At 69.3% G+C, this 55,425-nt stretch carries 54 protein-coding genes, 1 tRNA gene, 3 pseudogenes and 1 riboswitch (2 of these 59 running past the window's edge); of the genes and pseudogenes, 21 read left to right on the top strand and 37 right to left on the bottom strand.

What is annotated here, in order from left to right; translation table 11 throughout:
* On the bottom strand, positions 1-600 hold the 5' end (the start) of the coding sequence (gene hutU, locus ACFYRY_RS38065) for a urocanate hydratase (protein ID WP_389156519.1). 1,065 nt of this gene lie to the left of the window's left edge; only the first 600 of its 1,665 coding nucleotides appear in the window; it begins with the start codon at positions 598-600; its stop codon lies off the left edge, out of view.
* 115 nt (positions 601-715) lie between these two features.
* Between hutU and ACFYRY_RS38060 the strand changes: the two genes are divergently transcribed.
* From ACFYRY_RS38060 to ACFYRY_RS38040, 5 genes are all read left to right on the top strand, one after another.
* The gene (locus ACFYRY_RS38060; protein ID WP_389156516.1) at positions 716-2,134 is read left to right on the top strand and encodes a diaminopimelate decarboxylase; all 1,419 of its coding nucleotides are present in this window, start codon (positions 716-718) and stop codon (positions 2,132-2,134) included.
* 169 nt (positions 2,135-2,303) lie between these two features.
* Complete coding sequence (locus ACFYRY_RS38055) at positions 2,304-2,708, top strand: hypothetical protein (protein ID WP_389156513.1); 405 nt, start codon at positions 2,304-2,306, stop codon at positions 2,706-2,708.
* Complete coding sequence (locus ACFYRY_RS38050; protein ID WP_389156510.1) at positions 2,705-3,673, top strand: hypothetical protein; 969 nt, start codon at positions 2,705-2,707, stop codon at positions 3,671-3,673. Before ACFYRY_RS38055 ends, ACFYRY_RS38050 begins: the two co-directional genes overlap by 4 nt.
* Before the next feature lie 46 nt (positions 3,674-3,719).
* Positions 3,720-4,250, top strand: a complete 531-nt coding sequence (locus ACFYRY_RS38045; protein ID WP_389156507.1) for a roadblock/LC7 domain-containing protein — start codon at positions 3,720-3,722, stop codon at positions 4,248-4,250.
* 10 nt (positions 4,251-4,260) lie between these two features.
* Complete coding sequence (locus tag ACFYRY_RS38040; protein ID WP_389156504.1) at positions 4,261-4,635, top strand: hypothetical protein; 375 nt, start codon at positions 4,261-4,263, stop codon at positions 4,633-4,635.
* Between the two features lie 45 nt (positions 4,636-4,680).
* Here the strand turns inward: ACFYRY_RS38040 and ACFYRY_RS38035 are convergent, their stop codons facing one another.
* The 3 genes from ACFYRY_RS38035 to ACFYRY_RS38025 form a co-directional block, all read right to left on the bottom strand.
* Positions 4,681-5,265 (bottom strand): hypothetical protein, encoded by a 585-nt coding sequence (locus ACFYRY_RS38035; RefSeq protein ID WP_389156501.1) that lies wholly within the window; start codon positions 5,263-5,265, stop codon positions 4,681-4,683.
* An 86-nt stretch (positions 5,266-5,351) separates the two neighbouring features.
* Positions 5,352-6,302 carry a MurR/RpiR family transcriptional regulator gene (locus ACFYRY_RS38030; protein WP_389156498.1) on the bottom strand — a complete coding sequence of 317 codons (951 nt, stop codon included), beginning with the start codon at positions 6,300-6,302 and terminating at the stop codon, positions 5,352-5,354.
* Positions 6,299-7,807 carry an aromatic amino acid ammonia-lyase gene (locus ACFYRY_RS38025; protein WP_389156495.1) on the bottom strand — a complete coding sequence of 503 codons (1,509 nt, stop codon included), beginning with the start codon at positions 7,805-7,807 and terminating at the stop codon, positions 6,299-6,301. The genes ACFYRY_RS38030 and ACFYRY_RS38025 overlap by 4 nt, the downstream gene beginning before the upstream one ends.
* A 142-nt stretch (positions 7,808-7,949) precedes the next feature.
* On the opposite strand from ACFYRY_RS38025, the gene ACFYRY_RS38020 reads away from it, so the two are divergent.
* The 5 genes from ACFYRY_RS38020 (at position 7,950) to ACFYRY_RS38000 (ending at position 11,782) form a co-directional block, all read left to right on the top strand.
* Positions 7,950-9,008, top strand: coding sequence for an ABC transporter ATP-binding protein (locus ACFYRY_RS38020; RefSeq protein WP_389156492.1), 1,059 nt, complete (start codon positions 7,950-7,952; stop codon positions 9,006-9,008).
* Positions 9,005-9,646 (top strand): ABC transporter permease, encoded by a 642-nt coding sequence (locus ACFYRY_RS38015; protein WP_389156489.1) that lies wholly within the window; start codon positions 9,005-9,007, stop codon positions 9,644-9,646. Before ACFYRY_RS38020 ends, ACFYRY_RS38015 begins: the two co-directional genes overlap by 4 nt.
* Positions 9,646-10,308, top strand: a complete 663-nt coding sequence (locus tag ACFYRY_RS38010; protein ID WP_389156721.1) for an ABC transporter permease — start codon at positions 9,646-9,648, stop codon at positions 10,306-10,308. The genes ACFYRY_RS38015 and ACFYRY_RS38010 overlap by 1 nt, the downstream gene beginning before the upstream one ends.
* 12 nt (positions 10,309-10,320) lie before the next feature.
* Positions 10,321-11,256, top strand: a complete 936-nt coding sequence (locus ACFYRY_RS38005) for an ABC transporter substrate-binding protein (protein WP_389156486.1) — start codon at positions 10,321-10,323, stop codon at positions 11,254-11,256.
* An 88-nt stretch (positions 11,257-11,344) separates the two neighbouring features.
* Entirely contained in the window at positions 11,345-11,782 is a 438-nt protein-coding gene (locus ACFYRY_RS38000; protein ID WP_389156718.1) for a hypothetical protein, read from the top strand.
* Between the two features lie 482 nt (positions 11,783-12,264).
* On the opposite strand, the gene ACFYRY_RS37995 is transcribed toward ACFYRY_RS38000, so the two are convergent.
* Positions 12,265-13,653 carry a cystathionine beta-synthase gene (locus tag ACFYRY_RS37995; protein WP_389156483.1) on the bottom strand — a complete coding sequence of 463 codons (1,389 nt, stop codon included), beginning with the start codon at positions 13,651-13,653 and terminating at the stop codon, positions 12,265-12,267.
* 158 nt (positions 13,654-13,811) lie between these two features.
* On the opposite strand from ACFYRY_RS37995, the gene ACFYRY_RS37990 reads away from it, so the two are divergent.
* The 3 genes from ACFYRY_RS37990 to ACFYRY_RS37980 all read left to right on the top strand — a co-directional run bounded on the left by ACFYRY_RS37990 (position 13,812) and on the right by ACFYRY_RS37980 (position 17,284).
* Positions 13,812-14,840 (top strand): SGNH/GDSL hydrolase family protein, encoded by a 1,029-nt coding sequence (locus tag ACFYRY_RS37990; protein ID WP_389156480.1) that lies wholly within the window; start codon positions 13,812-13,814, stop codon positions 14,838-14,840.
* A gap of 132 nt (positions 14,841-14,972) precedes the next feature.
* Positions 14,973-16,193, top strand: coding sequence for an acetyl-CoA C-acetyltransferase (locus ACFYRY_RS37985; RefSeq protein ID WP_389156477.1), 1,221 nt, complete (start codon positions 14,973-14,975; stop codon positions 16,191-16,193).
* A 296-nt stretch (positions 16,194-16,489) separates the two neighbouring features.
* The gene (locus tag ACFYRY_RS37980) at positions 16,490-17,284 is read left to right on the top strand and encodes a hypothetical protein (RefSeq protein WP_389156716.1); all 795 of its coding nucleotides are present in this window, start codon (positions 16,490-16,492) and stop codon (positions 17,282-17,284) included.
* 20 nt (positions 17,285-17,304) lie between these two features.
* Here ACFYRY_RS37980 and ACFYRY_RS37975 read toward each other — a convergent pair whose 3' ends face one another.
* Positions 17,305-17,616, bottom strand: a complete 312-nt coding sequence (locus ACFYRY_RS37975; RefSeq protein WP_389156474.1) for a hypothetical protein — start codon at positions 17,614-17,616, stop codon at positions 17,305-17,307.
* A gap of 104 nt (positions 17,617-17,720) precedes the next feature.
* Here ACFYRY_RS37975 and ACFYRY_RS37970 point away from each other — a divergent pair, with 104 nt between their 5' ends.
* Positions 17,721-17,951, top strand: a complete 231-nt coding sequence (locus ACFYRY_RS37970) for a DUF4287 domain-containing protein (RefSeq protein WP_389156471.1) — start codon at positions 17,721-17,723, stop codon at positions 17,949-17,951.
* A gap of 89 nt (positions 17,952-18,040) precedes the next feature.
* On the opposite strand, the gene ACFYRY_RS37965 is transcribed toward ACFYRY_RS37970, so the two are convergent.
* From ACFYRY_RS37965 to ACFYRY_RS37945, 5 genes are all read right to left on the bottom strand, one after another.
* The gene (locus tag ACFYRY_RS37965; protein ID WP_389156468.1) at positions 18,041-18,937 is read right to left on the bottom strand and encodes a Bax inhibitor-1/YccA family protein; all 897 of its coding nucleotides are present in this window, start codon (positions 18,935-18,937) and stop codon (positions 18,041-18,043) included.
* Between the two features lie 150 nt (positions 18,938-19,087).
* Positions 19,088-20,263, bottom strand: coding sequence for a 4-hydroxybenzoate 3-monooxygenase (locus ACFYRY_RS37960; protein ID WP_389156465.1), 1,176 nt, complete (start codon positions 20,261-20,263; stop codon positions 19,088-19,090).
* A 170-nt stretch (positions 20,264-20,433) separates the two neighbouring features.
* Positions 20,434-21,009 (bottom strand): BLIP family protein, encoded by a 576-nt coding sequence (locus ACFYRY_RS37955; RefSeq protein ID WP_389156462.1) that lies wholly within the window; start codon positions 21,007-21,009, stop codon positions 20,434-20,436.
* Positions 21,010-21,203: 194 nt separating this feature from the next.
* Positions 21,204-22,688: a peptidoglycan D,D-transpeptidase FtsI family protein gene (locus ACFYRY_RS37950; protein WP_389156459.1), complete on the bottom strand. Its 1,485-nt coding sequence runs from the start codon at positions 22,686-22,688 to the stop codon at positions 21,204-21,206.
* A gap of 473 nt (positions 22,689-23,161) precedes the next feature.
* Positions 23,162-23,248: transfer RNA gene (locus ACFYRY_RS37945), tRNA-Leu, on the bottom strand.
* A gap of 398 nt (positions 23,249-23,646) precedes the next feature.
* Between ACFYRY_RS37945 and ACFYRY_RS37940 the strand changes: the two genes are divergently transcribed.
* Both ACFYRY_RS37940 and ACFYRY_RS37935 read left to right on the top strand, forming a co-directional pair.
* A complete protein-coding gene (locus ACFYRY_RS37940; RefSeq protein ID WP_389156456.1) occupies positions 23,647-24,471 on the top strand; it encodes an ABC transporter ATP-binding protein in 825 nt (274 codons plus the stop codon).
* A complete protein-coding gene (locus tag ACFYRY_RS37935) occupies positions 24,471-26,999 on the top strand; it encodes an ABC transporter permease (RefSeq protein WP_389156453.1) in 2,529 nt (842 codons plus the stop codon). The genes ACFYRY_RS37940 and ACFYRY_RS37935 overlap by 1 nt, the downstream gene beginning before the upstream one ends.
* 63 nt (positions 27,000-27,062) lie before the next feature.
* Here the strand turns inward: ACFYRY_RS37935 and ACFYRY_RS37930 are convergent, their stop codons facing one another.
* The 15 genes and pseudogenes from ACFYRY_RS37930 to ACFYRY_RS37860 all read right to left on the bottom strand — a co-directional run.
* Entirely contained in the window at positions 27,063-28,364 is a 1,302-nt protein-coding gene (locus ACFYRY_RS37930; RefSeq protein ID WP_389156450.1) for a class I SAM-dependent methyltransferase, read from the bottom strand.
* Positions 28,365-28,661: 297 nt separating this feature from the next.
* Positions 28,662-30,056: an NAD(P)/FAD-dependent oxidoreductase gene (locus ACFYRY_RS37925; protein ID WP_389156447.1), complete on the bottom strand. Its 1,395-nt coding sequence runs from the start codon at positions 30,054-30,056 to the stop codon at positions 28,662-28,664.
* A 444-nt stretch (positions 30,057-30,500) separates the two neighbouring features.
* Positions 30,501-31,442, bottom strand: coding sequence for an exopolyphosphatase (locus tag ACFYRY_RS37920; RefSeq protein ID WP_389156444.1), 942 nt, complete (start codon positions 31,440-31,442; stop codon positions 30,501-30,503).
* Positions 31,439-31,969: a DUF501 domain-containing protein gene (locus tag ACFYRY_RS37915; RefSeq protein ID WP_389156441.1), complete on the bottom strand. Its 531-nt coding sequence runs from the start codon at positions 31,967-31,969 to the stop codon at positions 31,439-31,441. The genes ACFYRY_RS37920 and ACFYRY_RS37915 overlap by 4 nt, the downstream gene beginning before the upstream one ends.
* A 35-nt stretch (positions 31,970-32,004) precedes the next feature.
* Positions 32,005-32,481, bottom strand: a complete 477-nt coding sequence (locus ACFYRY_RS37910; protein WP_389156439.1) for a septum formation initiator family protein — start codon at positions 32,479-32,481, stop codon at positions 32,005-32,007.
* Between the two features lie 117 nt (positions 32,482-32,598).
* A complete protein-coding gene (gene eno, locus ACFYRY_RS37905) occupies positions 32,599-33,888 on the bottom strand; it encodes a phosphopyruvate hydratase (RefSeq protein WP_389156436.1) in 1,290 nt (429 codons plus the stop codon).
* Positions 33,889-34,237: 349 nt separating this feature from the next.
* Positions 34,238-34,957, bottom strand: a complete 720-nt coding sequence (locus ACFYRY_RS37900; RefSeq protein WP_389156434.1) for a transglycosylase family protein — start codon at positions 34,955-34,957, stop codon at positions 34,238-34,240.
* Positions 34,958-34,960: 3 nt separating this feature from the next.
* Positions 34,961-35,123, bottom strand: a riboswitch (cyclic di-AMP (ydaO/yuaA leader).
* 192 nt (positions 35,124-35,315) lie between these two features.
* Entirely contained in the window at positions 35,316-36,344 is a 1,029-nt protein-coding gene (locus ACFYRY_RS37895; RefSeq protein ID WP_389156431.1) for a transglycosylase family protein, read from the bottom strand.
* 123 nt (positions 36,345-36,467) lie between these two features.
* The gene (locus ACFYRY_RS37890; RefSeq protein ID WP_389156428.1) at positions 36,468-37,781 is read right to left on the bottom strand and encodes a cytochrome P450; all 1,314 of its coding nucleotides are present in this window, start codon (positions 37,779-37,781) and stop codon (positions 36,468-36,470) included.
* A 52-nt stretch (positions 37,782-37,833) separates the two neighbouring features.
* Positions 37,834-38,859, bottom strand: coding sequence for a nucleoside triphosphate pyrophosphohydrolase (locus ACFYRY_RS37885; protein WP_389156425.1), 1,026 nt, complete (start codon positions 38,857-38,859; stop codon positions 37,834-37,836).
* A 187-nt stretch (positions 38,860-39,046) separates the two neighbouring features.
* The gene (locus ACFYRY_RS37880) at positions 39,047-39,694 is read right to left on the bottom strand and encodes a SurA N-terminal domain-containing protein (protein ID WP_389156422.1); all 648 of its coding nucleotides are present in this window, start codon (positions 39,692-39,694) and stop codon (positions 39,047-39,049) included.
* Positions 39,695-39,851: 157 nt separating this feature from the next.
* Entirely contained in the window at positions 39,852-40,475 is a 624-nt protein-coding gene (locus tag ACFYRY_RS37875) for a hypothetical protein (protein ID WP_389156419.1), read from the bottom strand.
* A 52-nt stretch (positions 40,476-40,527) separates the two neighbouring features.
* A complete protein-coding gene (locus ACFYRY_RS37870) occupies positions 40,528-40,857 on the bottom strand; it encodes a hypothetical protein (protein WP_389156417.1) in 330 nt (109 codons plus the stop codon).
* Between the two features lie 22 nt (positions 40,858-40,879).
* Positions 40,880-41,707 (bottom strand): glycoside hydrolase domain-containing protein, encoded by an 828-nt coding sequence (locus tag ACFYRY_RS37865; RefSeq protein ID WP_389156414.1) that lies wholly within the window; start codon positions 41,705-41,707, stop codon positions 40,880-40,882.
* A 353-nt stretch (positions 41,708-42,060) separates the two neighbouring features.
* Positions 42,061-42,327, bottom strand: a pseudogene (locus ACFYRY_RS37860) (hypothetical protein); the annotation flags it as partial.
* A 22-nt stretch (positions 42,328-42,349) separates the two neighbouring features.
* Here ACFYRY_RS37860 and ACFYRY_RS37855 point away from each other — a divergent pair.
* Positions 42,350-42,916: an SMI1/KNR4 family protein gene (locus tag ACFYRY_RS37855; RefSeq protein ID WP_389156412.1), complete on the top strand. Its 567-nt coding sequence runs from the start codon at positions 42,350-42,352 to the stop codon at positions 42,914-42,916.
* 72 nt (positions 42,917-42,988) lie between these two features.
* Positions 42,989-43,282, top strand: a complete 294-nt coding sequence (locus ACFYRY_RS37850) for a hypothetical protein (protein ID WP_389156409.1) — start codon at positions 42,989-42,991, stop codon at positions 43,280-43,282.
* A gap of 14 nt (positions 43,283-43,296) precedes the next feature.
* Here the strand turns inward: ACFYRY_RS37850 and ACFYRY_RS37845 are convergent.
* The 5 genes and pseudogenes from ACFYRY_RS37845 to ACFYRY_RS37825 form a co-directional block, all read right to left on the bottom strand.
* Positions 43,297-43,476 (bottom strand): annotated as a pseudogene (locus ACFYRY_RS37845) (IS5/IS1182 family transposase); the annotation flags it as partial.
* A 424-nt stretch (positions 43,477-43,900) separates the two neighbouring features.
* A complete protein-coding gene (locus ACFYRY_RS37840; protein WP_389156407.1) occupies positions 43,901-44,344 on the bottom strand; it encodes a DUF4265 domain-containing protein in 444 nt (147 codons plus the stop codon).
* A gap of 969 nt (positions 44,345-45,313) precedes the next feature.
* Entirely contained in the window at positions 45,314-45,721 is a 408-nt protein-coding gene (locus tag ACFYRY_RS37835) for a hypothetical protein (RefSeq protein ID WP_389156404.1), read from the bottom strand.
* A gap of 20 nt (positions 45,722-45,741) precedes the next feature.
* Positions 45,742-45,864, bottom strand: coding sequence for a hypothetical protein (locus tag ACFYRY_RS37830; RefSeq protein ID WP_389156401.1), 123 nt, complete (start codon positions 45,862-45,864; stop codon positions 45,742-45,744).
* A gap of 683 nt (positions 45,865-46,547) precedes the next feature.
* Positions 46,548-47,084 carry a HEAT repeat domain-containing protein gene (locus ACFYRY_RS37825; RefSeq protein ID WP_389156398.1) on the bottom strand — a complete coding sequence of 179 codons (537 nt, stop codon included), beginning with the start codon at positions 47,082-47,084 and terminating at the stop codon, positions 46,548-46,550.
* 40 nt (positions 47,085-47,124) lie between these two features.
* Here ACFYRY_RS37825 and ACFYRY_RS37820 point away from each other — a divergent pair.
* Positions 47,125-47,229, top strand: a pseudogene (locus tag ACFYRY_RS37820) (integrase); the annotation flags it as partial.
* Positions 47,230-47,399: 170 nt separating this feature from the next.
* On the opposite strand, the gene ACFYRY_RS37815 reads toward ACFYRY_RS37820, so the two are convergent.
* The 4 genes from ACFYRY_RS37815 to ACFYRY_RS37800 all read right to left on the bottom strand — a co-directional run bounded on the left by ACFYRY_RS37815 (position 47,400) and on the right by ACFYRY_RS37800 (position 49,609).
* Positions 47,400-47,843, bottom strand: a complete 444-nt coding sequence (locus tag ACFYRY_RS37815; RefSeq protein ID WP_389156395.1) for an SUKH-3 domain-containing protein — start codon at positions 47,841-47,843, stop codon at positions 47,400-47,402.
* A gap of 32 nt (positions 47,844-47,875) precedes the next feature.
* Positions 47,876-48,298 (bottom strand): YwqJ-related putative deaminase, encoded by a 423-nt coding sequence (locus ACFYRY_RS37810; RefSeq protein ID WP_389156393.1) that lies wholly within the window; start codon positions 48,296-48,298, stop codon positions 47,876-47,878.
* Positions 48,299-48,416: 118 nt separating this feature from the next.
* A complete protein-coding gene (locus tag ACFYRY_RS37805; RefSeq protein ID WP_389156390.1) occupies positions 48,417-48,887 on the bottom strand; it encodes an NUDIX domain-containing protein in 471 nt (156 codons plus the stop codon).
* A gap of 2 nt (positions 48,888-48,889) precedes the next feature.
* Positions 48,890-49,609 carry an XRE family transcriptional regulator gene (locus ACFYRY_RS37800; protein WP_389156713.1) on the bottom strand — a complete coding sequence of 240 codons (720 nt, stop codon included), beginning with the start codon at positions 49,607-49,609 and terminating at the stop codon, positions 48,890-48,892.
* A gap of 273 nt (positions 49,610-49,882) precedes the next feature.
* On the opposite strand from ACFYRY_RS37800, the gene ACFYRY_RS37795 reads away from it, so the two are divergent.
* Together ACFYRY_RS37795 and ACFYRY_RS37790 are read left to right on the top strand one after the other, a co-directional pair.
* Entirely contained in the window at positions 49,883-50,134 is a 252-nt protein-coding gene (locus ACFYRY_RS37795) for a hypothetical protein (RefSeq protein WP_389156710.1), read from the top strand.
* Positions 50,122-50,367 carry a hypothetical protein gene (locus ACFYRY_RS37790; RefSeq protein WP_389156387.1) on the top strand — a complete coding sequence of 82 codons (246 nt, stop codon included), beginning with the start codon at positions 50,122-50,124 and terminating at the stop codon, positions 50,365-50,367. Before ACFYRY_RS37795 ends, ACFYRY_RS37790 begins: the two co-directional genes overlap by 13 nt.
* Positions 50,368-51,461: 1,094 nt before the next feature.
* On the opposite strand, the gene ACFYRY_RS37785 is transcribed toward ACFYRY_RS37790, so the two are convergent.
* Both ACFYRY_RS37785 and ACFYRY_RS37780 read right to left on the bottom strand, forming a co-directional pair.
* Entirely contained in the window at positions 51,462-52,073 is a 612-nt protein-coding gene (locus ACFYRY_RS37785) for a hypothetical protein (RefSeq protein ID WP_389156384.1), read from the bottom strand.
* A gap of 20 nt (positions 52,074-52,093) precedes the next feature.
* Positions 52,094-55,425: the final stretch of a LamG-like jellyroll fold domain-containing protein gene (locus ACFYRY_RS37780; RefSeq protein WP_389156381.1), read on the bottom strand. 7,561 nt of this gene lie beyond the right edge of the window; the window shows 3,332 of its 10,893 coding nt (coding positions 7,562-10,893); its start codon lies beyond the right edge, outside the window; it ends in the stop codon at positions 52,094-52,096.

Genomic DNA, 55,425 nt, shown 5'->3' with positions numbered 1-55,425 from the left:
CCGGTCGATGGCCCGGGGGTCGCAGTCGATGCAGATGGCGACGCCGTCGTTCATGGTCACCGCGAGGGGCTGGGCGCCGCCCATGCCGCCGAGGCCGGCGGTGAGGGTGATCGTCCCGGCGAGGGTGCCGTTGAACTTCTTCGCGGCGACGGCGGCGAAGGTCTCGTAGGTGCCCTGGAGGATGCCCTGGGTGCCGATGTAGATCCAGGATCCGGCGGTCATCTGCCCGTACATGGTCAGGCCGAGGGCCTCCAGGCGGCGGAACTCCTCCCAGTTGGCCCAGTCGCCGACCAGGTTGGAGTTGGCGATGAGGACGCGCGGGGCCCACTCGTGGGTCTGCATGACGCCGACCGGACGGCCGGACTGGACCAGCATGGTCTCGTCCTGCTTCAGGGTCCTGAGCGTGCGGACCATGGCGTCGAAGGAGCGCCAGTCGCGGGCCGCCTTGCCGGTGCCGCCGTAGACGACGAGCTTGTCGGGGTGCTCGGCGACCTCCGGGTCCAGGTTGTTCTGCAGCATCCGCAGGGCGGCTTCCTGCTGCCATCCCAGGGCGCTCAGTTCCGTACCGCGCGGTGCTCGTACGGGGCGGGGTCCTGACATGGTCTGCCTCCTAGCGGACTGTTGCTGCCGTTATTCACATCCTGACCTCATGAATAGAACTAGTCAATACATGGGGGCGACGGCGTCGGCGCGGTTCGGGTGTTTGGCTGGACGCATGGGTGCAGACGCCGACGGGACGGGGGACGTCGTGAGCGACGTCGACACGAGCCATGTGAGCGAGGCCGACCAGGGGCGGGTCGTCCGCCGGGACGACGCGGTCCGGGCGGCCGTGGAGCAGGGGTTGCTGGGGCCCGGCCACCCCCTGATCGGCCTGCTCGACGTCACCGGAATCCGGGAGTCCGCAGCCCGGCTGCGGGCGGCGTTCGACGAGGTCACCGCGCCCGGTACACCCGTACTGCACGCCTTCGCGGTGAAGGCGTCCCCGCTGGTGCCGGTGCTGCGGCTGCTGCGGGAGGAGGGGATCGGCGCGGAGGTGGCGAGCCCGGGCGAGCTGGCGCTGGCACGGGCGGCGGGACTGCCGGCGACCCGGACCGTCCTCGACTCGCCGGCGAAGACCCCGGCCGAACTGCGCGAGGCACTGGCGTTGGGGATCGCGATCAACGCCGACAACCCTCAGGAGCTGGAGCGCATCGACGGCCTGATGCGTTCGGCACCCAGTCGCTCACCTCTCGGTATCCGGGTGAACCCGCAGGTCGGGGCGGGTGCGATCGAGGCGCTGTCCACCGCCACGGCGACCTCCAAGTTCGGGGTGGCACTGCGGGACGAAGGGGCGCGCGAGTGGGTGGTGCGGGCCTGCGCCGAGCGCCCCTGGCTGTCCCGGCTGCACGCGCACACCGGGTCGCAGGGCGTTCCGCTCGCCCTGATGGCCGAGGGTGTGGCGGAGACGTACCGGCTCGCGGAGGAGATCAACCGGCGGATCGGCCGGCCGCAGATCGACACCATCGACATCGGCGGCGGACTGCCGGTGAACTTCGCGTCGGACACGACGACACCGACGTACGCGGACTACGCGCGGGTGCTGAAGGAGACGGTGCCGGGGCTGTTCGACGGGCGCTACGGGCTGGTGACCGAATTCGGACGGTCGTTGCTGGCCAAGCACGGGACGCTGGTGGCGCGGGTCGAGTACGCCAAGAGCGCCGGCGGCCGGCCCGTGGCGGTGACGCACGCGGGCGTGCAGGTGGCGACGCGGACGGTGTACGCGCCGGGGGCGTGGCCGCTGAGGATCGCCGGGTACGACCGCGAGGGGCGGCCGAAGTCGGGGCCCGAGGTGGTGCAGGACGTCGCAGGTCCGGCGTGCTTCGCGGGCGACCTGCTCGCCCAGGGCTACGCGCTGCCGCTGCTGGCATCGGGCGACTACGCGGCGGCTCTGGACACGGGCGCGTACTACTTCGCGCACCACTACGCGTACAACTCCCTGGCCCGGCCCGGCATCTACGGCTTCGCCCCGGACGGGGCCGGAGGGACCGCCTTCTCGACCGTGCGGGAGGCGCAGAGTGTCGAGGAGATCGTGGCCGAATCAGGAGGGGCGCACGCCGACGCGCTCACCATCCTGCGCACCCCTGGGCACCGCTGACGCACGCCGGTGGAGCTGCTGATCAACTTGCCTCTGAATGAGGTCAGTTGACCCACCTTAGTCACCCGCCGCATGTTCCACTGGAAAATGCCAGAACACTCACTCCCCGCGCACACGTTGCGTAGCTTCGGCGTCACTCAGCCGAATCCCAGGGGGAGGGGGAGCCAGGGTGCCCGGAATCGACGAATGCCTGCTGGAAGCCATGCGACTGCCCGGTGCCCGGGGCGCCGCACTGGTCGACTGGACGAGCGGACTGGCCCTGGGCACCGTCGGGGAGTCCCCGGGCGGCGACCAGGAGACGGCCGCGGTCGAGGCCGCGGAGCTCGCCCGGATCGCCGCCGAGCAGCACACGTTCGCGGCGGGCGCCGGTGAGGGAGGCGACGGTGACGGCGCTGCCCCGCCGGTCGAGGACCTCATCATCAGCAACCGGGACAGCTACCACGTGCTGCGGTTCGTGCCGACGTCCTTCGACAGCAGCGTGTGCCTGCACCTGTGGCTGGCCCGCGCCGAGGGCAATCTCGCGCTGGCCCGCATCCGGCTGGGCGAGATGGCCGGACGGCTGGTGCTGGGATGACCGCCGTGCGGACCACTCCCCCGCCCCGGCTGCCCGTGCGGGACAAGGCGGCGGCCCTGGACCGGGGCTGGGGCGGCGTCTCACCGATGCTGACCCGGCTCGCCGCCGAGCGGGCCACCGGCGTCCTGGTCCGCGAGCGCGGCACGCTCCACCTCGCCCATGGCCGGGTGGTGCACGCCGAGAGCCCTGCCGCGCCCGGCCTCGACGTCCTGCTCACCGCCAGCGGCACGCTCGACGCCGGTACCTGGCGGCAGGCGTTGACCGAGACCGGCGACCGGCACCGCGCCGGGCACCTCCTGGTGGCCGACGGACACCTCACCCCCGGCACGCTGGACCTGTGCCGGCTGGTCGCGCTGTACGACGCGGCGTACTTCGCCCTCGCGCCCAGCAGCAGCCCGGGCCGCTTCCGCTACGCCGGCGAGGACGGGCCCGGCTGTCCGTGCCCCGTGCCGGTGGCCGCCCTGGAGCGCGAGACCCTGCGCCGCCGTGACCTGCTGCACCGCATCTGGCCCGACCCGGCCCTGGACGACGCACCCCTCGTCCGCGCACACCGCCCCGCGCCCCCGGCGCCCACCGCACGTCAGCGCGCGGTCCTGGCCTACCTGGACGACGCGCACCCGGACGACGCCCGTACCGCGCCCGACATCGCCAGGGGCCTGGGCCGCCCGGCGTTCCACACCCTGGTCGACCTACGGCGGTTGGCGGCCGCCGGAGTGGTCTCGCCCCGCCGACCGGCCCCCGCCGAACCGCCGAAGGCGCCCGCACCACCCGGAGCACCCGAGGCCCTCGACGCCCCGAAAGCTCCCGAGACCCCCGGCCGATCCAGACCAGCCAGACCACCGAGACCCCCGAGCCCACCCCGCCCGTCCGATCGCCCCGACCCGCTCGCGGCGCTCCCCGCCGAAGTCATCGACCCCCACATCACGTTGCTGAAGAGGCTCAGGGATGCGTTGGAGGCCCTTTGAGTGGCAGCGGCAGCAGCAGCGGACCAGCGGCGAGAGGAGAGACCTGATGGCGGCGGAGGCCGAAATCCTGGAGGAGTTGCACCGGCTCAGAGCCCGCGTGCCCCAGCTGACCGGCGCCCTGGCCGCCGGGGCCGACGGTCTCGTCCTCGCCCAGGACACCCCCGGCGTCGACCCGGGGACGGTGGCCGCGCTCACCTCCACCGCCCACGACCTGGCCAGCCGGCTGACCGACGCGACCGGCCAGGGCGACTTCCGCGAACTGCTCGTCCGCGGGGTGTACGGCTACGTGGCCACGTACGCGGCGGGCCGCACCGCCCTGCTGACCCTGCTCGCCCAGGACCGCGTCAACGTCGGCCGCCTGAACCTGGAGGGGCGCCGGGCCGGGGCCCGCATCGGAGAGCTGGTCGACGCCATCCCGGCGCCCCGGCCCAAGCCCCCCGCGAAAACCACGGCCAGGACCACCACGCCGCGGGCCAGGACCAGTCGTACCTCCCGGTCCAAGCCCGCCGACCCACGTGAGCCAGGCACCGAAACGCCCACCGCACCCACGGTGGCGCGTACCACCACCGAAAGTTGAGGGAACCGTCATGGCCAACACCGAAACCACACTCAAAGAGGCGCTGGCCTCCATCGAGGGCGCCACCGGCGTCGCGCTCGTCGACTACACCAGCGGGATGGCGCTGGGCACCCTGGGCGGCAGCAAGGGCTTCGACCTCAATGTCGCCGCCGCCGGCAACACCGACGTCGTCCGCGCGAAGATGCGCACCATGGAGCACCTCGGGCTCAAGGCTCAGATCGAGGACATCCTGATCACCCTGTCCGACCAGTACCACCTGATCCGGCTGATCAGCGGCCGGGGCGGCAACGGCCTGTTCCTCTACCTGGTCCTCGACGCCAAGCGGGCCAACCTGGCGATGGCCCGCCACCAGCTGCGGAGGATCGAGGAGGACCTGGAGGTCTGACGGGACGGGTCCCGGTACCACGACGGTGCCGTGAACGGCCCGGTCCTAGACGAGGGCCGCGGTGCGGCGGCGGGCTCCTCCCGGGGCCGCGTCGCCCGCCGCGATGCCCGTGCTGCGGTAGGCCCGGACCGCCTTGCCGGCCGGGCGGCCGCCGTCCCCGGCGAGCCAGTCGACCCGCACCCACAGCAGCGCGTCCTCGTCCCGCTCGCGCCGACCGAGCCAGGCGGCCTTGAGCCGCAGTCCGGTGCCGCAGCCGGCGAGCAGCATGCCCCCGGCGGCGGGCACCGCGAACGCGCTGCCGAGCGCGGCGAGGAAGCCGAGCAGCAGCCACCAGCGGTGTCCCCGGCGCCAGTTGCGCACACTCACCGCACGGTCCTGGAGCACGTCGTGCTTGCCCGCGCGGGCGGCCGAGCGGGCCAGTCCCAGGTACCGCTTGCGGCGGTGGAACGCCACCACCGCGACCGCGACGACGAACAGCGCCGCCCCCGCCATCACCCCGATCCGCCGGCCCGTGACACCCGGCACCAGCACCCCGATGCCCGCCGCGAACACCCCGAGCCACCCCATGGGCGCGGCTCCGGCCCGTACGACGACAGCCACCCGAGCCAGACCCTGACCTCCGCGTGACACGCTCCGCCTCCTCGTCGCCCCAGCACGATTTTCTGGTCGCGCAGATTAACGGGTGAAGGTGAGACGAGTCTGAGAGCGACCCGCGTTCACTCGACGAACAGCCCCCGGGCCGCCGCCTTCGCGTCGAACTCCTCCAGCCGGGCCTGCGCGCCCGGCAGGTCGTCGCACATCGCCTCCAGCAGGACCCGGCCCAGCAGCATCGGCGCGCAGGCCGTGTCGAAGGCGAGCCCGGTGCCGACGGCGGCCGGCAGCAGCAGGTCGGACACCTTGGCGACCGGCGCGAAGGCGGAGTCGGCGACGGTCACCACGGTCAGGCCCGCCTCCTTGGCGTAGGCGAGGGTGTCCACGACCTCGCGCGGGTGGCGGGGCAGCGCGAAGCACAGCAGTGTGGTGGCGCCCGCGTGCACGGCGGCGTCGATCCGGTCGTGGATCATCGTGCCGCCCTCGTTGAGCAGCCGTACCTCGGGGTGGACCTTGGCGGCGAAGTACGCGAAGCCGTACGCCTGCGAGGCCGCGGCCCGCAGCCCGAGCACCGGCAGGGGGCGCGAGGCGGCGAGCAGCCGCCCCGCCCGCAGCACCGGCCGCGGGTCGGCCAGCACCTCCGCCAGCAGGCGCAGGTTCTCGATCTCGGCCTCGACGGCCTGCTGGTACTCGTTGTACGAGGCCGCGTCCGCGGCCGGTTCGGCGGGCGCGACCTCGCGCAGGTGCTTGCGCAGCGCCGGGTAGCCGTCGAACCCGAGGGCGACCGCGAAGCGGGTGACGGACGGCTGGCTGACCCCGGCCAGCTCCGCCAGCTCCACGCTGGACAGGAACGGCACGTCGGAGGCCCGCCGCACCATGCTGTGCGCGATACGCCGCTGGGTGGGCGTCAGCCGGTGTCCCTCGAACAGGACCTGCAGCCGTGCGGCGGGACTGTCCGGCACGGCCGCGCCACCGCCGGACACACCCGCGCCACCGCCGGACCCGCCCGCGCCGCCACCGGGCACGCCCACGCCCCCGCCCCCGTCCGCCACTTCGGCGTTCCCGTTCACGCTCATGCGTCGCTCCCCCTCCAGATGTCCGTGAACCGGTCGAGCAGTGCGGCCGCGACGGTCACGTCGTGCGTGAGCGGCCGGTCGGCCTGGTCCTCGTCGAGCACCGACTCGGCCAGTTCCAGCGCGTGGCCCACCCCGAGCCCGGGCTCGGGCTCGAGGCCGCGCTGGCGCAGCGCCCGTACGGCGGCGACGAGTTCGCAGCCGACGACGTTCCGGAACGCACCGCACGCCCGCAGTGTCTGGCGTGCGGCGAGCGAGGCGAAGCTGGCCTGTTCCTCGACGCCTCGGGAGAGTACAGCGTGCCCGAGGGAGGCGGGCGCGGAGAAGGCCCGCAGGTCGCCGAGGGCCGCGGCGGCGGCGTACTCCAGGATCATCACGCCGGAGGAGGCGGGCTCCGGATCGGCGAGGAAGGGCCGCAGCCGGGTGAAGACGGGCTCGTTCAGGGACGACAGCCGGGACGTCGACAGCCGGGCCACCTGGGTCATCGCGAGCCTGAAGTGGTCCAGCGCGAGGGCGAGTTGGGCCTGGTAGAAGCCGCCGTGGTGGTAGGCGGCCAGGTCCTCGGGGCAGATCAGGGGGTTCTCGGCCGCCGCGTTGATCTCTATGGCGAGGACCTCCTCCAGGGCGTCGGCCGCGTCGTGTGCCGGGCCGTGGACCTGGGGCAGGCAGCGGAAGCCGTACGGGTCCTGGATCCGGCCGAGCGGCGGGGTGGGCCGGTCGGCGGCGCCGATCAACGTCCGCATCCGGCGGGCGACTTCGCTGGAGCCGCGGTGCGGGCGGGCGGCGTGCACGGGGGCGGCGTAGGCCTCGTGCGAGCCGTCGACGGCCAGCAGGGACAGGGCGCCGACCACCTGGGTGGCCTCCAGGAGTCCGCGCAGTTCGTGCAGGGCGAGCGCGGACTGGCCGAGGGTGAGGGCGTTGCTGCTGATGAAGGCGAGGGCGTCGTTGTTGTCGAGCGGTTGCGCTTCGGGGGCGCCCGTCCCCCGCCAGGGGTGTTCGCCGGCCAGTGCCAGGCCGGCCTGGGCGAGGGCCGCGATGTCGCCGGTGCCGACGGACCCGAACTCGTTCACGACCGGGTGGGCACCGCCCTCCAGCGCCTCGCACAGGGCGGTGACGACGCTGGGCCGCAGGCCCGCCCCGCCGGCCAGCAGTTGGTTGGCGCGCACCGCGAGCATCGCGCGCACCTCTCGGGCGGGCAGTTCCTCGCCGATGGCACCGGCGTGGCTGCGCAGCAGCCTGAGGCCGTGTTCGGCGGCCGCCTCGGTGGGCACGTCCTCGTTCCGGTTCGCGCCGACGCCGGTGGAGCGGCCGTAGACGCGCCCGGTCGCGGCGATCTGCCGGGCGGCGTCCCAGGCCTCCTCGACGCGCCGTGTCGCCTCGCTCCCGGGGACCGGTCGCGCGGTCCCGTCGGCGAGCCGGACCACGTCCACGACGCCGAGGCCGACGCCGTCGAGGACGACGAGGGCGGAGCCCGCGGTCCGCGGTGGGTCCACGATCTGAGACGACATTGAACCCCAAACCCTTCTCAACCAGGACATTCGATCTTGCTTCCTGGTCATCTGTTACGTCGGATTAACGCCGAGGCGTTGACAACCTATTCACCTACCAAGAACTCTGCATGACGTTATACAGCCGGGCAAGGGACAACTCATGATCCAGTTCGACGCGGTCCACAAGCGCTTCCCCAACGGCACGACAGCAGTCCACGACCTCACCCTGGAAATGCCGGAAGGCGGCGTGACGGTCCTCGTCGGATCCTCCGGTTGCGGCAAGACCACCACCCTGCGCATGGTCAACCGGATGGTCGAACCGACCTCCGGCACCATCCGGGTCGGCGGCAAGGACGTCCAGCAGCAGGACGCGGCCGAACTGCGCCGCTCCATCGGGTACGTCATCCAGCAGTCGGGCCTCTTCCCGCACCGCACGGTGCTCGACAACATCGCCACCGTGCCGCTGCTGCTTGGCCACGGCCGCCGCAGGGCGCGGGCCCGCGCCGCCGAACTGCTGGAGACCGTCGGCCTCACCACGGAGGCCGGAAAGCGGTACCCGCACCAGCTCTCCGGCGGCCAGCAGCAGCGCGTCGGCGTCGCCCGCGCGCTCGCCGCCGACCCGCCGGTGCTGCTCATGGACGAGCCGTTCGGCGCGGTCGACCCGGTGGTGCGCACCCAACTCCAGGACGAACTGCTGCGCCTGCAGAAGGAGTTGAGCAAGACCATCGTCTTCGTCACGCACGACATCGACGAGGCGGTACGGCTCGGCGACCGCATCGCGATCTTCCGCACCGGAGGCCACCTCGTCCAGTGCGCCCCGCCCACCGAACTCCTCGCCCGCCCGGCCGACGACTTCGTCGCCGACTTCCTCGGCGCCGAGCGCGGTCTGAAGCTGCTCTCCCTGAAGACCCTCGCCGACGTCCCGCAGGGCCCGGCCCCCGAGGGCGGCACCTGGACGCTCGCCCTCGACGGGGCCCGCAAGCCGCTGCACTGGACGTCCAAGGACGCCGACCTCCCCGTACGCGCGCTCAAGGACGACGACTCCCTGCTGTCGGCGCTCAACGAGTCCGTGGCCTCCCCCACCGGTCTGGTCGCCCGGGTCGACGCGGCCGGAGTGCTCACCGGCGTCTCGTCCCGCGACGACATCCACGCCCACGCGGGCCGGGCCCACACCGAAGCCCGCACCGAGGCCGCACCCGAGAAGGGAGTGGCCGCATGACCGTCGACTGGTCGTGGATATCCGGCCACACCGACGACCTCACCACCCTCACCATCTCCCACCTCCAGGCGGCCCTGACCGCCGTGCTCCTCGGACTGCTGATCAGCCTTCCGCTGGCCGTGGTGGCCCACCGGGTCCGCCCCCTGCGCGGCTTCCTGCTCGGCCTGTCGAACGTCCTGTTCACGATCCCGTCGATCGCCATCTTCGTGCTGCTGCTGCCGGTCAGCGGCCTCACCCGCACCACCACCGTCATCGGCCTGACGATCTACACCCTGGTCGTCCTGCTCCGCAACACGGTCGAGGGCCTCGACTCGGTGCCCGAGCGGACCAAGGAAGCCGCGAAGGCGATGGGCACCCGCCCGCTGCGCACGCTGCTCACCGTCGAACTCCCCCTCGCACTCCCCGTGATCATGGCGGGCGTCCGGATCGCGACGGTCATGTCGATCTCCCTGGTCTCCGTCGCCACCTACATCGGCGACGGCGGCCTGGGCCAGCTCTTCACCGACGGCTTCCAGCGCAACTACCCGACCCCGGTGATCGTGGGAGTGGTCCTGACCCTGCTGCTCGCGGTGGTCGCGGACGCGCTCCTGGTGGCGGTCCAGTACGTCCTCACCCCGTGGAAGAGGCGGCGAGCCTGATGTACGAACTCCTCAAGAACCTCGGCTCCTGGCTGACCGACGCCGCCCAGTGGTCCGGCTCGGACGGCATCGCCCACCGCCTCGCCGAACACCTCCAGTACTCGCTGCTGGCCACGCTCATCGCGACCGCCATCGGCCTCCCCCTCGGCCTGTTGATCGGCCACACCGGCAGGGGCGCGTTCCTCGCCATCAACCTCGCGTCCTTCGGCCGCGCCCTGCCGACCGTCGGCCTGGTCGTACTGGTCTTCCTGGCCAGCGGCCTGTCGATGTGGCCGGTGTACATCGCGCTGGTCGCCCTCGCGGTCCCGGCGATCGTCACCAACACCTACGCCGGGATGACCGCCGTCGACCCGGACGTGAAGGACGCGGCGCGCGGCCAGGGGATGCGCGCCCACCAGGTCCTCTTCCAGGTGGAGTTCCCCCTCGCCCTCCCGTTGATCATGACGGGCCTGCGCCTCGCCCTCATCCAGGTGGTGGCCACCGCCACGATCGCCGCCTACGTCTCCTTCGGAGGCCTGGGCCGCTACGTCTTCGACGGCCTCGCCCAGCGCGACCTCGTCCAGGTACTCGGCGGCGCGGTGCTGGTGGCCGCGGTCGCCGTCGTCCTGGACCTGGCCCTCAGCGGCCTCCAGCGCTTCCTCTTCCGCCACCGCACCGCCTAGGGAACCCCCGATATGAACCGTCGTACTCTCCTCGGCGCGCTCGCAGGAGCGGCCGTCACCGTCCCCGCCCTCTCCGCGTGCTCCAGCGGCATCACCTCCCTCGACAGCCAGGGCACCGCCTCAGGTGGCGGCGGCTCCAGCAAGGGCGGGGTCACCGTCGGCACCGCGAACTTCACCGAGAACCAGGTCCTGGGCTACCTGTACGCGGCCGTCCTGGAGGCAGCCGGCGTGAAGACCACCGTCCGCCCCAACCTCGGCACCCGCGAGATCCTGATCCCCGCCCTCAAGGGCGGCGACATCGACCTCCTGCCCGAGTACCAGGGCGCCCTCCTGCACTACCTCGACCCGAAGGCGACGGCGACCGAGGAGGGCGCGATGCAGAACGCCCTCACCATCGCCCTCCCGGCCGGCCTCCAGGTGCTGCCGTACGGCATGGCCGAGGACTCGGACGCCTTCGTCGTCACCCGCGAGACCGCCCGCAAGTACGGCCTGACCTCCCTCGCCGACCTGCGCAAGCAGAACGGCAAGCTGGTCATCGGTGCCGCGCCCGAGGTGAAGAAGCGCCAGGTGGGCGTGGTCGGCCTGAAGGACGTCTACGGGGTGGAGTTCAAGGAGTTCAAGTCCCTCGACTCGTCGGGCCCGCTGGTCAAGGGCGCCCTGAAGAAGGGCGACGTGGACGTGGCGAACCTGTTCACCACCGACACCGACATCCAGGCCAACGACTGGGTGGTCCTGTCCGACCCGAAGAACCTGATCCCGGGCCAGCACGTCGTCCCGCTCATCGCCGACCGCAAGGCCGACTCCACAGTCCGCAAGGCGCTCGCCCGCCTCGGCAACGTCCTCACCACCGCGCAGCTCACCGAGCTCAACCGCCAGGTGGACAAGGACAAGAAGGACCCGGAGGACGTGGCGAACGACTACGCGAAGCAGCACGGGCTGGCGAAGTAGACGGTCCCTGCGCGCCCCCGTCCGAACAGGGGGGCTAACCCCAGTGCGGCGGGCGCGCGGGCTCCTTACCGTGGGTCACATGAGCGGAATGGACGCGCGGGACACCGAGCTGAAGAAGGAACTCGACGCCACCCTGCAGGCCCGCAGGGAGCTGGGCGAGGAGTACGAGTCCGCGTTGGTCGACTCGTTCCTGGAGAAGGTCGACCAGCGCATCGACGGCGCCGTGGAGCGCCGGGTGCGCCGGCAGATGGCCGAGCAGCAGATGGTGGTGGCGCGGGGTTCCCGGTCACCGCAGACCACGGACTCCTGGGGCGAGCGCTACGGCTTCGGCATCGTCTCGCTGGTCCTGGCGGTCCCACTGTCCGCGATCGCCGGCGGCATCTCCGGCCTCCCCGGTCTGCTGGTCGCCTGGGGCGGCATCGTGGGCGTCAACGCCTTCCAGGCCGCCCGCGTCAACCCGGACCTCTTCCGGGGCCGCTGCGGCAAGGACGCCCGGGACGCCGAGGGCGACGCCTGGAAGGACTGACCGGCTCCCCGCCCGACCGGCCCTCACGCCTGTCGCGTGGGCAGGACGACAATCTGCCGCAGATTCACCCGCCGGGGCCGGCTCGCCACGTACGCCAGGAGCGTGCCGGGCGTCGCGACGGGGCGAACGTTGCCTGCCGCGGCACTGGCGAAGAAGTATGCGCGGGGACCGCCGCACCCCCGTTTCGGGGGGCGGGACGACGGCGGTCCCCGCGGGGGACGCGGGCCGGGTCAGGGCCTGGCTTGCGCGTCCTGGGCGTCGGTGGAGGTCCGGGAGCCGCTCCGGAGGTCCGTGACGCCGTTTCGGTGCCGGCTGGGCGGGGAGCCGCTCCCGCCCTGCCGACACCCACTAATGTGCCGGACCCGTGTTAAGCGTGTGCTGCGAGGACGTGACGCGCTCGTACCACTTCTGCGAAGTCCACCGATGCGGCGGGCGAACCGCAAGTCCGCCCGCGACACCGGCGGTTCACCGCAGGTTTGCCGTCACTTCCCGCCCTTGGCGAGGAATGCCAGCAGGTCCTGTCGGCTGACCACACCGGTCGGCTTGCCCTCGACGAGGACGATCGCCGCGTCCGCCGTGCCGAGCACCGACATCAGGTCCCCGACCGGTTCGCCGGAGCCGACCTGCGGCAGCGGCGGCGACATGTGCTTCTCCAGCGGGTCCTCCAGCGAGGCGCGCTGCGTGAACAGGGCGTTGAGCAGCTCCCGCTCCACGACCGAGCCGACGACCTCCGCGGCCATGACGTCCGGGTGACCGGCGCCGGGCTTGACGATCGGCATCTGCGAGACGCCGTACTCGCGCAGCACCTCGATGGCCTCGCCGACGGTCTCGTCCGGGTGCATGTGGACGAGGGACGGGATGGCGCCGTGCACCTTGTCGTTGAGGACGTCGGCGACGCGGGCGCTCGGGCCCTCGTCCTCCAGGAAGCCGTAGTCGGCCATCCACTCGTCGTTGAAGATCTTGCTGAGGTAGCCGCGCCCGCTGTCGGGCAGCAGCACCACCACGACGTCGTCGGGACCGAGCCGCTCGGCCACCCGCAGCGCCGCGACCACGGCCATTCCGCAGGAGCCGCCGACCAGCAGGCCCTCCTCCTTCGCGAGCCGCCGGGTCATCTGGAAGGAGTCCTTGTCGGACACCGGCACGATCTCGTCGGCGACGGTCCGGTCGTAGGCGGTGGGCCAGAAGTCCTCACCGACGCCCTCGACGAGATACGGCCGCCCGGAACCGCCCGAGTACACCGAGCCCTCGGGGTCGGCGCCGACGACGTTCACCTTGCCGTCGCTGACGTCCTTCAGGTAGCGGCCGGTGCCGGAGATGGTGCCGCCGGTCCCCACGCCCGCGACGAAGTGGGTGATCCTGCCCTCCGTCTGCTCCCACAGCTCAGGACCGGTCGAGTGGTAGTGGGAGAGCGGGTTGTTGGGGTTGGAGTACTGGTCGGGCTTCCAGGCTCCGGGGGTCTCGCGGACCAGCCGGTCGGAGACGTTGTAGTAGGAGTCGGGGTGCTCCGGGTCCACCGCGGTCGGGCAGACGACCACCTCGGCCCCGTACGCCCGCAGCACGTTGATCTTGTCGGTGCTCACCTTGTCGGGGCACACGAAGATGCACTTGTACCCCTTCTGCTGCGCCACGATGGCGAGCCCGACACCGGTGTTGCCGCTGGTCGGCTCGACGATCGTGCCGCCGGGCTTGAGCGCCCCGCTCTCCTCCGCGGCCTCGATCATCCGCAGGGCGATGCGGTCCTTCACGGAACCGCCGGGGTTGAAGTACTCCACCTTGGCGAGGACGGTAGCCCGAATGCCCTGGGTCACGTTGTTGAGCCTCACCAGCGGGGTGTTGCCGACGAGGCTGATCATCGAGTCGTGGAATTGCACCGTTGTCTCCGGATGCTTGCAAAGAGTGGCCGTGATGGTGCGGCCAGCCTATGGCTTCGCCACGACCCGTGGCTGCCGTTCACTGCCCGTTGAGATTGGGCGACGGTCCGTACGGGGCAAGGAGTGGATGTACGGATTCGAGGAGGTGGCGGCGACGCATGACGAGCATGTCGAGGGCGAGGGTGGCCCGGCGGATCGCGGCCGGTGCCGCGTACGGAGGCGGCGGGATCGGTCTGGCCGGCGCGGCGGCCGTGGGCCTGCTGCTGGCGGAGGTACGGATGGCCAGGCGGCTGGTGGGCAACGGCACGACGCCGCACGTCCCCCAGGCGGAGGGCCGCTACGGCCATGTCTACGCCACCCCCGACGAACCGGCCCTGCGCCTGGTGATGCTGGGCGACTCCACCGCCGCGGGCCAGGGCGTCCACCGGGCCGCCCAGACACCGGGCGCGCTGCTCGCGTCGGGACTGGCGGCGGTGGCGGAACGCCCGGTGGAGTTCCGTAACGTCGCCCTGCCCGGGGCGCGCTCCGACGACCTCGACCGCCAGGTGGCCCTGGTCCTGTCGGATCAGGGCCGGGTGCCGGACATCTGCGTGATCATGATCGGCGCGAACGACGTGACCCACCGGATGCCCGCGACCCGGTCGGTGCGACATCTGTCGACAGCGGTACGACGGCTGCGTACGGCCGGTGCGGAGGTGGTCGTCGGCACCTGCCCCGACCTGGGGACGATCGAGCCGGTGCAGCAGCCGTTGCGCTGGCTGGCCCGCCGCGCCTCGCGGCAACTGGCGGCGGCCCAGACGATCGGGGTGGTCGAACAGGGCGGCCGAACGGTGTCCCTGGGCGATCTGCTCGGGCCGGAGTTCGCGGCGAACCCGCGGGAGCTGTTCGGCCCCGACAACTACCACCCCTCCGCGGAGGGCTACGCCACGGCGGCGATGGCGGTCCTGCCGACGGTCTGCGCGGCGCTGGGCCTGTGGCCGGCCGAGGAGGAGCGCCCGGACGTCTCCCGCCACGAGGGCTTCCTGCCGGTGGCACGAGCGGCCGCGGAGGCCGCTTCCGAGGCGGGCACCGAGGTCGCGGCGGCGGTGCCGAGCACCGGGCCGAGGGGGCCTTGGGCCCTGCTGAAGAGGCGCAGGCGCCGGAGGGTACCGGTGACGGAACCGGCGCCCGTCACGCCGTCGCCCTGAGCTCGGCTCCCGTTCCCCCAAAAGCAAGCGCTTAGAAACTGCGGCAAGGGTCACACCGCGATACCCGTGACCAAGCCCATACGTACAGGTAACTTCCGAGTCAGCCCCACCCCCGTCGCCAATGGAGCCGTCATGCCCGAAGCCGTGATCGTCTCGACCGCCCGCTCCCCCATCGGCCGCGCCTTCAAGGGCTCCCTCAAGGACCTGCGCCCGGACGACATCACCGCCACGATCATCCAGGCCGCCCTCGCCAAGGTCCCGGAGCTCGACCCCCGGGACATCGACGACCTGATGCTCGGCTGCGGTCTGCCCGGCGGCGAGCAGGGCAACAACCTCGGCCGGATCGTCGCCGTGCAGATGGGGATGGACCACCTCCCCGGCTGCACGATCACCCGCTACTGTTCCTCCTCGCTCCAGACCAGCCGCATGGCCCTGCACGCCATCAAGGCCGGTGAGGGCGACGTCTTCATCTCGGCCGGTGTCGAGATGGTCTCCCGCTTCACCAAGGGCAACTCCGACAGCCTCCCGGACACGCACAACCCCTTCTTCGCCGAGGCCGAGGCCCGCACCGCGGCCGTCGCGGAGCAGGAGGGCACCACCTGGCACGACCCGCGCGAAGACGGCCTCGTCCCGGACGCGTACATCGCGATGGGCCAGACCGCCGAGAACCTCGCCCGCTCCAAGGGCGTCACCCGCCAGGACATGGACGAGTTCGGCGTCCGCTCCCAGAACCTCGCCGAGGAAGCCATCAAGAACGGCTTCTGGGAGCGCGAGATCACCCCGGTCACCCTCCCCGACGGCACGGTCGTCTCCAAGGACGACGGCCCGCGCGCCGGCGTCACCATGGAGGGCGTCCAGGGCCTCAAGCCGGTCTTCCGCCCCGACGGCATGGTCACCGCCGCCAACTGCTGCCCGCTCAACGACGGCGCCGCCGCGCTCGTCATCATGAGCGACACCAAGGCCCGCGAACTCGGCCTGACCCCGCTCGCCCGCATCGTGTCGACCGGCGTCTCCGGCCTCTCCCCCGAGATCATGGGCCTCGGCCCGGTCGAGGCGTCCCAGCAGGCACTGCGCCGGGCCGGCCTCGGCATCGATGACATCGACCTGGTCGAGATCAACGAGGCGTTCGCCGCCCAGGTGATCCCCTCCTACCGCGACCTCGGCATCGACCCCGACAAGCTGAACGTCAACGGCGGCGCCATCGCCGTGGGCCACCCCTTCGGCATGACGGGCGCCCGCATCACCGGCACCCTCATCAACTCCCTCCAGTTCCACGACAAGCAGTTCGGCCTGGAGACGATGTGCGTCGGCGGCGGCCAGGGCATGGCGATGGTCATCGAGCGCCTCAGCTGACCGACCCGCGCCCCAACCCCCCGTATCCATAAGGGAACCCAGCGTCACACTTCGGTCCGGAACCCGGGAAACTCCAAGGTTCTGGGCCGATTTGTGATCCAATTTCCCTCAGGATGTGACCTATCTCGCTCGGGGCGGGGATCAACGCAGGTCAGCCCCACTTCAGTAGCACTCCCCGAGCCCAAGGTCCGTCCGTTTCATGACGTATGCACTGACAGCGGGTTAGTCCGCCCTTCAAGCTGATGTAGGAAGTCGGGGGTCGACTTTTGGAACCGGGAGTTACGTCAGTGAGCGCCATGCCGATCGCCTTGTTGGTCACCACGGTCGCGACCGGCGCCGTGGGCGTCGCCGTGCTGCGCACCCTCATGGTGCTGCGCCGGCAGGTCGCCGCCCTGCACACCGAGATCGCCAAGGGCAACGCCACGGCCGCCGCCCGGGGCCTCGTACCCGCCGCCCGTCCCGCCGCCGACGTCGACGAGATACGGGCCGCGGTGGCCGAGGCGCTCGCGGAGGAACGTGAGCGCGAGCTGGCCGAGGCGCGTGCCTTCTGGGCCGCCCAGGAGGCGCGTGACACCCCCGACGCGCCCTCGCTCCTCGGCCTGCCCGACAGTGAGCTGTTCCTGCCCCGGCAGACCGATTTCGTGGGTCTGGAGCCGGTCGCCGAGCCCGGTGCCGACACCGACGAGTTCGCCGGGAGCTCCTCCTCCGGGGGTGACTCGCCGGAGCTGGCCGCGGCCCGCCGCCGCCACCCCTCCCACCCGGACTTCGTTCCGGTGGCGTCCCCCGTCGTCAACGACCACGAGCGCACGGTGGCCACGCTGGAGGCGTTGGCCGCCACCGCCACCGAGCTGACCGACGTCCGCCCCGGCCCCCTCGGCACCCTCGACGTCTACGTGTTCGCCGACGGCACCACCCTCTGCATGACCCCCGGCCACCGCGACACAGCGGAACGGCTGGCGGCGGCCCTGCGGGCCGGCGTGACGCCGGTGCTGCTGGGCGGCTCGGGCATCTCGGGCGCCTACACCCTGACCTTCGCGTGCGGCGAGGAGAACGTCTACATCCTGGCGGACCGGGTCATAGCGTCGCTCTGAAGCACCTGGAGCGTCGCCCGCTACACCCCCGCCCTCTTCTGCGCCTCCTCCACCAACCGCACAGCCTCATCGACCTGGCCCTCGTCCTCCAGCACGAGGGCCAAGTCGTGCACGGCCACGGTGATCTGGTCGGCGGCGGCGAACATCCCGGCGTCCGGCATCACCCGAGGCTCCGCTCCGGGCGCCTCCACGGTCTGTGCCCAGCGGGCCATCTCCCTGGCCAACTCCAGGGCCTCGGCGGCTGCACCGCGCTGCAGCCGACTCTGCGGCGCCGCCCTCAATCGGTCGGCAAAGTGATCCACGGCTTGCGTCAGACGCGTCGTATCCACCACGCCGTGAGCGTACGCGCCGTACCGAGACTGTTGCCAACGGGCGAACGCTCAGGCACGGTGACCTGAAGGACCGGCTTACATCCCCTTTGCGTCCGGAGGCGCCGATGTCCCACGTCCTCTCCGAGGAGACCCACCGCAATATGCTCGCCCGCATCCCCCACTGCACCGGTCGTGAAGTCTCCGACTGGCTCCGCACCGTCGAAGACGGTCCGGCTCTCTTCCGCTTCGAGGAAAAGGTCAGCTGGCTCCGCCACGAACACAACCTCGCGTACGGCCACGCGAAGGCGATCGTCCACGAGTACGACCTGAGGAGGGCGGCGCGCAAATTCGTCTAGGCGCGCACAACGACAAGGGCCCCGGGAGAACCCGGGGCCCTTTCACGCGGGCGCCCGCCGGCGAACGGCGGACGTCAAACAGCGGCTTGTCAGTCGCTGCTGTTGAGGATCGCGATGATCCTCAGGAACTCCATGTAGATCCACACCAGCGTCATGGTCAGCCCGAAGGCCGCCAGCCACGCCTCTTCCTTCGGGGCGCCGTACGCGACGCCGTCCTCGACCTGCTTGAAGTCCAGGGCGAGGAAGCAGGCACCGAGCAGGATGCCGACGACGCCGAAGACCACGCCGAGCGGGCCGCTGCGGAAGCCGAGGCCGTCACCGCCACCGAAGACGGCGAACAGCAGGTTCACCGCCATCAGCAGGACGAAGCCGAGCGCGGCCGCCATCACGAAGCCGTAGAACCGGCGGTTGACGCGGATCCAGCCGGCCTTGTACGCGACCAGCACACCGGCGAAGACCGCCATGGTGCCGATCACCGCCTGCATGGCCGCACCGTCGGCGATGCGGTTGTCGACGATGTTGGACAGCACGCCGAGGAACACGCCCTCGAAGGCGGCGTACGTCAGGATCAGCGCGGGCGAGGCCTTGCGCTTGAAGGACTGGACGAAGGCCAGCACCATGCCGATGAGCGCGGCGCCGATCCCGATGCCGTACGACCGGTTGATGTTCGCGTCGTCGATGGGCAGCAGCGCCCAGGCGAGCGCGGCCGTGACGATCAGGACGCCGAGCGTGCTGCCGGTGCGCAGGACGACGTCGTCGATCGTCATCCTGCCGGTGGTGGCCGGAGCCTGCGGCGGTGCGCCCTGCTGAAGGTCCTGCGATGCGTACGGGTTCTGGGCGTACGGGTTGCCGGCCTGCGGCTGCGCATACGGGTTGCCCTGCGTGCCAACGGCTGCGCCCCCGGCCTGCGGCGCGGTGTTGAAGCCCGCGTAGCCGTTGTCGCGGCTGAACCCCCGTCGCGAGAAGACCGGGTTGCTGCTCCTCATTTCACTCCTCCATGGCCGCCGTGTGTGGGCCTTGGCTCAAGAGTAATAGGTAGGCAAAAGAATGCCTCTAGTGCTTGGGGAGGATCTTTCCCTTGCCGTGGTGCGCAACACGCTACGCGAACGGGTGATTCCCGACACTGGCGGGGTGGTTCACCCGAATGGGAACCCGGTGTACGCCTCGGCCAGGTCGGTGTCGGCGGCCCGGGAGGAGGCGATCCGTTCCAGACGGGCCAGTTGGAGGCGGTCCTCGAAGGCGGTGGCGTCCGGGGCGCGGTGCAGGAGGCTCGTCATGTCGTAGCTGAAGCGCTCGGCCTGCCACACCCGGCGCAGACAGGTCGCCGAGTACGCGTCGAGCAGCTCGGTGGATCCCTTGTCCCGCTGGTACGTCAGGGCCCTCGCGAAGGTGACGACGTCCCCGACGGCCAGGTTGAGCCCCTTGGCCCCGGTGGGCGGCACGATGTGGGCCGCGTCCCCGGCGAGGAAGAGCCGGCCGTGCCGCATGGGCTCGTGGACGTAGGAACGCATCGGCGTCACCGACTTCTGGGTGATCGGTCCGCGGGCCAACCGCCAGTCGTCGGCGGTCTCGAGGCGGCGCTCCAGTTCCGCCCAGATGGCGTCGTCGCTCCAGGATTCGGCGTCCGTGCCCTCGGGGACCTGGAGGTAGAGACGGGAGACGGCGGGGGAACGCATGGACAGCAGCGCGAAGCCGCGGTCGTGGCGGGCGTACACCAACTCGTCGTGCGAGGGCGGGACGTCGGCGAGGATGCCGAGCCAGGCGAAGGGGTACGTCCGCTCGAACACCTGGGTGAGCCGGGAGGGGATCGCCTTGCGCGCCACCCCCCAGAAGCCGTCGCAGCCGACGACGTAGTCGCACTCGAGGACGTCCTCGAGGCCCTCGTGCCGGAAGCGGACGCGCGGCCGGTCGCTGTCGGCGTCCTCCACGGCCAGGGCCTCCGCCTCGAACAGCAGGGGGCCGCCCTCGGCGAGCTGGAGGGCGATGAGGTCCTTGCAGACCTCGGTCTGGGCGTAGACCATCACGGACCGGCCGCCGGTGAGGGCGGGGAAGTCGACACGGTGGCGCTGGGTGGCGAACCGCAGTTCGATGCCGTCGTGGGGCAGGCCCTCGCGGTCCATGCGCGCCCCGGCGCCGACCCGGCGCAGCACGTCGACCGTGCCCTGTTCCAGGATCCCGGCCCGCTGCCGGTGTTCCACATAGGCGCGGTCGCGGCTCTCCAGGACGACCGAGTCGATGCCCGCGTCGTGGAGCAGCCGGGCCAGGAGGAGACCGGCCGGGCCGGCTCCGATGATGCCGACGGTGGTGCGCATCGACCAGCCTCCCTGTTCGCGTGGTGAAGTTTGTTTCACAATCTTCCGGCCCTGAGTGTCCGACCGCACGCGCCCGCTGTCAACGGTCGGGACCTGGACAGACGACGCGGGCCCGGCAGAGACTGCCGGGCCCGCGGGGGAAAGAGAGGGGGCACCACACGCCCCGTGTCTCAGGACAGTGCCCGCTGGTACTTCTCCGTCAGCTTGCCGTCGACCAGGTAGAAGCGCGCGTTCGGCGGGAACAGGCCGGTCGCGGCGGTGCAGTAGTAGTTCACCTGGTGGCCGGCCGTCGCGGGCCAGGCGGGGTAGCGCTCACCGGCCTGTACACAGGAGTCCGGGGACACCATCGACCAGAGCTGCGCGTCGGTCATGCCCACCTTCACCTTGTCGTACTTCGCCAGCGTCATGGAGGGCGTCTTCGGCGTGAACAGGAACTCATGCCGTTTGCCGATCAGCTTGTCGTCCGCGTCGAAGGTGAAGTCACCGTACGGCGCGTAGTCGTCCGACTTGGTGAAACACATGATGGAGACGTCGTCCTCCTCGCACCATCCAGCCGCGGACCCGGGCTTGGTCAGCCCGACGCCGAGCGTCTCGCGGACCTCGGCCTTCGACGCGCCGAACGGGACCGCGCTGTACTTCTCGGCCGTGAAGCTGAACTCCTCGGCCGCCCCCGCGCCGACCGCCGTACCCAGCACCGCCGCGCCGGCCACCGCCAGCGCGACCACGGAACGCCCTACCCTCGCCATCCGGTGCATCCCTCTCCTCGGGTCTTCTCAGGACGCACCCATGCTCATCGGCGGCGCTCTTCGGGGCGTCTCGGAACGCTCTGTGTCAGGAACGCCGTGTCTGGAACGCGCCGCGTCTGGAACGCGCCGCGCGCAGGAAGGACGACGGACGGCTCCCGACCAGGGTCAGGAGCCGTCCGTCGTCGGGCGGATCGTTACTTCTTGAGGACGGCCTTCATCACGTTCCGTGCGATGGGCCCGGCCAGGCTGCCGCCGGAGATCTCCTCACGGGAGATGTCCATGGCGGTCGGGTCGATGAAGACGGCCACGGCGACGGACCGGCCGTCGGACGTGATGCCGTAGGAGACGAACCAGCCGTAGGGAACCTGGTCCCGCACGTTCACGCCGCGCTGCGCGGTGCCGGTCTTGCCGCCCACCGTGACGCCGTCGATCAGGGCGCGCTTGGCGCTGCCCTCCTTGGCGGTGAACTCCATCATGTCCCGGACCTTCGCGGCCGTTTCGCTGGAGACGGCCTGGCTCATCTGCTTCGGCTCGTGCTTCTCCAGGGTGTTCAGCGCGGGCGAGCGCACCTCGTCGACGAGGTAGGGCTGCATCACCTTGCCGTCGTTGGCGAGGGCTGCGGTCACCATCGCCATCTGCATCGGCGTACTGGTCAGACTGCCCTGCCCCATGCCGGTCAGCGCGGTGCCGGGCTTGTCCAGGCCGCCCGGGTACAGGCTCTTGGCGGCCCGCAGGTCGCCGAGTTCCGGTGCGTAGACGTCCTTGTTGTAGCCGAACTTCTCGGCCGTCTCCAGCATCCGGTCCCGGCCCACCTTCACCGCGGCGTCGAGGAAGACGTTGTTGCAGGAGTGCTGCATGGCGGTCTTCATCGAGGCCTTGTTGCACACGGCGTCACCGGCCTGGCTGCTGATCTTGTTGGTGGACAGCGGCAGCGGGTACGGCGAGACCGCGTCCGACCGGGCGTCGACGTCCGTGACGACGCCGTGCTCCAGCGCGGCCGCCGCGGTGAGGATCTTGAAGGTGGAGCCGGGCGGGAACGTCTCGCGCAGCGCCCGGTTGGACAGCGGCTTGCCCTTGTCGGTGTCCAGCGCCTTGAACCGCTCGCCCTCCTTGAGGGAGTTGCCGGCGAACGAGCCGGGGTCGGCGGAGGGCGTGGAGACGAGGGCGAGCACCTTGCCGGTCTTCGGGTCGAGCGCCACCGCCGAGCCACGGGCCTTGAGGTCGGTGAGGCCCTCGTACGCCGCCTTCTGTGCCTTGGGGTCGATCGTCGTGATGATGTCCCCGCCGCGCCGTTCCTCGCCGGTGACGACATCGGTGAACCGTTCGAAGGCGAACCGCTCGTCCGTGCCGCTGAGCACGCTGTCGTAGGTGCTCTCCAGCAGGGTCACGCCCATGGACTGCGAGGCATAGCCGGTGACCTGCGCGTACATCGGGCCGTTCAGGTACTTGCGCTTGTACTTCAGCTCCGAGCCCTCCGTCTTCACCGATCCGGTGATCGGCCGGCCGCCGACGATGATGTCGCCGCGCGGCATCGAGTACCGGTTGATCAGCACGCGTCGGTTGGAGTCGTCAGTGGCGAGGTCGTCAGCCTTGACGTATTGCAGCCAGTTGGCCCGTAGCAGGAGCGCCAGCGTCAGAAGTCCGCAGAAGATGGCTATGCGCCTGAGCGGTTTGTTCATGCGGCACTCCGTCCGGCGGCCACCGAATGGCCTCGCGCCCGTCTTAATCGGCCGTGGGTCGGAGTTGAAAGCACCATGCGCGGCACCCTAGTTGACGGGTTGCCACCACCGGCACAGGTGACGGTTACCGGCCAAAGGACCGCCGGAACGCGCCACTGAACGGCGGCGTCCTGGAGTGCGGGCCCGGTGCGAGCGCATGCCCTGGGCGCCGGAGCCGGCCAGGACGCGTGTCTCCAGTTCTCGAACGCGGCCCTCGCCACAGCGGTCCTCGACACCGGCGGCGCCCTGACGCGCTCTCGGGTCCACACCTGGAAGACGTACCGCTCCTCGACGCGGGCCCAGGGTCGATGCACCCCGTGCATTTCACCCGGCCGGGCGGCCACCGCCGGCCTTGTCGTCGACGGCCTGGCGGAAGACTTCCGCCGAGGCCTCGTCGTCGAACCGCTCGGTCTGAAACAGAGCCGTGTTCCACGTGGTGCCCGGAGCCGGACTTGAACCGGCACGCCCGCGAAGGGGCAGCGAGGTTTAAGCTCGCCGTGTCTGCATTCCACCATCCGGGCAGGCCATGGGCTCCGCATCGAGGTCCCGAGCCTATCGGGAGGCTTCCCCCGAACATCGGTCGGGCGGACCGATGTTGTCTTATTTTATTGAGGCCTGAGGGTGCATCAGCACCTGGAACAGGCCATCCGCACTTGCCAGCAGCCTTGCGCGCGACGTACGGCCACGCATGCGGAATGACGGAATTTCACCGTCTGAACAAGGACGCTCCACCTGTTCTCGACGCCTCCCGCCCCCGCCGCGCTGTCATCCCCAGGTATGACAGCGCACGGTGTGGTCCGACCCGAGGCTGCCTTCGGAACCAGAACAGCGGCTGACTACACGGCAGCTCGTGGCGGCGACGATTGAACACGTCCCGCCGGGGCCCCATCCGTCGTCGTTCCCCCAGGAGTGCCAACTCGTGACCACCGCATCCATCGCCGACCGGACCACCGCAGTGGCCGCGCGCGCCACGGATCTGTCGAAGATCTACGGACAGGGCGACACCCAAGTGGTCGCCCTGGACCGGGTTTCCGTCGAGTTCCGACAGGCCGAGTTCACCGCGATCATGGGCCCCTCGGGCTCCGGCAAGTCCACCCTGATGCACTGTGTGGCGGGCCTGGACACCTTCTCGTCCGGTTCGGTGCGCATCGGTGAGACGGAGCTGGGGTCCCTCAAGGACAAGCAGCTGACCAAGCTGCGCCGGGACAAGATCGGCTTCATCTTCCAGGCGTTCAACCTGCTGCCGACGTTGACGGCGCTGGAGAACATCACCCTCCCGATGGACATCGCGGGCCGCAAGCCGGACAAGCAGTGGCTGAACTCGGTGATCACGATGGTGGGCCTGGCCGACCGTCTCGGCCACCGTCCCTCCCAGCTCTCCGGCGGCCAGCAGCAGCGCGTCGCGGTGGCCCGCGCCCTGGCGTCCCGGCCCGAGATCATCTTCGGTGACGAGCCGACCGGGAACCTCGACTCGCGCGCCGGCGCCGAGGTCCTCGGCTTCCTGCGCAACTCCGTACGGGAGCTCGGGCAGACGGTGGTGATGGTCACTCACGACCCGGTGGCCGCCGCGTACGCGGACCGGGTGGTGTTCCTGACGGACGGACGGATCGTCGACGAACTGCACGCCCCGACCGCGGACTCGGTCCTCGACCTGATGCGGCGACTTCCCGGGGGCGGTCACACCAGCGGCTCCGCCGCGCGGCCCCAGACCCCCGAGTTCGACACGAAGGGCCGTACCAGCTGATGTTCCGCACCGCCCTGCGCAACGTGTCCGCGCACAAGGCCAGGTTGCTCATGACCGTGCTCGCCGTGATGCTCGGCGTGGCCTTCGTGTCCGGGACCCTGGTCTTCACCAACACCATTTCCGAGGCGTTCCAGAAGAGTTCGGCCAAGGGCTTCGACCAGGTCGACGTGGCCGTGGAAGCCGAGATGCAGGAGGACAAGGGCGACACCCTCGGCAAGAGGTCCGAGCTGACCCAGGCCCTGCTCGACGCCGGCGCGAAGGTGCCGGGGGCGGCGTCCGCCGTCGGCGTCGTCGAGGGGTACACCGCGATCGCCGACAAGGACGGCAAGCTCATCGGCGGCGGCTTCCAGTCCCAGGGAGGCAACTACTGGGGCGCCAAGGACTCCCGGTATCCGCTGACCGACGGCCACGCGCCGCGCGGCGCGAACGAGGTCCTCATCGACTCGCAGACCGCGAAGCGCGCCGGGTACCGGGTCGGTGACACCGTACGGATCTCGGTCGACGGTCCGGTCCTCGCCCCGAAGATCACCGGCATCTTCACCACCGACGACGGCAATGTCACCGCCGGCGGCAGCCTCGCCCTCTTCGACACCGCCTCGGCCCAGCAGCTGTTCGGCAAGAAGGGCACCTACGACGAGATCGACGTGCGGGCCAAGCCCGGCGTCAGCCAGACGGCGCTGAAGGCGGAGCTGGACAAGGCGCTGCCGAAGGACCTCGTCTACACCACGACCGGGCAGGAACTGGCCGACGACCAGGCGGAGATGATCTCCGCCTCGATGTCCGGGATGAAGCAGGGCCTGCTGGTGTTCGCGGGGATCGCGCTGTTCGTCGGCACGTTCATCATCGCCAACACCTTCACCATGCTGGTCGCCCAGCGCACCAAGGAACTGGCGCTGCTGCGCGCGGTCGGAGCCTCCCGCCGCCAGGTCACCCGGTCGGTGCTGATCGAGGCGTTCGTGGTGGGCGCGGTCGCCGCGGTGACCGGCCTGGTCGCCGGGATCGGCATCGGGGCGGGCCTGCGGTCGCTGATGGGCTCGTTCGGGGCGACCGTCCCGGACGGACCACTGGTCATCACGCCCGGCACGGTCGGCGCGGCCCTCGCCGTCGGCGTCCTCATCACCATGCTGGCCGCGTGGCTGCCCGGCCGCCGCGCCGCGAAGATCCCGCCGGTGGCCGCGATGAGCAGCCTGCACGCACCGGCCACCACCAAGTCGCTGGTCCTGCGCAACACACTGGGCGCGCTGTTCTCGGCGGCGGGTGTCGCGGTGGTCCTCGCCGCGACGACGATGTCCGGCTCGGATGGCCAGGCCCCCATGGGCATGGGCGCGGCCCTGCTGATCATCGGCGTCTTCATCCTCACGCCCCTGCTGTCCCGCCCGCTGATCGCGGCCGCGGCACCGGTCATGCGGGTGTTCGGCGTCTCGGGCAAGCTGGCCCGTCAGAACTCGGTGCGCAATCCCCGTCGTACGGCGGCCACCGCGTCCGCGCTGATGATCGGCCTCACCCTGATCACCGGCATGACGGTGATGGCGGGCAGCGTGCAGAAGTCCATCGACAAGATGGCCTCCTCCGCGATCCGCGCGGACTACGTGGTCCGCATGGCCAACGGCAACGAGCTCTCCCCCGACGTCGAGAAGAAGCTCCGGGCGACCGACGACGTCACCGCCGTCAGCCCGCTGCGCAACGCCCCCTCCCGCATCGGCGGCGGAACCGAGTACCTCACCGGCGTCACGGGCGACGCGATCGGAAAGCTGACCGACCTCAAGGTCGACAACGGCTCCTTCGAGGTGGGCGGCACGCAGGTCGTCGTGGACCGGACCACGGCCAAGTCGCACGGCTGGAAGGCCGGTTCGGGCTTCACCGTCGCCTACGAGGACGGCAAGAAGCAGGCCCTGACCGTCGCCGGGGTCTACGAGGGCAACGAGCTGATCCAGGGCATCCTCCTGGACAACGCCACGCTCTCCCCGCACCAGTCCGACCTGGCCGACATGCAGGTGATGGTCAAGACGTCCGACGGCGCGTCCGACGCGACGAAGGACAGGCTGGAGAAGGCCCTCGGCTCGAACCCGGCCATCAAGGTGCAGAGCAAGCAGGACCTCTCCGACGACGTCGCGAAGATGTTCACGCTGATGCTGAACATGCTCTACGGGCTGCTCGCGATGGCCGTGATCGTCGCGGTGCTCGGGGTCATCAACACCCTGGCGATGTCGGTCTTCGAACGCTCCCAGGAGATCGGCATGCTGCGCGCGATCGGCCTGGACCGCAAGGGCATCAAGCGGATGGTCCGCCTGGAGTCCCTGGTCATCTCGCTCTTCGGCGGGGTGCTCGGCGTCGGGCTCGGTGTGTTCTTCGGCTGGGCGGCCGGTGAGCTGATCGGCACCAGCCTGCCGACGTACGAACTGGTCCTGCCGTGGGCGCGGATGGCCGTCTTCCTCCTCCTGGCGGCGACGGTCGGCATCCTGGCGGCACTGTGGCCGGCCCGGCGGGCGGCCCGCCTGAACATGCTGACGGCGATCAAGTCGGAGTAGGGGCGGGGACAGGGGTACGGCAGTCGGGGCCCGCTTCCGTCGAGGGAAGCGGGCCCCTCTTCTTCAGTTCCAGGTGCGGGAGCGCAGCGGCATTCCGGAGTCGCCGGACTCGGGGGTGCGGACGGCGAGGACCTGGTTGACGCCGATGCGGTTGCGTTCGAAGGCGACCGCGGACGCGGCCATGTAGAGCCGCCAGACGCGGGCCCGGCCGGGGCTGGTCAGCCGCACGGCCCGGGCCCAGTCGGCCTCCAGGTTGGCGACCCAGCGGCGCAGGGTGAGGGCGTAGTGCTCACGGATCGCCTCGACGTCCCGCACCTCGAACCCGGCGCGTTCGAGCAGGGTCACGGTGGTGCCGATCGGGGCCAGCTCGCCGTCGGGGAAGACGTAGGCGTCGATGAACTCGTCGATGTCGTAGGCCGATTCGTCGCGCTGCGGGCGGCGGCCGATCTGGTGGTTGAGCAGCCGCCCGCCGGGCTTGAGGAGCCGGAAGAGGGCCTCGGCGTACTCCAGGTACCGTTCGGAGCCGACGTGTTCGGCCATCCCGATGGACGAGATCGCGTCGTAGGGCCCGTCGGCGACGTCCCGGTAGTCCTGAACGCGGATCTCGATCCGGTCGGTCAGTCCCTGGTCGGCGACGCGCTTGCGGGCGTAGGCGGCCTGCTCCTGGGAAAGGGTGATGCCGACGACCCGCACGCCGTGCTCGCGGGCGGCGTGGATGGCCATCGAGCCCCAGCCGCAGCCGACGTCGAGGAGCCGCTGGCCGGGCCGCAGGGCGAGCTTGCGGGAGACGAGTTCGAGCTTGTCGCGCTGGGCGGCCTCCAGGGTGGCGCCGTCCGCTTCGGGGGCGGGCCAGTAGGCGCAGGAGTACACCATGGACGGCCCGAGGACGATCTCGTAGAAGTCGTTGCCGACGTCGTAGTGGTGACTGATGGCGCGTCTGTCGGTCCGCTTGGTGTGCAGGCCACGGCGCGGTCTGCGGATCTCCTCGCGCGGCGGGGCGGGCGGCAGCGGGGGCCCGGCGAGCGCGATGAGGCCCCGGGCGGCGGCCCGGAACTCGGGGTCGCGGAGTGCCTGGACGAGCGTGCGGGCGTCGTCCCCGCGCTCCCAGACGAGCCCCGACATCAGGTCGAGGCAGGCGTACAGATCTCCCTCGATGTCCAGGTCACCGGCGACCCAGCCACGGGCGAGACCCAGCTCGCCCGGCTTCCACAGCAGGCGGCGCACGGCCCGGCGATTGCGCACCACGAGGATCGGCGCGCCCGGCGGCCCCGCCTGCGAACCGTCCCAGGCGCGGACGCGCACCGGAAGAGGGGCTCCCACCAACTGTTCCACCAGGCTCTGCAGCCGCAGCGCGGCATCCGGCATGATGTGCACCTCCGTGACAATGGATCCCGGAATGTCCAACACCACGTAAACACCTGCGGGGCCGGGCCGCAGTCCCCCATGCGCGTTACGGCTTGGCAAAACGCGTGCAGACGCCACGTTTGCTGTGCCGCGGGGCGAGACTCGGAGAGCGCCGTGTGCGCCGTGTGCGTCCGGCGCAGGACGGTCATCGGTGGCCGCCGCGACCGATGGCCGTCATCACAGAGAGGGAGCACGCCGAAGGGGCCGCCCGCACCACGGATGGCGGGCGGCCCCTTCGGGGCGTTCAGTGACCGGAGGTCAGGAGGCCTTGGCCTGCTCGGCCTTGGGCTTCTCCTCGGCCTTGGGCGCGGCGACCGGCGCCGGCTTGGCCGCCTCGTAGAACTCCTCGCGCGGAGTCTCCAGGGCGCCCAGCGCGACGACCTCGCGCTTGAGGAACATGCCGAGGGTCCAGTCGGCGAAGACGCGGATCTTCCGGTTCCAGGTCGGCATCGCCAGACCGTGGTAGCCGCGGTGCATGTACCAGGCGAGACGGCCCTTGAGCTTGATCTTCATCTTGCCCATGACGATCATCGCGACGCCCTTGTGGAGGCCGAGGCCCGCGACCGCACCCTTGTTGGCGTGGCTGTAGTCCTTCTGCGGGAAGCCCCGCATACCGGAGATCACGTTGTCACCGAGGACCCGCGCCTGCCGCAACGCGTGCTGCGCGTTCGGCGGGCACCAGGCGTTCTCGTTGCCCGCCTTGCGGCCGACGAGGTCCGGAACCTGGGCGTTGTCACCGGCGGACCAGATGTAGTCCGTGCCCTTGACCTGGAGCGTGGACTCGCAGTCGACGTGACCGCGGGGACCCAGGGGAAGGTTGTAGCGGGACAGGACCGGGTTGGGCTTGACGCCCGCCGTCCAGACGATGGTGCTGGAGTCGACCTCGAGGCCGTTCTTCAGCACCACGTGGCCGTCGACGCAGGAGTCCATGGAGGTGGAGAGGTAGACCTCGACCCCACGGGTCTCCAGGTGCTCCTTGCCGTACTGGCCGAGCTTGGGACCGACCTCGGGGAGGATCTTGTCGGCCGCGTCGACGAGGATGAACCGCATGTCCTCACGGGACACGTTGTTGTAGTACTTGGCCGCGTCGCGGGCCATGTCCTCGACCTCACCGATGGTCTCCGCACCCGCGAAGCCACCGCCGACGAAGACGAAGGTGAGCGCCTTGCGGCGGATCTCCTCGTCCTGCGTGGAGTCGGCCTTGTCCAGCTGCTCCAGCACGTGGTTGCGCAGGCCGATGGCCTCCTCGATGCCCTTCATGCCGATGCCCTGTTCGGCGAGGCCGGGGATCGGGAAGGTGCGGGAGACCGCGCCGAGCGCGATCACCAGGTAGTCGAAGGGCAGCTCGTACGCCTCGCCGACCAGCGGGGTGATCGAGGCGACCTTGCGGTCCTGGTCGATGGTGGTGACCCGGCCGGTGAGGACCTCCGCCTTGGGCAACACGCGTCGCAGCGGGACGACGACGTGGCGCGGGGAGATGCTGCCGGCGGCGGTTTCGGGGAGGAAGGGCTGGTAGGTCATGTACGACCGGGGGTCGACGACCGTGACGGTCGCCTCGCCGTAGCGCATCTTCTTCATGATGCGCCGAGCTGCGTACAGGCCTACGTACCCACCGCCTACTACGAGGATCCTGGGACGCTCCGTGGTGCTCATGCCATCGAGTATCCACCCGCCACTGGACCCTGGCTCGTGCGCCCCTTCACAAGCATGGTCGGGGTGTGTGCTATTCTCCGCGGCTCGCGTGATCCACATCATGGCGTGAACCGGGAACCTGTGCCAGTGGATCACCGTTGTCAATGCCGCGTGAGCTGCCTCTCTGTGCCCCCGAGCCCCCCTGTGAAGCCCTCTCGCCCGACCCTCCGCCACCCCCTTCGAAGCACCCCCGCGCACCCCTTCTGAACACGTTCAAAGGGGCGTTGACCCCCCAGAAGGGTCAACGGGCCGCCATTCGTCCTCCGAGCGGGCCGATTTCCTTGTGAAGAACTTCACGAACTTTCTCGGGAGCCCGTGACCGAGGGGCCCGCGAGGGCCCTCCGGAGGCGCTCATACGTTCTCCCACCTGCTCAGCAGAGGCCCGTGGATCATCGATGGGCGGACCTACGCCACCGACCACGCGATCCCGTCGAGGATGTCGTGCTCGCTCACCACGACCTCCGCCGCGCCGGTCCGTTCCATGATCGCGAGGAGGGCGAGAGCGCCCGCCCCGATCACGTCGACGCGGCCCGGGTGCATGGAGGGGACGGCCGCGCGCTCGGCGTGGGTGGAGCGCAGCAGCCAGTCGGTGATCTCGCGGACCCGGTCGCGGGAGACCCGGGAGTGGTGGATGGCCGTGGAGTCGTACTCGGGGAGGTTCAGCGCGATCGCGGAGACCGTCGTCACCGAGCCGGCCAGGCCCACCAGGGTGCGCGCCTCGCGCAGCGGGACCGTCTGTTCGGCGAGGTCGAGGGCGGCCTCGATGTCGGCGCGCATCGCCTCGACCTGGTCCGGCGTCGGCGGGTCGGTCACCTTGCCGTCCACGACCAGGTGACGCTCGGTCATCCGGACGCATCCCACGTCCACCGAGCGCGCCGCACGCACGTGGTCCTCGCCCACGACGAACTCGGTCGAGCCGCCCCCGATGTCCACCACCAGGAAGGGCCGGTGCAGGTCGTCCCGCCCGGTCAGCTCCCGCGTCGCGCCGGTGAAGGAGAACTCGGCCTCCTGGTCACCGGAGATGACCTCGGGCTCGACGCCCAGGATGTCCAGCACCCCGCGCACGAACTCGTCCCGGTTCTCGGCGTCCCGGGAGGCCGAGGTGGCCACGAAGCGCACTCGCTGCGCACCGTGCTCCTTGATGATCGCCGCGTACTCACGGCAGGCGGCGAAGGTCCGCTCCAGCGCCTCGGGGGCGAGACGGCCCGTCCGGTCGACGCCCTGGCCGAGACGGACGATCGTCATACGGCGGTCCAGGTCGACCAGTTCCCCGGTCCCGGGGTCGGCGTCGGCGACCAGGAGCCGGATCGAGTTCGTGCCGCAGTCGACGGCGGCGACCCTGGTCACGTGGCGTCCTCCTGAGCCCGCGTCACACAGGTCCCCTTGCGCCACCACTCCGGCAGCATCTCCAGCGCCTCGTCGCCCAGCGGGTTCACCCCGGGGCCCGCCGCGAGGGAGTGCGCGACCAGGACGTGCAGGCACTTCACCCGGTCCGGCATGCCACCCGCGCTGGGGAAGCCGGTCAGCTCCTCGATCTCGTCGCGGCGCCGGATGTAGTCCTCGTGCGCGGCGCGGTAGGCGGCGGCCAGCTCCTGGTCGCTCTCCAGACGGGCCGTCATCTCCTTCATCACGCCGTTCGCCTCCAGCGTGCCGATCGCCGAGGCGGCCTTCGGGCACGTCAGGTAGTACAGCGTCGGGAAGGGCGTGCCGTCGGGGAGGCGCGGGGCCGTCTCCACCACGTCCGGCTCGCCGCAGGGGCAGCGGTGCGCGATCGCGCGCAGGCCGCGCGGCGGGCGCCCGAGCTGCTGCTGGAAGGCCTCGACGTCCGCGTCGGTGGGCTCGGTGCGCGGGGTGGGCGGCGGGGGCGTTTGCATGCCTGTACGAGAGTCTCTCTGAAGTGTCTGTCGGTTCACTGGTCGGAGGCGTCGGACGAGTCCACGCCGTCCCAGACGTTCGCGTACCAGGGGCGGTCCGCGGCGCCCAGGTCGGAGCGGGACTGCTTGGCCGCGTTCGGGTCGATGACGACGAAGCCCGTCTCGCCCGGCATGACGTAGTGCAGCCGCTGCCGGATCTGCTGCTCCGCGTACGCGTCGTCCTGCCATCGTGCCTTGAGGTCGCGCAGCTGTTCGACCCGCTCCCGGGTCCGCTCCTGCTTGCGCTTCACCTCGGCGATCTCGGCGCGCTGGGCGACGTACTGCCGCATGGGATAGGCGAGCGCCACGATCAGCGTGCACAGGACGAGGGCGAGCAGCGCGGCGCGGCCGGTGAGCCGGGAGCGGCGGGCCTGCCGTTTGGTCTGGGAGCGGTAGACACGGGCCGCCGTCTGCTCGCCGAGCAGCCTGATCCTGGTCGTCGTGGAGAAACGGTCCCGGTCCTTCACGGCCATGTCCCCGCCTCCCGTCTCACACGTGCGTACGTCCCCGGACACGGTACGGGACCGGGTACGGGGACGTACGTACGACTGGCTAAGGCTTGGGCCTACTGGTTCGCAGAGCGGCTGTGCCTACTGGTTCGCAGAGCGAAACCGCGGGAAGGCCGAGCGCCCCGCGTACACCGCGGCGTCGTCGAGGATCTCCTCGATGCGCAGCAGCTGGTTGTACTTGGCGACGCGCTCGGAGCGGGCCGGGGCGCCGGTCTTGATCTGGCCGCAGTTGGTGGCGACGGCGAGGTCGGCGATGGTGACGTCCTCGGTCTCGCCGGAGCGGTGGGACATCATGCACTTGAAGCCGCTGCGCTGGGCCAGCTCGACGGCGTCCAGGGTCTCGGTCAGCGAGCCGATCTGGTTGACCTTGACGAGCAGCGCGTTGGCGGCACCCTCGTCGATGCCGCGGGCCAGACGCTCCGGGTTGGTGACGAACAGGTCGTCGCCGACGAGCTGGACCTTGTCGCCGAGCCGGTCGGTGATGGTCTTCCAGCCGGCCCAGTCGTCCTCGAACAGCGGGTCCTCGATGGAGACGAGCGGGTACGCCTCGACGAGCTCGGCGTAGTAGTCCGTCATCTCGGCGGCGGAGCGCTCCTTGCCCTCGAAGGTGTAGACGCCGTCCTTGTAGAACTCGGACGCGGCGACGTCGAGCGCGAGGGCGATCTGCTCGCCGGGGGTGTACCCGGCCTCCTTGACCGCCTCGAGGATGAGGTCGAGGGCCTCACGGTTGGAGCCGAGGTTCGGGGCGAAACCGCCCTCGTCGCCGAGACCGGTGGACAGGCCGCGGCCCTTCAGCACCTTCTTCAGGGTGTGGTAGACCTCGGTGCCCCAGCGCAGCGCCTCGGAGAAGGACTCCGCGCCGATCGGGGCGATCATGAACTCCTGGATGTCCACGTTGGAGTCGGCGTGCGAGCCGCCGTTCAGGATGTTCATCATCGGCACCGGCAGCAGGTGCGCGTTCGGGCCGCCCAGGTAGCGGAAGAGCGGGAGGTCGCTGGCCTCGGAGGCGGCGTGGGCGACGGCGAGGGAGACGCCGAGGATGGCGTTGGCGCCGAGCGAGCCCTTGTTGTCGGTGGCGTCCAGGTCGAACATGGCCTGGTCGATCAGGCGCTGCTCGGTGGCGTCGTAGCCGACCAGCTCCGGGCCGATCTGCTCGATGACGGCGAGGACGGCCTTCTCGACACCCTTGCCCTGGTAGCGGTTCGGGTCACCGTCGCGGAGCTCGATGGCCTCGAAGGCGCCCGTGGAGGCTCCGGAGGGGACGGCGGCACGACCCGTGCTGCCGTCGTCGAGGCCGACCTCGACCTCGACCGTGGGGTTGCCTCGGGAGTCCAGGATTTCCCGGGCTACGACGACGTCGATGGACGGCACGAGCATCTCCTTCTGGGATGTGACGCGGGGTACGCGGGGCCGAGGGGCCCCGTAGTGCACGGAGTCGCGGTCGGCTCCGCGAGATGAGCCTAACCGCCTCGGGGCGATCGACCCCCCTGTCGCCCACCCCTTGGGCAGAACCGAGAGGTAATTGTTTCCGAACGGAACAAAGACACGCGCGGAAGACCGCACACAGTCGCGCGGAAGACCACACAAAAAGACCCCGCTCCGGTGCGTACGGGGGAACACGCACCGGAGCGGGGAGCCCGTGGGGACGGGGGCCCTCACGAGGCCCTCGGCACGAGGACCACGGAGGTGAGGGCGCTGTGGTTCGGACGAGCGCCGCGTACTACTTCAGGTGCAGCTGCTGACCCGGGTAGATCAGGTTGGCGTCCTGGACGATGTCCTTGTTCAGCTCGAACAGCTTCGCCCAGCCGCCCTTGACCTTGTGCTTCTCGGCGATCGAGCTGAGGGTGTCGCCCTTGACGACCTTGTACTCGCCGTCGCCCTTCTTGACCTTCTTGCCGGTCGGGGTGGTGACGGTCTTCTTGGCCTCCGGGCGCTCCTGGGAACGCGAGGCGGGCTGCTCGTCGGTACGGGTGCTGGTCTCCGAGGAGCCGCTGGAGCTGCTCGAGCCGCTGGAGGCGTTCGAGCCGCTGGAGCTGTTCGACGAGGTGTCGGAGCCGCCGTCGTAGCCACCGCTCGACAGGCCCTTGCCGCAGACCGGCCAGGCGCCCTTGCCCTGGGAGGCGAGGACCTTCTCGGCGACGGCGATCTGCTGCGCCTTGGAGGCCTGGTTGGCCTGCGAGGCGTACTGCGTGCCGCCGTACGCGGCCCAGGTCGAGGCGGAGAACTGCAGGCCGCCGTAGTAGCCGTTGCCGGTGTTGATGGACCAGTTGCCGCCGGACTCGCACTGGGCGACGGTGTCCCACTCGGAGGAGGTGGCGGCGGAGGCGTTGCCGGCCGCCATCAGCGGAGCGGCGATGGCGACGCCGGTGACTCCGGCGATCGCGGCGGCGCGAGTGGTCTTGGACGGACGACGGTGCTTGCCCTTGCCGGAAAACAGCATGGTTGATCCCCTCACCGACGCCTGCGAGGTGAGCTGTCGGGTTCGGGCCGGTTGAGTTGCCCGGCCGCATCCCTCTCGGGACGCGGCTTCACCCCAAGCCGGGCTCAACTGCTGAGCCCGGCGCCTACCTTGGGTCCCCCGCTCCTGCCTACGGCGCTTGACGCGACGACTGTTCCCGGACGGCCGCTGGCAGGATTCGGCGTTGCGGCAGCCGGGGCTCGTGTTGGCGAGCGGTCCGACGTTAGACACGCGATCCGCGGAATTTCAAAGACGATCAAGGCTTCTGAGACTCATCCCACACTTTCACCAAACGGGACATTCGGCGCGAAGCGTAACGTGAACTCCCGCCGCTTTAGCCCTATTCGGCACCAAGTCCAAGGGTCTGACCGGGGGAGATATGACTTGGGTCGGAGCCGATCGCCTGCTTGTTCTCCTCGTAGAGGGCGCGCCACCCTCCCTGGAGGTCGAGGGAGTCGGCGATGGACTCGAGGGTGTCCCCGACGCGGACGGTGTACGTCTCACCGCCGGCGGCGTGACGGCCACTGGAGGTGCCGGCGTCGGCGGTGTCGACGGCCGCGTCCTCGTCCGCGCTGCCGCCGCGGTGCTTGCCACCACCGAGAGCCCCGGTGTCGACCAGACTCGAAGAGCCGCCCACCCGCCAGGAGTTGTCCGAGTCGCCCGAGTCGTCCTGTTTCGCCGTACCGGCGGAGGTGTCCCCGGAGTCCTGCGAGCCACTGGACCCGGATCCGGAATCAGCGGATGTGCCGGACTTAGCCGAATTGCCCGCACGGCTCGCACCGTCCGACGAGCCGGAGGAGGAGTCGGACGACGAGCTGGAGGGAGTGTCCGACGCGGACGCCGAAGGCGTGCCCGACGCGCCGTCCGAGGATCCACTCCCGGACGAATCAGCCGATGAACCTTCAGAGTCGGACAAGCCGGACGAACCCGAGTCGTTCGACGTGCCCGAGCCCGTGTCGACCCCCACACCCGTGTCCACGTCGGCCGCCTCGGAGCTCTTGGTGAGCCCGTTGAGCAGCCCGCAGGTGGACCAGTAGCCGACACCCTGGTCGGCCAGGATCTTCTCGGCGACGGCGATCTGCTGGTTGCGGCTGGCCTGGTCGGCGCGCGTGGCGTAGTCGAGTCCGCCGTACTGCTCCCAGTCCTTCTGCGCGATGTTGAGGCCGCCGTAGTGTCCGTCGCCTTCGTTCGCGCTCCAGGAGCCCTCGGTCTCGCAGTTGGCGACCTGGTCCCACGTGGTCCCGGTGGCCGCACTGGCGCCGGTCGCGCCGAGCAGCGGGATCGCGATGGCGGAGCCGGTCACTCCGGCCGCGACGAGGAGAGCCGGAGCTTGACGGGGGCGACGATGCCGGCCGTTCCCGGAGAGCATGCGGAAACCTTTCGCGAGACAACAGTGACCGACGGCGAGTGACACTCGCCGCCGCGTTGATCCGTGAACGTATAGGCAGACGATCACTTGTCACAAGTTAATGCCGCGTAGATCACGTGAAGATCACAGGTTTGAAGGTGTGTCACCTTTACGCAGGTGAGGGGCCCGACCACGTGGCGTGAACTCCACGGGCAAGGTACGCAGTCCTCGCATGATGAGCCCGCCACGCCAGCGCAATTCGGCCGAATCCACGGCGAGTCGCAGGTCCGGGAGACGGGTGAGGAGTGTGCCGAGGGCGCTCTGGCCCTCCAGCCGGGCGAGGGGCGCGCCGAGGCAGTAGTGGATGCCGTGGCCGTATCCGAGGTGTTGGTTGTCACTCCGGGAGAGGTCGAGCACATCCGGATCGGCGAACCGCTCCGGATCCCGGTCCGCGGCGGCGAGTACGACGAGTACGGGGTCGCCGGCCGCGATGTCCTGCCCGCCGATGCTGACCGGCTGGGTGGCGAACCGCCAGGTGGCGAGCTCGACCGGGCCGTCGTAGCGCAGGAGTTCCTCGACGCCGGTCTCCAGGAGGCCGCGTTCGCCGGCGGCGAGGGACTGTTGGAGGCGGGTGCGCTGGTCGGGGTGGGTGAGCAGGGCGTAGGTGCCGTTGCCGATGAGATTGACGGTGGTCTCGAACCCGGCGAACAGCAGGATGAAGGCCATCGCGGCGGCCTCGTTCTCGGTGAGGTGCTCGCCGTGGTCGGAGGCTCGGATGAGCCCGGAGATGAGGTCCTCGCCGGGGGCGCTCTCGGCGGGAAGTGCCTCACGCTTGCGGTGGATGAGTTCGGCGAGATAGCCGCGCATCTTCTTCACCGACCGTGCGACGCCGCCGCGTGGCCCGCCCCCGTGACGGATCATCATGCCCGCCCAGTCCCGGAAGTCGTCCTGGTCCTCGCGGGGGACGCCCAGCAGGTCGCAGATCGCGTAGATGGGGAGGGGGAACGCGAAGTCATGAATCAGGTCGGCACTCCCCTTCTCCACGAACCCGTCGATCAGGTCGTCGGTCAGTTCCTGCACCCGAGGGGCGAATTCGGCGACCCGTCGCGGAGTGAACGCCTTCGACACCAGCCGACGGAGCCTGGTGTGGTCCGGCGGGTCGATGTTGAGCAGATGGGTCATCAACTCGGCTTTGCGCTCACCGGGGATACCGGTCTTGCCCTTGGCGTGCGCGGGCTCGTCGTGGTGCGCCGGGTTCTTCGAGAGGCGCTGGTCGGCGAGGGCCTGCCTGGCGTCGGCGTAGCGGGTGACCAGCCAAGCCTCCACGCCGCTCGGGAGCTTCGTCCGGTGGACGGGGGCATGCTCCCGGAGCCAGGCGTACGCCGGGTAAGGGTCCGTGGCGAACTCCCAGGTGAAGAGTTCCGGGGCTGGGCTCGTGGGGGTGGGCTGGTCGGTCACTCCCTGACGGTATCCGGATCGCCGGGGCACCCTGATGCCGCGGCACGGGGCACTAGCTTCCGAGCCCCTCGGCGGCCCGTATCGCGTCCCGGTAGGCACGGGCGGCGGCGCGCAGGGCCGCTTCCGGGTCGACTCCGGCCGCTTCCGCCCGGACCGCCAGGGTCAGCAGCTCGTAGCCGATGCCGTCGCCGACCGGGAGCGGTACGTCGAGCTGCGCCGTGCGGACTCGTGACGCCAGCTTCGCCACCAGGGCGAGGCCCGGCTGCCCCAGGGGTATGCCGTCGGTCACCGACTCGCGGCGCTTCTCGATCGCCTTGGTGCGGAGCCAGTGCTCCTTGACTTCCTCGGGGGTCGTCGCCGTCTCGTCGCCGAAGACATGCGGGTGGCGGTGGATGAGTTTGGCGACGATGCCGCCGGCCACGTCGTCGATGGAGAAGGGGTCGGTGCCGTCCTCGGCGCGGCCCTCCTCCGCGATGCGGGCGTGGAAGACGACCTGGAGGAGGACGTCGCCGAGCTCCTCCCGCAGTTCGTCGCGGTCCCCCTCCTCGATCGCCTCGACGAGTTCGTACGCCTCCTCGATGCCGTACTTCGCCAGGCCCTGGTGGGTCTGCCGGGACGACCAGGGGCACTCGGCGCGGATGCGGTCCATGACCTGGACGAGGTCGAGGAGGCGGGCGCCCGGGAGATCGTAGGAGGCGGGCAGCAACTCCAGCTCCGGCATCGAGACCCGGCCCGATCCGGCGAGGCGGGCCAGGCCGTCCGTGAGGGTGGACTCGCCCTCGCCGGTCGCGACCACGACCACCGTCTTCCCCCCGGCGCACGCGGCGACGAGTTCCTCGGCGGTGGGCGACGCCTCGTCGACGGTTGTCCCTGCCTCACGCAGATACGGCAGCTGCGGATGCGCGCCGTCCGCGCACAGCACGCGATCGGCGGCGTGCAGTGCCTGCCAGGCGGGCCAGGACAGCAGCCCGGGTGCGACACGGTGACTGGTGGTGAGCAGGACGACACGGCCGGGGGCGGGGTCGGCGTCCGGGGGGTGACCTGGGGTCGAGGCGGCTTCGGGGCTGTTTGCGTTCACCATTCGAAGCTAACGCACGCCGCCGGGCCGGCGATCAGGTTGTCCACAGGCACAGGGCGGCGGTGCGATCGTATGAACATTCCTCGTGTGCGGGTCCCCGTGAACACCCCTCGTGTGCGGGTCCCCGGCTTACCGTCACGCCTCCCCGCCCGCCCCGCTTCAGCGCCCGCCCCTCGTCAGCGCCCGCTCACGCCGTCTGATCAGTAGCCGACACCGTGACCTCGCGTACCCACGGCGTCTTCGCGTCGACGCGGCTGCTCTTCTCCACGTCCCAGGTGCCGTAGCGCGGGTTGAGGTCGACGCCGAGTTTCTTGGAGGCCTTGGTGAGGACGCTCCAGAAGGCGGGGTCGCGGGTGTCGGTGCCGAGCTTCGCGGCGAGCTTCTGGGCCTCCAGCTGGAGGCGGAGGTTCTCGTCGAGGCGCTCGGGGGCGATGCCGTACTGCTGGAGCCAGGCGGTCTCCAGCGCCTGGGCTCCGCCGGTCTGCTGCTCAAGGCCGGCCCGCATCTGCTGGATCTCCTTGCGGCTGACGGTCACGCCCGCGTCGTCGGCGGCGCGGTGCAGTACCTGGTCGAGGACCATGGTGTGCAGGGTGTCGCGGGCGAGCGTGCCCGTCTTGGCGATGACCTGCTGGTACTGCGCTTCGTCCGGCACCGCCGCCCGCTGGGCGTCGCGCACCTCGCTCACCCGGTTCTCCAGCTGGGCGACGGTGATCCGCTGGTCGCCGACCACGGCCGCCGCGCCCGGATGCGCGTCGTTCCCGCAGGCGGTGAGGAGGGGGGCCGCGGCGATCGCGGCGGAGAGCAGGAGCGCGGTGCGACGGCGACGGCGGTGCAAGGAGACCTCCCGAGGAGATTGTGCGACGGTGCACAAGGTCTTGCGATGATCGATGTTAGGCAGTGGGCAGGCTCTGGCCAACCCATTGGACCAACGATTCATCTGGACTTCGGGCACCGCCGCGCCTGCTCCCCGCCCTCACCGTCCGGGGTGGTGTTCAGCCCCGCCCGGCCACCGCCCGCTCGACGGCGTCGGCGACACCGGCCCGCACCCCGTCGCCCGCGTGGACGGCGGTCACGTTGGAACCGTCCGCCTTGCCGTCGCCGACCAGCACGAAACCCACCTTGCGGTACTGCGGCGCGGTCTGCGCGGCGGCCGTGACCTCGGGCTTTCCGACGGCGAGGACGACCTCGCACGAGCGCTGGAGCAGGCCGTTGAGGAACGGCCGCGCGTTGCCCGCGCTCTGCTCTCCGGTCACCTGCGCGTAGCTCACGCGCGCGTGCGTCTTCGCTGAGGCGTCCTGCATGCCCTGCCAGACCTCGGCCTCGGCCCCGGCGGTGATGCCCTTCTCACCGGTGAGCAGACAGGCGTCCGCTTCGGTGTAGTGCCGGGCCCGGGTGTCGGGGACGGGCGGCCGGTCGTCGCCCTGGTTGAGGAGTACGAGGGTCACGACCACCGCGGCGACGACGGCGACCGCACCCGTCGCCAGCGCGATGGTGCGCCCGCGCAGCGAGCGCAGCCACGCGACGACGGCACGCCCCACGACCGCGGTCCGTCCGGCCGCTCCGGACCCTCCGGCCCGCTCCTGCCGGGCGGAACGCGCCCGCGACACCTGTCGCACTTGCTTGACCACTGCTTGCTTGCCTGCTTTCGAACCTTGTCGTACGTCGCTGTCAGCGCCGGTCGGCCCGGCGGGGCCAGACTCTCCACGCGTGCAGCGAGGCGCCCCCCATCGACAGCATGATCAGCACCAGGTCGGAGGCGAACAGCACGCCGTGGGTGTCGTCCGGGGTCAGCTGGAGTTCGGTGACCCAGGCCACCAGGACCGCGCTGAAACCGGCGAAGGCCCACAGGTCGGCGCGAGCGCGCCGCCGCAGGGCGAGCACGAGGGAGGGCACCGGGCACAGCAGTCCCAGACTGACCAGTGGCAGCACCGCGAACCCTGCCCGCACCGCGGTCGCGCGCAGCGCCGGCCTGGCGAACACCTTCATCTGTCTCAGCATGCGTGTCAGGTCAGCGTCGGCGTCAGCCGACGATCGCGACCGGAGCGTCCCACGCGTCGCGGTCCACGGTGATCGTGTAACCGTTCCGCGTTTCCTTGCTGTTGACCAGGTACTGGTGGCCGCGGCTGTGGTCGGTGTACTGGGTGGCACCCCACGGCCAGTCGGTGGTCGTGGTGTTCTGCTTGTCCCACAGCGCGTACCAGAGGTTGCCCGGCAGGTCCGTCTTGTCCTTCGCCGTGGCGATGGCCTTGGCGCTGGAGCTGGTGAAGCCGTAGTAGCCGCCACGGTAGATCTTGCCGCGCAGTGTCTTGGTGAAGGAGCGGACGTACGTCAACACGGCGTTGTTGCACGACGTGTTCGTGATGTCGTACGGCTCCATGTCGAGGTAGATCGGGCTGCCCGCCTTCATGCCGAGGGCGGACGCCTTGGACACCGCGTCGGCCGCGTCGGTCGCGCCGAGGGAGGCCGCGTTGGTGGCCGTGAGCTTCTCCGGGTTGGAGCTGGTCTGGCAGGGCGGCTGGGCGCCGACGTAGATCGGTATGAGCTTCCAGCCGGCGGTGTTGACCGACTTCACCCAGGAGTTGGTGAGGTTGGGCTGGGAGCAGCCGCGGTTCTTGCCGCCGACGTAGACGGCGGCGGCGCCGTAGAGGCCGCCCTTCCAAGCCTTCATGGCGTTCAGCGAGGGTGCGGTGCAAGTGTCGAACGCACGGCCCGTGTACGTCTTCTGGGCGGGCCAGGCGGTGGCCGCCATGGAAGTCTGCGCGGCGATCCCGCCCCCCGCGACGACGGCAGCGCCGGCCACCGCCCACGTGATGTATCTGCGCTTCCTGGACTGCCGGTGCTCGGCCATGTCCCACCCCTTCATGCGTACGTCGTTTTCGCGTACGCGCCTGAGCGGCGTACGGCGTCGTATGACGACGGCGTACGTCAGCCCGAACCAAGTTTCTCTGAGCCCCCGAGACGGCGCGGCGGTACGGCGATCACGTCGATGACGACACTGACGGCGACCTTGATCCTGCGCACGAAGCGGAGAGAACCGTAACTGTCGGCGCCTTTGCAATCGGCAAACAACGCCTCTTGATCACCACAAGATTCCCTCATGTCGCGGCAAAAACACGCACAGTGCGCCCACTTGGAAGCCACAGAACCGGCCAAACCGGCACCTTGGCCGCGCCATCCGTACGGACGGTGAGCCCGTCGACCCTACGCGGCTGCCAACTCGCACCACACGAGCTTGCCCCGACCACCACCCTCCCCGGCCGACGGCTGCCAGCCCCAGAGGTCGGCACAGGCCCGCACCAGCGCCAGTCCGCGCCCGTCCTCCAACTCGCCCAACTTGCCCAACTCGCCGAACTTGTCCAGTTCGTCGGCAGGCCGGTCGAGCATCCGTGACGGCTCGGACGGCTCGGGGTCGGCATCCCAGGCCCCGATCCGCAGTACGGCATCGGAGACCAACTCCGCCGCGAGCAGCTAACGCCCGTACTGTGCTGCTGTGACCAGTGACAATGCCGACCGCGGGGCGCTCTGGGACGGCGCCGCAGTCCGTGCCCGTGTCGCCGCCATGGCCCAAAGAGACCCTCGGCGTGAGCGTTTCGGGTCCTCACACCATGGATATCGACTTCGGCCTCCTCTGGCAGAGGACACGGTCTGGCTGTTCGAGCAACAGCATGGTGTCCGGCTCCCCGCCTCCTACCGCAGCTTCCTCAAGGATGTTGCCGACGGAGGAGCGGGACCCGACTACGGACTCCTGGGGCTTACCGAGGAAGTAGACGGCGACGAGGCGCTGCACGACCTTCGAGAAGAGGGCCGACGCGCGGGCTTCCTGTCCACGCCGTTTCCGCACACCAGCGAGTGGCCGGGGCCCGGGAAGGACGGTGATGCCAACTACTCGGTCGAAGGGAGCCTGGTCATCGGGGAGTGCGGTTGCGGTACGTTCCACCGCCTAGTCGTCACGGGGAGGAACGCCGGCCACGTCTGGCTCGACGATCCTGACTGGGGTGGCCTGACGCCGGGGCCGGATTTCCGAGACTGGTACTTGGCATGGCTGGCTACGCCCTGACTGCCGCGGCCCGAGCCCGTCCGGGCGAGCTAGGGCCTGTCCGGCGGATCATGGGGGCAATAGGATCCGACCGTGATTAATGTGCAGGTCCGTGGCGAGAGCGGCACGATCGAGGCCCGGGCTAAGCACGGCGTGGTTTGGGGTCCAGAGCTGGCCGGGCTCGACCAGTCGGTGTTTCCGATGTTGGGGCACCTATTGCCGTATGCGGACACCGTTTTCAACCACCGGCAGGTGGCAACCCTGCTGGAGGAGATACCACGACTGCCTCCGGACGTGCTCACCGATGAGTTCGCGCGCGAGCTCATCGAGCTGGGCCAGAAGGTGCTCGGGGGACAACACTTGTACTTGTGGTTCCTCGGGGACTGAGGCAGCAGGTTGCCTCAGCTGCAGAGCCGCAGTCGGACGGCTGCGGTTGTGACGGTGCCGTGGAAGACGTAAGCCCTCTTGTTCTAGCGGGTGGCGACCGCCCGCGCGTTCTTGAGCCGGTTGATTGTCCGTTCGACTTCGTTGCGGCGCTTGCAGATCTCGCTGTCGAAGCCGGTGGGCCGGCCACCATTGGTCTTGTCGCCGCCGAGGTGATTGCTCTCGACGACTACCCCAAAGTGCAGTCCGGCCGCGCCGACGATCGTGTGAAGTCGTTGTGGGCCTCTTGCGCCCGCATCTGAAGAACGCGGCGGTCCGCGACCTTATGAGCGAGCACGGACGATCGCGCCACCGTCACTGGGTGCCTGACCCCCGCCCCGACTCCAAGTCCGGCCCAGCCCAGCCCCAAGAAAGTCAGCCACGACGACGTGGTGCGCCGGGAGATCACCCCGGCGCGTGTCTCCAGCAACCCGCGTCGGCCTCAACCACGCCCTTTCGTTCCGTCACGGCATCCGCCCGGGCTCCACTTGGCCGGTGGCAGCGACATGAGCCGCTTGGCCACCCTCCTCCTGGAACAGGGCGTCGAACTCGTCGTGGGTTCAAGGCCACGCTCCGCACCCATCACTTGGCCAGTGCATTCCTGAACGGTTCTGAATGAGCCCACTCCCAGAAGGCGGATCCACTCTCTACTTCCTGTTCCACTGAACTGAACAGTCGTGACGGATCGACTCCTTCAGGAATGTCGACAGCTACGTGACGGTCTCCGCTCCATTCAGCGATAAATCCTCCAACGGAGATCGCCTCACGCAAAGCCTCGCGCGAGTCGCCGCCAGTCACAGGAGGCCTCGGCTCGGCGAAGAAGACACGAAAAACGAGCCTTCCCGATGATGCGACCACGTTTTCGACCCATCGCCCTTCATGAAGCCGAACAACGTCTCCCAGAGCCATACCGTACACGCGGAAAGGAATGCAGCAGATCTCAAATTTGCCATCTGCAAGCGGTCGCACCCACATCCGCTCCCGCTCATCCTCAAAACCGAATGGGGCCAGGTCGACCATGGCCATGTAAGCATTCTCAGGCCGCCAGACAGGAGATTCGTGCACGATATATGAAGCGCCGTCGGCAGAGGGTGTCATGCAGACAATTCTCATCCTAATAAAAACGGTGCCCACCGACACTTCGATCGATGGGGCTTTCTGGCAATTTGGAGAATTAGCATCTACTCACTCGCTGCACCACCTGAAGGGTGCGCTACCTCTTTCGCGTAAGTAATCGCTTCGGCCACAGCATTCGCGTCGACCTCTCTCAGTGTCGGCATAAGGTAGAGCGCGCCTGCAGCATCTATGCGGATTTCACAAGCGCAATCTCCGGTGTCCATTGCTCGGCATTCAACGTAGCTGTTTTCTTCCTGAATGCTGGCCACATGGAAGAGGCGAAAATTCCGCCCCGCGATCTCTACTACCCTCACCCAAGGAACCCTTCAAATGTGAGCCGCCTCCGCGCATACTCCAGCATGCACCATAGCTACCGTGGATGCCCGCCTGGCCGAGGCCCGCTCTCTGGCCCGGGTCACAGGCGAGTTGCCCGATTTTGGCGTCACCTGGGGGCCGGTGAACGTCGGTCTGCATGCGGTGGCAATCGCCTCGGAAATCGACGACTTCGGGCGCGCGATCGATATTGCTCGCCAGGCTTCAGATTGCAGTTGTGGACCAGGACCTACTGCGCGGGCTCGGCACCTGGGTCGGATCGAGGGACTCGACAAGGAGCCGTGGCCCCCAAGATGCCGACGGAGCATCCCACCGAAACTCGGGCGGGATGCTCCGTGACGTTACGGCCGCCTACCGCCCGGAGGTCCATAGTTGGCGGTCAGGGTTGCGGCGTACTTGTCCGGGACGGTCCGACCCGCGAAGGTCAGCGGGAGTTACGACTCCAGTGCGCCTGACACCTCCAGGAACGGTCCGAACTGCGCGCGCCATTCATTCCGTGCGGCCACGTTCGGAAACCCCCGGAAAACTGCAACCTCTGGATCCCTTTCACCCCAACCCCCCCCATCTTCCGGAGGGTCCGGTCACGGCAATGACGTTCGCGGAGATCGTAATCGACCCCATGATGTCGCCGTCCGGCTCGTGACCGATCGCCGCCCAGTAGTCGTCCACGTCAGCCTCGACAGACAACGACAACGCTGGATACATCCGATACTCCGGAAGGTAGAACGCATCGCAATCCGGCTCAAGAACCAGCAGTTCGACCTGACTGTCGTCATGCCACCGGGCCATCGCGCAGAGCGCCGGCCAGAATTCCGGGGTGAGGACCGCATCGAACTCACAAAACAGCGAGCCCTTCATACCCTCTTTGAAGACCTGGTCAGGCAGCCTGGCATCAAGCTCGAAGGTGGCTGCGCTACGGGAGCGAACATTCAGATAGTCGTCGCGATCGATCACTATCGAACCCGCCTCTACCATTAGACCTCACCCAGCCTGATCTTGATGTCGGCCTTCTTGGACCCCGGATTGTAGTGGCGCCGGGACTCGATGTTGTGCATCATCATGGCCGGAATGCCGCCACTATCGAGGTCGGCAATCACGCCACTTCCACTCGCATCATGCGAGTTATCACCACGCGCAACTCCGCAGTTGTGGACCAGAACTGGAGTGACCCACGCCAGCACATAGTACGTGTGCTACGCGACGCCGCTCTACCTGCGTTTTCGCAGGTAGAGCGGTGATTGAGGTCCGCTGGGGTGCGGGTTCGGCCGGCGTTGTTCGTGGTTGTTGCTGTCACTACTGCCGTCAGTCAGAGGTCCAGACCCAGTCTGGACCTTTGGACTGTTTGAGGTGCTCGGTGAGGGCGTGCACGGTCCAGTCGGCCTGGCCGAGGACGGAGCGGAGGGTGCCCGACGCAAGAGAGCGGTGCAGGGGGCACGATGACGGCGTGAGGGTCGGCCCGCCGCCCTCGACAGCGGCACCGCCATCCGACGTACCCTCCAGCGCACAAACTGCAGCGGCCTGACCACCCTCCCGACCAAGACCCAGAGCTCCGAACGGCGCATCGCGCTGCCGACGCCATGCTTGCGCTCCCTGGAGCACCGCCGCGACGGGCAGCGCCAGGAACGCGAAGCGGCAGGCTAAAGCTGGCAGGACAGCGGCTGCGCCCGTCCACTACTGCCGTCACCCCACACAGAAGCCCCGCCAGAACACATCTGGCGGGGCTTCCTTTTCGCTAACGCTATGGGAACTCCTTGGATCTCAACAGCGCCCGGGGCTCCGGCTACCCCAGCATTTGATCTTCGTCAAAGCCGAGCTCGTCCTCGACTCCGAGTTCGACAGCCGCATGCCATCGGACAACGTCGGGCCACGGCTGGGGCGTCATCCGGCGAAGGCGTTCAAGGGCCTCCGGCGTGCCGATCTCCCCCAGAGAGGAGATGACCTTCTGGCACAGCCAGTACGCCGGAGCGTCCTCGTCCACCGAACCTTCCGCCACCCTGAACAGGCAGGCGACCGCGTCCGTTTCCCGGATCTCCCCGAGGATCTCCACGAGATCCTCTTTGTTGAACCCCACGGCGTCCGAATCAAGGATCTCCTGAAGAGCCCTCCCCAGGCCCGGCGCCCGCAACGGGGCGGCCAGGTTGGCGAACTTGTCGACCCTTGTCCAGTTTCCCGCGTGAGCGGCTTCCCGGATCCAGGATGCGAAGAGCTGAGTGACCTCGGGATGCCCGGCCGCGATGGACCTGGCATCCCGCCCCGTGCCGTCGGCGAGTGCTTCAACCAGATCAGCCTGAGATCCTTCCTCTCCGTGGAACGTCACCAGTCCTCCACTCTTCCGAATCCGACGATTCTCGAATTGAACACTCCGACGGGAGCAGGGCGTCGACCTCGTCGTCATCAAGGAACTCCTCGGACACGCCCACATCGGCGTCACCGCCGGTGTCTACGCCCACGTACGCCTCCGCCGACTTGTGCAGCAGCCGTTCGCTGACGTGCCGTCAACTACTGCCGTCAGACACCACAGAGGCCCCACCGGAAACAAACTCCGGCAGAGCCTCTGGCGATGTCCGGACTTGGCTTCTACAGTCGGGCCTCCAAGGCCGAATCAGGGAACGCAAGCCGAGCGGGATTCAATTCATCCTTCGCTGATAACCGTAGGACGCACTCCACTGATGAGATTGTCCATAGCCTTTGGCATTGGGCCAAAGCTGGCGACCCACGTTTCGATCAGATAGATCTCGCTCTGCTCGTCAATACCGAGGAAATATCGACCCACGTCAAGGACTCCGATCGGGAAGAGCGACTTCCCAACCTCTTCGCCCCATTCGAAGAACCTGTCTTCTTCGCCGGAGCACAGAAGCGGGTCAAGCTCGAAAGGCTCACGCGCCCGATTGACTCCGGGGCCCGAGATGTCGACCACAAGGCCGCCAAATTCGACCAAGAAGGCCCGAGCCGCATCATGGGCTACCACCCCAGCCATCTCCAGGGCAGCCACCCACGACGACGCATCTACCTGCCGTCCTGCGTGCCATCCAGCATCACGGAGGACTGCCTGCGACTCAAGCGAAAGATCATTCACTAACCTATCCCCTCAAACGTGATATCGAATGCTTATTCGAGGGCTACGCAACTATCACATGGCCCGACAGGAACTCCACGCATTGGATTGGCGGTCGAACTTCGCACGATAACCGCCCCAGCACGAGATCCGGTTGGGTTGAATCCATCGCTCAGAGCATCCGACACGCACACTGCCAGCCCGCATCTTCCATGGCCAACGCCTCGTTCAGCCTCAGGGATATCATCCAGAATGGCGCGAACGTTGGGGTGAAGTTCGGGAGCCGCACCACGAATGCTTGGACTCGAATAGATCTTACCTCCCGGCAACTGAAGAGCCTCTGTCACTGCGGGCCTCGCCTTACCCGGCGTGATTTTCGATGCCTTATCAGCCGCCGCGCGTGCAGCCCCCAGGACCGGGCAACCATCCGAACCATTGGAATTATGGACCAAGATCGGGACGCCGCCCGCCGCCACACAGTACGTGTGCTACGCGAGCCCCGCTACCTGCCTTTTCGCAGGTAAATCGAGGTTTGCTGGTCCGGTGGCGAGCGGAGGTGTCCGTGGTTGTGCGGGGTTGTTGCCGTCAGGTGGTTCAGCCCAGGTACGGTTTCCCGCGGTGTTCCAGGAAGTGCTGAAGTCTGAGCCGTTGGGTGTGGTGCATCGGCAACTGCTCGATTTCTTCGGGCGGCACGAACCGGAGTTCGGTGGACTCGTTGGAGATCTCCAGCTGGCCGCCGGTGATGCGGGCGGTGAAGCAGACGTTGAACTGTCGCCGGACTTCGCCGTCGGTGTAGGCGATGATGTGTTTCGGGTCGGTGTAGGTGCCGACCAGGCCGACGATCTCGACGTCGAGGCCGGTCTCCTCCTTGACTTCGCGGACAGCCGCGCCTGGCAGGGAGTCGGTGAGGTCCATTCCGCCGCCGGGCAGTGCCCACAGGTCGTTGTCGCGGCGGCGCTGGAGAAGAATCCGCCCGTGGTCGTCGGTGACGACAGCGGAGGCGGCGACGACCATGCTGTTCGGCTTGGGCGCGTTCGGGTCGTCGTAGTACTCGGTGCGGGCCACGGTCAGCCTTCCTCTCGTACGGGGGTTGCCGTCGTCCACACGGCGTCGAAGCTCTCCGCGTAGGTGTCGAACATGCCGCCTGTCTCGTGTCGGCGAAGATGCCATACGGGGGCGGCGTACGCGTTGACGCCCCAGACATGGGCGTTGACGAGTTGCTGGTCGTCGGCGCGGTAGAGGGAGTTGTAGAGCGTGGTGCCGTGGGTGCGGACTTCGATGCCGGGGGTGCCGACGAGCGGCCTGTAGTGCATGAGGGCGAGGCGGCAGCGGGATTCGACGCCGTGGCCGAACCGCTCCTCCTGGCCGCGGGCTTGGACGTTGTCGCTGTCGGGGTCCCCGATCGCGATGCGGACGGTGCAGCCCTCGGCGGCGCGTTCGGTGAGGAGTTCGTTCAGCCGCGGGTAGGCCTCGTGGAGGAAGACGGCCGCGTAGACGAGGATGTCGATCCGTTCCCGGGCTTGGGCCATCAGGTCGGTGAACGTCGAGACAGGGATGTCGGCCCGCTGCTCGTAGAGCGCCACAAGCTCAGGGCTGATGGCGCGGGCGGGGCGGGCCTGTCGAAGCGTCGGCCAGAGTGCGTGCACGTCTTCTCCCAGGGCCTTGGCCGCCTGGAGGGCGGTGGCACGACGTGGGATACGCCCGAGGTTCACCCAGCGCTCGACCGACTTGGGGTCGACCTCGACCTGCTGAGCGAGTGCGGCGTACGTCCAGCCTCCCGCTGCCATGACGGCTCGTAGTCTCTCGTTCGGCACGAGTCTCCCCCTTCGTCCCAGGACGGCACCAGGGACGTTCTACACGGTGCGGGACGTCCCGAAGTGGGCTTTGGTGGTGGTTCCTTCGTCCCGGTGACCGGCGTGAGGATCGGTGCCGACCCTGCGGCATCAACAGCCCCAGGGGCACGCATCAACGCCGCCGAGGAGCGTCACCGTGCGAAAGAGCGCCACCCCATGTGTTCCCGCCCTGCGACTGGACGCCCGGTCGCGCGCCGCCTCGTCGGGGTGGTCACGATGACGGCCCCCACCCCTGATGCCGACGGGCACACCGTCTCGCCCGAGGCCGGCGCCCTGGTGGTCGACCGGCGAAGCGGCAAGGTGGGCGTGGTGATGGGGCATGTGGGGCGGTACGTGCAGCTTCGGCCGCCGCGCGGTGGCCGGGAATGGGACGTGCCGCCCGAGGACGTACGTACGCCAACTCCGACGGAGGAGTTGAGCGCGAAGGTGGCCGTGGCGAACCGGAGATGGGGACGGTGACCCCTCGCTCGGTCCTGCGCTACGAGACCTGGACTCTCCAGCCCGACCGCGAACCGGACGCGGAGCCGGTCCTCTATGCGATGCAGTGCGCCGTGGACGGAGAGACCTCACCGACAAGCGAGGACTTCGCCGAACCACAGGACTGGGTACTGCGGCACTGCGGCCAAAACCCGTCCCACCACACCTACCGGGAGATCATCACCCGCCCCTGGCTGACCTGGCGCCAGACGTGACCCGCCTCGCTCGCCCAGGCGCCGCACCGCGTTGACCCACCCGACTCCCGTCCCTGCCGGGCGCAGCCGATCGAGGCTCCCCCGCACTCGTCAGCCCCGGCAGGGACGGGCTTCACATGTGTGCTGTGCTCATGGCCGTGGTGTTCTGGGCTCAGCCACAGGCAGTCAGCCACGACGGCGGGCGCGTCGACCGGATCACCCGTCACCTGTGTCTCGCTCAGCCCCGCATCGGCAGCAGTCCCGTTGTCTCCATCGTCATGGCCCTCAGCCCGGCACCACGGCCGACGTTCCGAACGACAGCACCGCCGGGATACTGATGCCGCACGGTACGAACTCGCCGGACGGCCTCTCGGGTGCCCGGCCAGTCTGCTGCTGAGCGGTCGGACAGCGGGGCTTTCGGTTGGCAGTCCGGCCTATGCTCCGCGACGATCCGTAGCCCCGTCGCCCTGCCCTTTCAACCTCAGCGGCAACTCCTGCCGTCACCCCACGCAGAAGCCCCGCCGGGGCACATCCGACGGAGCTTCCAGTTTGCTGCAGCTACGCATAGCTGCAGCACTCACGCACTAGTCTCCCAGAAACCATAGATAGAGATGTGACCCATTCTCCACCTGGAGACAGAGACTTTCGATCTCCGCTACTGAATCCTGTCCAAGAATCTCCCGGACAGACCGGTGAGCGATTTCCCGTCGAAGCCTCTCGGCTTGTCGCGCATTGAACATTGTATCCGCGCAGGGCAGTAGCCTACCCAAGAACGGGAATTTTTCTTCATTAATATGCTGGACGGTTTCCATCCAATCCAGTCTGCAAGATCCGCCCAGCACGATTTCTCCGCTTTCCGTGCGTACCTGAGCATTGATCATCAGCCACTGCCTCGTCATTTCGGGTGAACGCTCCGACCGCGCCGTTCTGCACTCATACCGCAACCGAGTGGCGTGACTGCCCCGGGTGACCGGAACCCTTGCCCGTCACTCTGACCAGCGGCATCCTGCCCACCGAACCTTCTGCTACCTGAAATTGGAACCCGGCGAGGATCCTTGGTTCCCGTGACGCCGTCGGAGCACCCCGCTCAAACATCAGCGGGATGCTCCGTGCCGTTACGGCCGCTTACCCCTCAGAGGTCCATAATTGGCGGTCAGGGCTGCGGCGTACGCATCCGGAACAGGCCGCCCGCCGAAAGCCATCGGAAGGTACGACTCCAACGCGCCTGACACGTCCAGGAAGGGGCCAAAGCGAGCGCACCATTCACTGCGCGCGGCCTCGTCGAGGAACCCCTGGAATACCGCCACCTCGGGATCCCTTTCGCCCCAGCACCCCCACTTTGCGGATGCTCCGGTCACGGCGACCACATTCGCCGAGATCGCGATCGACTGCAAGGCGTCGCCGTCCGGCTCGAAGCCGATCGCGGCCCAGTAGTCGTCCTCACCGGCCTCGACGGATAGAGACACCGCCGGATATCCCAACCCCTCGGGGACATGGAAACCGTCAGAGTCCGGCTCGAGAACCAGCAGTTCGATACGGTCGTCTCCGTGCCACCGGGCCATCGTGCAGAGCGCTGGCCAGATTTCCGGAGCAAGAACCACGTCGAACTCACAGAACAACGAGTCCTCCGCGGGCTCCCTGAAAACCTGGCCAGGGAACCTGGCATCAAGATCGAAGGTCACCGCGCTACGGGAGCGGATGGCACGATACTCGTCATGGTCCGGCATGAGCGAACCCTCGCCTAGCATCACTCATCCCCCAGTCTGATCTTGATGTCGGCCTTCTTCGATCCCGGCCTGTAGTAGTCCGCTGTCCACCCGTCGACAGTCTTGGCCTTGCTCCGCAGGAAGTACCGCGCCCCATCCTTCTGATATTCAATGTTGGGCCCCCTTTCGAGGCGGGTCCATCCGTTGCCCTCAAGGTTCTCTCCGAATTCCGTGGGACCGACATCCGTCCGCACATTCCTCATTCGAGCCTTGGGTTCTGTGATGTCCTCGTATTTCGATGAGGTCCGGCAGTTGCTGTTGTGAACAAGTACCGGTGTCGAGCCCGCCTCCACATAGTACGTATGGAGGCTGCCGACAGTGAGGTCGTACGTCGTTGTATTCGCGTGGTACAGGCGGACACCGGTGACCTCGGTTGTGCCGGTCGGGGTCTGGAGGATGTCGCCGGTCTTGAGGTCCTTGGCCTCGACGAAGGCCGACTGGGTCTCGTCGTAGAAGGGGTGGTGGAAGGTCGTCGTCAGGTGGGCGTCCTGTGCGGTCGCTCCGGACGCCGTGCTGACCGCCGCCACCGGCTGCGTCGCCGGCGTCTGACCGTGGCCGCCCGACAGGGCGCCCAGCACCGCCGCCGACGCCGCCAGGCCGAACGCCGCCTTGCGGGCGACCTTCTTGGCCAGCGACTTCGCCCCGGCCTTCGTCTTCACCGGCGCCGTTGTCGCAGAAGCGGCCGCCTTCTCCGTCGTCCCCTTCACCGACACATCCACGAAGTCCCGGTCCGTCCGCGTCACGATCACGTCCGTGACCTTGTGCGACTCGGTACCCGAAGCCCCCGGCACGGAGTTGGCGATCGTGTCGCCCACCCGCACCCGGTCGATGGCCTTCGTCGAACCGTCAGCCATCAGCACCCGGGTCGAACCGGTGAAGCTGTGCGGCATGGTCGGGACGCGGCAGCCCGGTCCGGACTCCCCACCGGCCCCGCCCGCGTCGTCCGAGTGGGACTGTGCCCGGGTTCCGGCTCCCTCCGACTCCGCACGGGACGCCGCCGCCTCCGTGGCATCCGTCGCCGCCGACTCCTCCGCTCCCGCGGCGCCCTTGCCGAAGAGCCCGCCGACGACCTTCATCGCCTTGGGGGCCGCCTTCGCCAGGAGCTTGCCGCCGATCTTGCCCAGGGCGCCGCCGAGCGCGCCGGCCACCGCTCCCGTCACCGCCGCGCCCGCGAAGGCGCCCGCGTCGCAGTCGTCGCCGCCGTTCTCGGCGCAGGCGAAGCCCTGCTCCACCAGGGAACCGACCGCGCCCGCCGCGGCCGCGCAGCCGATCGAGCCGACGCCGCCCGTCAGGGCCTCGCAGCCGGCGAAGACCGCCGTGGAGACCACGAAGGACGTGATCGCGGCCGCGTGGTGCTTGACGTACTTCGCCGTCGTCTTCGCCGCCTTGACGGTGGCGTGGTACGCGGTTCGCGTCGCGTGGGCGACCGCGTGGGCCGCCTTCTTCACGGCGTGCGCGACCTTCTTCGCGGCCTTCTTCACCGTGTGGACCACTCGGTGCACCGCATGGGAGACCTTGTGGTACGCGCTGTGCACCGCGTGGACGACCCTGTGATACGCGCGTCTGACGTGCCGTGCCGTGTAGTGGTAGACGCGGCGCACCACGTGCACCGTGGCGTGGTAGACGTCCCGCACGTGGTGCACGACCTTGCGGGCCGCGTGCTTGACGGCGTGGACGACCTTGCGGGCCACGTGCTTGACCGCGTGGTAGACCTTGTGCGCCGCGTGCTTGACCGCGTGGTGCACCTTGTGCACGGCCTTCTTGGCGCCGCACACCACGTCGTACCAGGAGCAGTTGCCCGACTCGTCGGTGCCGGCGAGGGGGTTGTCGTCGACGTAGGCGAACGGGTTGGCCGAGACGGAGTTCGGCACCGGGTTCAGCGAGATGCTGTCCTTGTTGAGGAAGACGCCGGTGTCCGGGTCGTACCAGCGCGAGGCCGTGCCGACGTCGCCGCTGCCGGGTTCGGTCCAGCCGGACTGGAAGCCGAGGTGGCCCACCAGTGACGCGGTGGACACCACCTTGCCCAGCGGGTCGTACGACGCCGAGCCGCTGAGTGTCGTCGCGCCGGAGGTGAACGTGCCGACCACGTCGTTGTGCTGGTCGGTCAGGGCCAGCACCCCGCTGCCGCCGGTCGGCTTGATGCCGACGCTGCCGCCCGCCGGGTCGTAGGTGTACGTGGCGTCGCCGTCCGACGCGATCGTGTTGCTCGCGCCCGAGTAGGCGAAGGTGCGCGTGGAGTTGTCGGAGTGGTCGGTGTCGGTGATGTTCCGGCCGGTGGCGTCCAGCGTGTAGGACTGGTCGCCCGCCACGATCTGGGCGCCGAAGGCGTCCGTCCGGTACGACACCGTGCCGCCGCCGGTCGACGTCTCCTGCGTCATCGTGCCGCGCGCCGAGTAGCTGTAGGAGTGCGTGCCGTCCGAGGTCAGCTCGTCGCGCTCGTCGTAGGTGTAGACGTCCGCGCCGTTGCGGACCCGGTTGCCGGAGGCGTCGTAGCCGTACGCCGTGGTCTTGGTGCCGTCGTTCCAGGACGTGAGGCGGTTGGCCCAGTCGTAGGTGTAGGTGTTGTCCGACGCGCCGGACACGCCCGTCGTCTTCTTCGACGTCAGGTTGCCGATCTTGTCGTAGTCGTAGGTGAAGCTCGCCAGGGTCGTGGTGCCCTGCGCCAGCACGTCGCTGGTCAGCTCGTGGGAGCTGTTGTAGCCGAAGGTGCGGGTCTGTCCGGTCGAGCCGTACTTGACCGTCTTCAGCGCGTTCAACTGGTTGTAGCTGTACGTCAGTTGCGTGCCGGTCGCCGCGTCGTCCAGGGACGACAGACGGCCGGCCGTGTCGTAGCCGTAGGCCGTCCGGCCGGCGGCGTCGGTGCGGGAGGTCATCGCGCCGTCGTCGTTGTAGGCGAAGCTGGATGAACCCGCCGAGCCCGACGTGGTGAGCACGTCGCCGCGGTCGTCGTAGGTGAACGCGTCGTGCGTGGCGCTCTGGTGGTCCGCCTCTCCGGTGGTGCCCGCCTGGTCGGTGTCCGCGGACAGCACCCGGCCGTCGGCGTCGTAGTCGAAGCTCCGCCTGGCCGTCGCCGCGTCGGCGTCCGCGCCGGACATCGACTTCAGCTGACCGTTCACGTCGTAGGTCAGCGCCGTCGTGACGCCGCCCGGCAGGGTCGCCGACGTCATCTGCCCGTCGGCGTCATAGGCGAAGGTCGTGGTCGAGTCGGCCGCGGAGGTGTACCTCGCGGTGGTCGGCTCGATGATCTTCTCCTGCTGGCCCCACGGCGTGTACGTGTACCGCCAGGAGTTGCCGCGGCCGTCGGTGAAGCGGG

Source organism: Streptomyces sp. NPDC005263 (assembly GCF_042872365.1).
Taxonomy (GTDB): Bacteria; Actinomycetota; Actinomycetes; order Streptomycetales; family Streptomycetaceae; genus Streptomyces.
The sequence above is the reverse complement of the archived record's forward strand: the minus strand, read 5'-3'. Positions and strand labels throughout refer to the sequence as shown.

What these genes read in the sequence shown, in the direction of transcription:
- ACFYRY_RS37925 (WP_389156447.1), bottom strand. Translation starts at nt 30,056, where the DNA reads ATGAGCACCACGGAGCGTCCCAGGATCCTCGTAGTAGGCGGTGGGTAC.
- ACFYRY_RS37960 (WP_389156465.1), bottom strand. Translation starts at nt 20,263, where the DNA reads ATGCGCACCACCGTCGGCATCATCGGAGCCGGCCCGGCCGGTCTCCTC.
- ACFYRY_RS37935 (WP_389156453.1), top strand. Translation starts at nt 24,471, where the DNA reads ATGTTCCGCACCGCCCTGCGCAACGTGTCCGCGCACAAGGCCAGGTTG.
- ACFYRY_RS38030 (WP_389156498.1), bottom strand. Translation starts at nt 6,302, where the DNA reads ATGAGCGTGAACGGGAACGCCGAAGTGGCGGACGGGGGCGGGGGCGTG.
- ACFYRY_RS37980 (WP_389156716.1), top strand. Translation starts at nt 16,490, where the DNA reads ATGCCGATCGCCTTGTTGGTCACCACGGTCGCGACCGGCGCCGTGGGC.
- ACFYRY_RS37800 (WP_389156713.1), bottom strand. Translation starts at nt 49,609, where the DNA reads ATGGCAGCGGGAGGCTGGACGTACGCCGCACTCGCTCAGCAGGTCGAG.
- ACFYRY_RS37955 (WP_389156462.1), bottom strand. Translation starts at nt 21,009, where the DNA reads ATGGCGAGGGTAGGGCGTTCCGTGGTCGCGCTGGCGGTGGCCGGCGCG.
- ACFYRY_RS37915 (WP_389156441.1), bottom strand. Translation starts at nt 31,969, where the DNA reads ATGCAAACGCCCCCGCCGCCCACCCCGCGCACCGAGCCCACCGACGCG.
- ACFYRY_RS37895 (WP_389156431.1), bottom strand. Translation starts at nt 36,344, where the DNA reads ATGCTCTCCGGGAACGGCCGGCATCGTCGCCCCCGTCAAGCTCCGGCT.
- ACFYRY_RS38040 (WP_389156504.1), top strand. Translation starts at nt 4,261, where the DNA reads ATGGCCAACACCGAAACCACACTCAAAGAGGCGCTGGCCTCCATCGAG.
- ACFYRY_RS38025 (WP_389156495.1), bottom strand. Translation starts at nt 7,807, where the DNA reads ATGTCGTCTCAGATCGTGGACCCACCGCGGACCGCGGGCTCCGCCCTC.
- ACFYRY_RS37990 (WP_389156480.1), top strand. Translation starts at nt 13,812, where the DNA reads ATGACGAGCATGTCGAGGGCGAGGGTGGCCCGGCGGATCGCGGCCGGT.
- ACFYRY_RS38045 (WP_389156507.1), top strand. Translation starts at nt 3,720, where the DNA reads ATGGCGGCGGAGGCCGAAATCCTGGAGGAGTTGCACCGGCTCAGAGCC.
- ACFYRY_RS37985 (WP_389156477.1), top strand. Translation starts at nt 14,973, where the DNA reads ATGCCCGAAGCCGTGATCGTCTCGACCGCCCGCTCCCCCATCGGCCGC.
- ACFYRY_RS37900 (WP_389156434.1), bottom strand. Translation starts at nt 34,957, where the DNA reads ATGCTGTTTTCCGGCAAGGGCAAGCACCGTCGTCCGTCCAAGACCACT.
- ACFYRY_RS38000 (WP_389156718.1), top strand. Translation starts at nt 11,345, where the DNA reads ATGGACGCGCGGGACACCGAGCTGAAGAAGGAACTCGACGCCACCCTG.
- ACFYRY_RS37865 (WP_389156414.1), bottom strand. Translation starts at nt 41,707, where the DNA reads ATGGCCGAGCACCGGCAGTCCAGGAAGCGCAGATACATCACGTGGGCG.
- ACFYRY_RS38010 (WP_389156721.1), top strand. Translation starts at nt 9,646, where the DNA reads ATGTACGAACTCCTCAAGAACCTCGGCTCCTGGCTGACCGACGCCGCC.
- ACFYRY_RS37930 (WP_389156450.1), bottom strand. Translation starts at nt 28,364, where the DNA reads ATGCCGGATGCCGCGCTGCGGCTGCAGAGCCTGGTGGAACAGTTGGTG.
- ACFYRY_RS37840 (WP_389156407.1), bottom strand. Translation starts at nt 44,344, where the DNA reads ATGGCCATGGTCGACCTGGCCCCATTCGGTTTTGAGGATGAGCGGGAG.
- ACFYRY_RS37785 (WP_389156384.1), bottom strand. Translation starts at nt 52,073, where the DNA reads ATGCCGGACCATGACGAGTATCGTGCCATCCGCTCCCGTAGCGCGGTG.
- ACFYRY_RS38015 (WP_389156489.1), top strand. Translation starts at nt 9,005, where the DNA reads ATGACCGTCGACTGGTCGTGGATATCCGGCCACACCGACGACCTCACC.
- ACFYRY_RS38060 (WP_389156516.1), top strand. Translation starts at nt 716, where the DNA reads ATGGGTGCAGACGCCGACGGGACGGGGGACGTCGTGAGCGACGTCGAC.
- ACFYRY_RS37790 (WP_389156387.1), top strand. Translation starts at nt 50,122, where the DNA reads ATGGGGACGGTGACCCCTCGCTCGGTCCTGCGCTACGAGACCTGGACT.
- ACFYRY_RS37870 (WP_389156417.1), bottom strand. Translation starts at nt 40,857, where the DNA reads ATGCTGAGACAGATGAAGGTGTTCGCCAGGCCGGCGCTGCGCGCGACC.
- ACFYRY_RS37950 (WP_389156459.1), bottom strand. Translation starts at nt 22,688, where the DNA reads ATGAACAAACCGCTCAGGCGCATAGCCATCTTCTGCGGACTTCTGACG.
- ACFYRY_RS38020 (WP_389156492.1), top strand. Translation starts at nt 7,950, where the DNA reads ATGATCCAGTTCGACGCGGTCCACAAGCGCTTCCCCAACGGCACGACA.
- ACFYRY_RS38005 (WP_389156486.1), top strand. Translation starts at nt 10,321, where the DNA reads ATGAACCGTCGTACTCTCCTCGGCGCGCTCGCAGGAGCGGCCGTCACC.
- ACFYRY_RS37910 (WP_389156439.1), bottom strand. Translation starts at nt 32,481, where the DNA reads ATGGCCGTGAAGGACCGGGACCGTTTCTCCACGACGACCAGGATCAGG.
- ACFYRY_RS37970 (WP_389156471.1), top strand. Translation starts at nt 17,721, where the DNA reads ATGTCCCACGTCCTCTCCGAGGAGACCCACCGCAATATGCTCGCCCGC.
- ACFYRY_RS38050 (WP_389156510.1), top strand. Translation starts at nt 2,705, where the DNA reads ATGACCGCCGTGCGGACCACTCCCCCGCCCCGGCTGCCCGTGCGGGAC.
- ACFYRY_RS37965 (WP_389156468.1), bottom strand. Translation starts at nt 18,937, where the DNA reads ATGAGGAGCAGCAACCCGGTCTTCTCGCGACGGGGGTTCAGCCGCGAC.